Origin of the sequence: Deinococcus sp. Arct2-2 (assembly GCF_004801315.1) — a bacterium.
GTDB lineage: Bacteria > Deinococcota > Deinococci > Deinococcales > Deinococcaceae > Deinococcus.
The window spans coordinates 1-41,834 of the sequence record NZ_SSNW01000054.1 but is presented as its reverse complement, the minus strand read 5'-3'; the positions used below and the strand labels follow the sequence as shown (position 1 = coordinate 41,834).

The 41,834-nt window shown below is 59.1% G+C and carries 29 protein-coding genes and 1 pseudogene; 21 read left to right on the top strand and 9 right to left on the bottom strand.

The features are described 5' to 3' along the window. Positions 1–53: 53 nt before the first annotated feature. The 9 genes from E7T06_RS21535 to E7T06_RS18270 all read left to right on the top strand — a co-directional run bounded on the left by E7T06_RS21535 (position 54) and on the right by E7T06_RS18270 (position 18,683). Positions 54–851, top strand: coding sequence for a hypothetical protein (locus tag E7T06_RS21535; RefSeq protein WP_205750978.1), 798 nt, complete (start codon positions 54–56; stop codon positions 849–851). Positions 852–1,327: 476 nt separating this feature from the next. Beyond that, complete coding sequence (locus E7T06_RS18305) at positions 1,328–1,843, top strand: DUF11 domain-containing protein (RefSeq protein WP_136367199.1); 516 nt, start codon at positions 1,328–1,330, stop codon at positions 1,841–1,843. Between the two features lie 66 nt (positions 1,844–1,909). Then, positions 1,910–4,114 carry a hypothetical protein gene (locus tag E7T06_RS18300; protein WP_136367198.1) on the top strand — a complete coding sequence of 735 codons (2,205 nt, stop codon included), beginning with the start codon at positions 1,910–1,912 and terminating at the stop codon, positions 4,112–4,114. A 316-nt stretch (positions 4,115–4,430) separates the two neighbouring features. After that, on the top strand, positions 4,431–6,677 hold the full coding sequence (locus tag E7T06_RS18295) for a hypothetical protein (protein ID WP_136367197.1): 2,247 nt from the start codon (positions 4,431–4,433) through the stop codon (positions 6,675–6,677). 294 nt (positions 6,678–6,971) lie between these two features. Next, on the top strand, positions 6,972–9,782 hold the full coding sequence (locus tag E7T06_RS18290) for a DUF11 domain-containing protein (protein ID WP_240741169.1): 2,811 nt from the start codon (positions 6,972–6,974) through the stop codon (positions 9,780–9,782). A 1-nt stretch (position 9,783) separates the two neighbouring features. Then, entirely contained in the window at positions 9,784–14,610 is a 4,827-nt protein-coding gene (locus E7T06_RS18285) for a DUF11 domain-containing protein (protein ID WP_136367196.1), read from the top strand. A gap of 47 nt (positions 14,611–14,657) precedes the next feature. Continuing rightward, on the top strand, positions 14,658–17,495 hold the full coding sequence (locus E7T06_RS18280) for a DUF11 domain-containing protein (RefSeq protein WP_136367195.1): 2,838 nt from the start codon (positions 14,658–14,660) through the stop codon (positions 17,493–17,495). Between the two features lie 130 nt (positions 17,496–17,625). After that, complete coding sequence (locus E7T06_RS18275) at positions 17,626–17,901, top strand: helix-turn-helix domain-containing protein (RefSeq protein WP_136367194.1); 276 nt, start codon at positions 17,626–17,628, stop codon at positions 17,899–17,901. A 254-nt stretch (positions 17,902–18,155) separates the two neighbouring features. Next, entirely contained in the window at positions 18,156–18,683 is a 528-nt protein-coding gene (locus tag E7T06_RS18270) for a transposase (protein WP_168733637.1), read from the top strand. On the opposite strand, the gene E7T06_RS18265 is transcribed toward E7T06_RS18270, so the two are convergent. The 3 genes from E7T06_RS18265 to E7T06_RS18250 form a co-directional block, all read right to left on the bottom strand. Beyond that, positions 18,680–19,030, bottom strand: coding sequence for a reverse transcriptase domain-containing protein (locus E7T06_RS18265; protein ID WP_136367192.1), 351 nt, complete (start codon positions 19,028–19,030; stop codon positions 18,680–18,682). The two genes, E7T06_RS18270 and E7T06_RS18265, sit on opposite strands and share 4 nt — an antisense overlap. A gap of 427 nt (positions 19,031–19,457) precedes the next feature. After that, on the bottom strand, positions 19,458–19,829 hold the full coding sequence (locus E7T06_RS18255; RefSeq protein WP_168733636.1) for a reverse transcriptase N-terminal domain-containing protein: 372 nt from the start codon (positions 19,827–19,829) through the stop codon (positions 19,458–19,460). Between the two features lie 657 nt (positions 19,830–20,486). Beyond that, complete coding sequence (locus E7T06_RS18250; protein WP_136367190.1) at positions 20,487–20,723, bottom strand: helix-turn-helix transcriptional regulator; 237 nt, start codon at positions 20,721–20,723, stop codon at positions 20,487–20,489. A gap of 72 nt (positions 20,724–20,795) precedes the next feature. Here E7T06_RS18250 and E7T06_RS18245 point away from each other — a divergent pair, with 72 nt between their 5' ends. Next, complete coding sequence (locus tag E7T06_RS18245; protein ID WP_240741167.1) at positions 20,796–21,338, top strand: hypothetical protein; 543 nt, start codon at positions 20,796–20,798, stop codon at positions 21,336–21,338. A gap of 802 nt (positions 21,339–22,140) precedes the next feature. On the opposite strand, the gene E7T06_RS18235 is transcribed toward E7T06_RS18245, so the two are convergent. Continuing rightward, positions 22,141–23,427: a replication initiator protein A gene (locus E7T06_RS18235; protein WP_240741166.1), complete on the bottom strand. Its 1,287-nt coding sequence runs from the start codon at positions 23,425–23,427 to the stop codon at positions 22,141–22,143. Positions 23,428–24,127: 700 nt separating this feature from the next. Here E7T06_RS18235 and E7T06_RS21350 point away from each other — a divergent pair. From E7T06_RS21350 to E7T06_RS21945, 3 genes and pseudogenes are all read left to right on the top strand, one after another. Continuing rightward, positions 24,128–24,292 (top strand): hypothetical protein, encoded by a 165-nt coding sequence (locus tag E7T06_RS21350; protein ID WP_168733635.1) that lies wholly within the window; start codon positions 24,128–24,130, stop codon positions 24,290–24,292. Between the two features lie 18 nt (positions 24,293–24,310). Then, the gene (locus E7T06_RS18230) at positions 24,311–25,942 is read left to right on the top strand and encodes an ISL3 family transposase (protein WP_136367188.1); all 1,632 of its coding nucleotides are present in this window, start codon (positions 24,311–24,313) and stop codon (positions 25,940–25,942) included. Positions 25,943–25,991: 49 nt separating this feature from the next. Beyond that, positions 25,992–26,523 (top strand): annotated as a pseudogene (locus E7T06_RS21945) (IS6 family transposase); the annotation flags it as partial. Positions 26,524–27,184: 661 nt separating this feature from the next. On the opposite strand, the gene E7T06_RS18220 reads toward E7T06_RS21945, so the two are convergent. Beyond that, entirely contained in the window at positions 27,185–27,628 is a 444-nt protein-coding gene (locus tag E7T06_RS18220; RefSeq protein ID WP_136367186.1) for a hypothetical protein, read from the bottom strand. A 430-nt stretch (positions 27,629–28,058) separates the two neighbouring features. On the opposite strand from E7T06_RS18220, the gene E7T06_RS18215 reads away from it, so the two are divergent. Next, positions 28,059–28,301 carry a helix-turn-helix transcriptional regulator gene (locus tag E7T06_RS18215; RefSeq protein WP_136367185.1) on the top strand — a complete coding sequence of 81 codons (243 nt, stop codon included), beginning with the start codon at positions 28,059–28,061 and terminating at the stop codon, positions 28,299–28,301. Positions 28,302–28,760: 459 nt separating this feature from the next. Here E7T06_RS18215 and E7T06_RS18210 read toward each other — a convergent pair whose 3' ends face one another. Further along, positions 28,761–30,110: a hypothetical protein gene (locus E7T06_RS18210; RefSeq protein ID WP_168733634.1), complete on the bottom strand. Its 1,350-nt coding sequence runs from the start codon at positions 30,108–30,110 to the stop codon at positions 28,761–28,763. A 313-nt stretch (positions 30,111–30,423) separates the two neighbouring features. On the opposite strand from E7T06_RS18210, the gene E7T06_RS18205 reads away from it, so the two are divergent. From E7T06_RS18205 to E7T06_RS18190, 4 genes are read left to right on the top strand one after another with little or no spacing between them, the layout of a single operon-like run. After that, positions 30,424–30,984, top strand: coding sequence for an alginate O-acetyltransferase AlgF (locus E7T06_RS18205; protein WP_240741165.1), 561 nt, complete (start codon positions 30,424–30,426; stop codon positions 30,982–30,984). 31 nt (positions 30,985–31,015) lie between these two features. Then, entirely contained in the window at positions 31,016–32,410 is a 1,395-nt protein-coding gene (locus E7T06_RS18200; RefSeq protein WP_240741164.1) for an MBOAT family protein, read from the top strand. Positions 32,411–32,417: 7 nt separating this feature from the next. Then, the gene (locus E7T06_RS18195) at positions 32,418–33,512 is read left to right on the top strand and encodes a hypothetical protein (protein ID WP_136367182.1); all 1,095 of its coding nucleotides are present in this window, start codon (positions 32,418–32,420) and stop codon (positions 33,510–33,512) included. Next, positions 33,509–34,729 (top strand): hypothetical protein, encoded by a 1,221-nt coding sequence (locus E7T06_RS18190; RefSeq protein WP_136367181.1) that lies wholly within the window; start codon positions 33,509–33,511, stop codon positions 34,727–34,729. Before E7T06_RS18195 ends, E7T06_RS18190 begins: the two co-directional genes overlap by 4 nt. Positions 34,730–34,843: 114 nt before the next feature. Here the strand turns inward: E7T06_RS18190 and E7T06_RS18185 are convergent, their stop codons facing one another. After that, complete coding sequence (locus E7T06_RS18185) at positions 34,844–35,902, bottom strand: acyltransferase (RefSeq protein WP_136367180.1); 1,059 nt, start codon at positions 35,900–35,902, stop codon at positions 34,844–34,846. A gap of 108 nt (positions 35,903–36,010) precedes the next feature. Between E7T06_RS18185 and E7T06_RS18180 the strand changes: the two genes are divergently transcribed. From E7T06_RS18180 to E7T06_RS18170, 3 genes are all read left to right on the top strand, one after another. Further along, positions 36,011–36,196, top strand: a complete 186-nt coding sequence (locus E7T06_RS18180) for a hypothetical protein (protein ID WP_136367179.1) — start codon at positions 36,011–36,013, stop codon at positions 36,194–36,196. An 80-nt stretch (positions 36,197–36,276) separates the two neighbouring features. Beyond that, positions 36,277–37,353: a glycosyltransferase family 4 protein gene (locus E7T06_RS18175; protein WP_168733633.1), complete on the top strand. Its 1,077-nt coding sequence runs from the start codon at positions 36,277–36,279 to the stop codon at positions 37,351–37,353. Then, positions 37,350–38,402 (top strand): glycosyltransferase, encoded by a 1,053-nt coding sequence (locus tag E7T06_RS18170; protein WP_136367177.1) that lies wholly within the window; start codon positions 37,350–37,352, stop codon positions 38,400–38,402. The genes E7T06_RS18175 and E7T06_RS18170 overlap by 4 nt, the downstream gene beginning before the upstream one ends. 23 nt (positions 38,403–38,425) lie before the next feature. Here the strand turns inward: E7T06_RS18170 and E7T06_RS18165 are convergent, their stop codons facing one another. Together E7T06_RS18165 and E7T06_RS18160 are read right to left on the bottom strand one after the other, a co-directional pair. Continuing rightward, positions 38,426–39,616, bottom strand: coding sequence for a glycosyltransferase (locus tag E7T06_RS18165; protein ID WP_168733632.1), 1,191 nt, complete (start codon positions 39,614–39,616; stop codon positions 38,426–38,428). 451 nt (positions 39,617–40,067) lie between these two features. Then, entirely contained in the window at positions 40,068–41,411 is a 1,344-nt protein-coding gene (locus E7T06_RS18160; protein WP_136367175.1) for an O-antigen ligase family protein, read from the bottom strand. Between the last annotated feature and the right edge of the window lie 423 nt (positions 41,412–41,834).

Here is a 41,834-nt window from a genome sequence, read left to right as displayed (position 1 = left end):
TGATGCGGGAACAGCGAGGCAGGTCTCATATTCGCGACTCAGTTTAATCCCGTATGACACAACTTCTCCAAAATCCCGGTGAGGACGAGGCGCACATCGTCCAACAGCAATTTCAGCGCGTTCTCGTCCACGTGGAACGTCAGCAACAGAGTCTGCCTGAGGTCTCGAGTGCGCTGGCGCACTTCATCAAGGTGTTGACGGCTCAGCAGGCCTGGCTTTTCCACTGTTACCGCGTGCCGGGTTTGCGCCGAACGAACAATGCACTGGAACGGTATCTTGGCTCGGCCAAGCGGTATGAACGTCGTGTCAGCGGCCAGAAATCGGCTTCGCCGAGTTTGGTCATTCGTGGACATGTTCGCTCGGTCGCCGCAGCGGCGACCAAGACGAGCGTGATCCGTCAGCAAGACCTTCAACCTAAGACTGTGGCGCGTTGGCGTACACTACGTCAAGAACTGGAAAGCCATCATGAAACCCGCCGTCTTCAGTCGCGGTTTCGGCGGACTCTCCAAATTTGCCTCGCCCAACTTGAAGCAGACTGGAACAAGCTGAATTTTGCCACTGTAGTTTTTTTGGGCCGCTCGCAGGGGACTTCAGAGGCATCAATCACCACGATGCTGTACACCGTGTGCGCCTCTTGGAAGACGTTCTTGATGGACATCTGGAACTGCGCACTGGCGATCAGAGCCGCTTCCACGCGTTCCACCGTGCGGTGCACGCCATGCTCATGGATGCCTCAGTCCTCACCCAGGTGTGCGAAAGTGCGGTACTCGCGCCAGAATTTCAGCGTCAAGAAGAGTTGTTCAGCCATGCTGAGCGCGGCTGGGCGGCCAGATTTCTTTTTCTATCTTTAGCGTTCAGTCAGTACCTCTTCCATTTCGGCGAAGGTTTCCGGGGAGACCCCGGTGCGGCGACGAAACTGTTTGCGGTTCATCTTCAGCGTGCGTGTCAAACGGCCTTGCTCCACGCGGCCGGCTTAGCCCACGACTTTCGCAAGAGGTCTAATGTAGCAGCGTGAGAGATTATCCCATAAATGCTACCTTAGTCAGTGAAATTTTATCAATAAGGTGAAGCCTAGTTTTTGACAGCCCGATTGATCAGAGGTATACAAGCGTTTGCTGGTTTTAAAGTAATACTTGGTCGACACCTATGTGTCAGATGGAAACAAGTAAATGAGAGCGTGTGCCCATTTGGGTGGGTTTTGGATCACATGTAAGCTAAATGTAATGGGCTTCTCGTTACTGTGAATGAAGGTGGTCCCCTCGTGCGCCGACCTGCTTCACCGGTTGGTTGCTTTTCTGTTTCACACTCGTTTATGCAAGGAGCTATTATGAGAAGTCATTCCCCCTTACTGCTGCTGACCGGCGCACTGCTCACCAGCGTCGCCTCAGCTCAGGCCGCCAGCCCTCTCACACTCACCTTGAGCCAAGCTCTGGTGCGTGCCGTGACCGTAGACGGCAAAGCCACCGAGCAACTGGCCGCCGACCCCAAAAACGTGCGCCCCGGCGACGTGCTTAGCCAAATGGTGACCGCCCGCAACATAGGCAACAAGGCACTCACCAACGTGACAGTGCGCCTGCCCGTGCCCAAAGGCACCACCTACCTGAAGGCCGAAACCGTCATGAATACCGCCCTGAGTAACGCCAAGGCCGAGTATTCCATCGACGGCGGCAAAACCTACGCCACTGCACCACTCAAAAAGATTGTGATGGTAACGGAGAACGGCAAGAGCGTAAAAAAGGAAGTCGAGGTTAAGCCTTCCGAGTACACCAACGTTCGCTGGATGTTGCCCCACATCGATGCAGGCACAGAACTGAAGATCGGCTTCCGAGTACAAGTCAACTGATTTGTTTCTCCCCACTTGAAGTGCGCTTCACCACCTAGCCCTCGCTTACAAATTCAAGGAGTACCGATGAAGTCGCCTCTTCTCTCACTGGTGGTGGCCTTAGCCGCTGGAAGCGCTGCCGCTGCCGGAACCCCCGCAGGCACGCCCATTTCCAACATCGCCACCGCCAGCTTTATCGACCCCAACGATGGAACCACCCCAAAAACCTCACAGTCCAACATCGTGACGACCACCGTGCTGCCCAAACCCGGCTTTGACGTGAACTTTTCGGGCACCACCGTAGACGGCAACACCCCGGTCGCGCCTGTGACTGGGGCCACCAGTGGCGCGGGCTACTACCCCGCCGACTACATGAAAAAAGACGTGGTGCCCACCACCGCTGGAACCAATGTGGACACCAAGTACACGTTGGTGAACACGGGCAACAACATCAACCCCGTGAGCTTGGTGGCCGACGTGAGCGGCAAAACGGCGACCGGAATCGCACTCACCGGCCCTGCCTTGCCGACAGTTGAGTATTACCTCGACCTAAACGGCAACGGCGTGATCGAGCCGGGCGATACGCAGCTCACTGGCCCAGTCAGCATTCCCGTGGATGATCCTTTAACGCCCGGCGATGAGGGCAAAGTCACCATCATTCAGCGCATCAAGATTCCGACTCTTGCACCCAAAGGCAGTGAGTATTTTGTCAGTCCTCAGGGTACGGGGCAGCAGTACATCACGGCCACCAGCACCACCGACCCGGCCTACGTAGAACCCAGCACCGACCTGCAATACACCTACATCAAAATCGCCAACCCTAGCGTCGATATCGTGCCGCCTGCCGACACCGATCCTTCCACGCCCACCATCACGCCCCCAGTTCCCGGTACTGTTCCCGGTACCGGCGGCCCCGTGACCGACCCCAACACGTATGTGCCGCCCGCCAACCCACCCGGTGGCCCGGCCACCACGCCCGGCACGATTGTTGCGATTGACCCCGCAACCGGCGACCAGACCGCCTATCCGCCCGCCGACACCAACCCGGCCCCCGATGTGGTTACGTTCGTCAGTCAGGTGACCAACAACGGCACGATTCCCGACGCCGTGGTGCTCATTCCGCCCACCGGCCTGCCCCCCGGCACCATCGTGACTCTTCTGGACGGCAACGGCAACCCGATTACGCCCGACGCCAACGGCAATTTTCCCCTTGGCGTCATTGCGCCGGGCGGCAGCGTGCCCTTCCGCGTCATCGTGACCTACCCTGACCCCGACGGCGGCACCACCCCTATCCCCAGCATCCCTGTGATCATCGGCGTAGATTCGGGCAACGACCCCGACCTGACACCTAACACCAGCGGCACCTTTACCGTCAACCCGCCCAATGTGATCTTTGGCGATACCAACGGCAGCACCGCTACACCCACCAACTTCCCCAATGAAACCGTGGTTCCCGGCACGCCTACTGGCACCGGCACCGCCCAAACCGACAGCAGCGCCGTATTCCCCATGAGCATCGTGAACACGGGCGCTTACCCCGAGTCGTACACCATCGCAGGCAGCGTGACCATCAAGGTCATCAATCCGAATACCGGCGTGATCAGCGACCAAGTTATCTCTGTGATGTACTACTTGGCCGACGTCAACGGCAATCCTACCGGCCCAGCCCTGACCACCACATCTGTAGTCGCCCCCGGCGTGCAGTTGAAATTGGTGGCCGTGATCAATGTGCCCATCAACGCCGCCAGCACCAATGCCAACGGCGTCAACACTCCGCTGCTCATCTCTCAGGCGCTTGCTGGCACCTTTAGCGGCATCGCCCGCAGCGACAACAATGACACCCTGACCATCAGCGTCGTCAATAGCGGTCCCAGCGGCATTGAGATCGCCAAAACGCAGACTTCGGCCAACTCGAACGCACTGCCCGGCAACGACATTCAGTATCAGATCGTGGCCAAGAATAACTTCAATGCTCAGGTTCGTGGCTTCTTCCTGACCGAGCAGGGCGGTGTCGTCGGTACGGGCACCAACACCGGCACAACCTCCAACATGTTCACCTATTCCACCTATAAGTCGGTTGCCGCCAGCACCAATTTTGCAGGCAATCTGCTGGTGCGCTTCAACAGCGCCGCTTGGCAACCCCTTGCTGCGGCCACAGCACCTGCCACGGTTACGCGGGTCGACGTGGGCGTAGACAACAACGCGGGCACACCCGACGGCGCGATCACCGCTGCCGACACCATGCCCAGCACGGGCGTCATTACCGTCAACTTTACGACCACCATCAAGTAAAAGGGGCCGCAAACATGGGGTCACCATTGGCATTCGGTTCTTACTCCTGCGTTTTGGTTTGCCGGTAACTTGCCATTTTGCCAACTTAATTGGTAACACCCCCAGCAACACCGCCAGATACCCCCAAATTTTCCAGCTTGAGTGACAAAACCGTCAGAACTAGTAAGAGACACTGTAGTTAGAGTGAGTATCAGATGTGGCAGGAATGAAGTGCCTGGATCGGATCAACTCTAAGCCGCTATTTGACTCCCCATCTTGTTGTTCACCGCCACCCAATTTTGATTCACGCTGCGACGAAGGACCCAAGGAGCACCACATGAAAGTAAACTCCCGTTCGATTGCCCTGATGGTAGCTATGGCCGCCTGTACCGCCGCCGCCGCTCCTCGCACCACCGCCGGAACAGAGATCAAGAACGTGGCCAGCGCGAGTTTCACCGATCCCTCGACCGGCGTAGCAGTCGTCAACCCCGTGCTGTCTAACGAAGTTATTACCACTGTCACGCCCATTACCGGCTTTGACATCATCTACAAAGGAAGTCAAGCCGACGGCACCACGGCCTCGACTCCTGCTACCGGTACGCCCACCTATGACATTCCTAACGTTGCAGCAACGAGTAACACCGCCACCAACTACAGCGTTGTGAACAACAGCAACATCAACGGGTATGTCGTCAATCTTGCGGCAGATACCACTGGCACGGAAAATGCACCTACGAGCGTGAAGTACTACCCCGCGGGTACGACTAGCTTCGTTCCGGCCAATGAAATCACCAGCGTAACGCTGGCCGACACCGGTACCAACAGTACGAAAGACATCATCCAAGTCATTACGATCACTGGAGCCGCTGCGACCAACAAGTTCTCGGCCAGCCCTAAAGGTACGGCTCCTGCCAGCACCGACACCACTGCTTACCCCACCGCTCCTTCTTCCGGCGCTTTCACCCAATACATTGAAGCGACCAACAACACCACGACGGGCGACTTGCAGTTTACCCGCGTGACGGTTGCCACCGCAGTTGTAACGCTGGAACCCCCAGCCGATACCACCCCCGGCACCCCTGCTGTCACTCCTCCTGTCAGCGGCACGGTTCCTGGCGTTACCGGCCCTACGGTAACCAACCCCAATACCTACACGCCTCCTGCTAATACCGGTGTGACTAATAACCCCGGCACCACCATTACTGCCGACCCCACCACAGGCGACCAGGCGGCCTACCCCAAGTCCGACACTAACACCGCAAGCGATATTGTCACCTTCGTCGGCGACGTGAAGAACGGCGGCCTTGTAGCTGATGTCATGAAGATCAAAATCCCTACTGCTGGTCTGCCCACTGGTACTATCATCAAAGTGCTGGACAAAGACGGCAATGTCTTGACACCTGACCCAACTGCACTCCTCTACACCCTGCCCGGCGGCCCTGTTGCCCCCGGCGGAAGCGTACCCTTCCAAGTCGTCGTCACCTACCCCGACTCGGATACCTCTGCTACTAAAATTGATGTTCCTGTACAAGTGTTCTCCGGCAATGTGCCCTCGACCAACCCGCTGGACACCGGCACGCTGACCATCTACCCGCCCGACATGCAGTTTGGCGACACGGTTGGCTCTGCTCCTACGGGGATGCCAAATTCGGCGCTGACCCCCACTGAAACCGTTAGCCCGGGCGGAGCAACCAACCTCACGCTCAACACCACTGCCGACGCCAGCGCCGTGTTCCCCATGAGCGTTCGCAACACGGGCACCTACGCTGAGACGTACACGCTGACGGCCACAGACATAATTTTCAAGGATGTCAATGGGAATAACCTTCCCGCAGCAACAGTCACGTACTACACAGCAACTGGTGTGGCTCTCACCGGTGGCGTCACCAGCCCCATCGACCCCGGCAAGAGTGCAGACTTCTACGCTGTGGTCAACGTTCCTGCTGGTGCTGTTGCTACTACAGGAGTCAATATTGCGACCCCCACTACCGCCAACCCCTTCCCCCAGCCTCTGGTCTTACAGACTGCTACCGGGAATTACAGCGGCGATACCGCTACGGACACCAACGACGAGATCAAGGTTGCCGTTGTTAACACCAAGCCTACCACCAGCACCGATCCCACCACTGGCCCTAGTAACGCCAACAGCGGCATTGCTGTAGCTAAGTACCAGACCAAGGGCGCAACTGCACCTACCCCCGTCGCAACAGATATCAATACCCTCAACGCCGCTCCCGGCGACACCATCCGCTACGCCATCATCGCCAAGAACAACTTCAACAGCATCGTGAAGAACTTTGTGCTTACCGATAGCAACGCAACCGGCACCACCAACGTCTACACCTTCTCCGACTTCGTATCGGCTTCCGCTACGGCCCTGTTGGCAGATGGAACGACTTCCTTCGGCACCGTGTTCTACAAGGTCAACGGCGGAACATTCACTGCCACCGCCCCCGCCACAGGAACGGTCATCACAAGCCTCGAAGTAGCTGTAGACACCGATGCAAGCAGCACCATCACCGCCGCAGACATCGTGCCAGCCAAGGCCAGCATCCGCCTCGACATCGCCGTTAAAGTCAAGTAACCCTCTCTCCCTGGTGCGTCCCTGTTCAGTTAGGGCGCACCATTTTTCTACCTGCCGCCCTTTTTACTGACACCGCATCCCCTTATCGGGTGTACACCTAAAGACTTCCCCCTTTTAGCTCTGCCGTCATAGGTATGTCAGAACCGCTCCAGCACACTGAATGACGTTGATGAGCTGCCGTCCATTTCCTCTGGCCCCTTTTAAAAGCCGAAAAATTCATAGATCTTCTTTAAACTTCCACTTTCGCCGTCCCTAAGCTACTTTTTCCCTTCCCCACTTCCCACCGAGGAGACCATGACCGTGAGCTACTTATCTACATCCCCCCTGAAACTGATGTCTGCGCTGCTGGCGCTAGGTGCCTGCGCGGGCGGCCAGTGGGCCAACGCCGCCGGAACCCCTGCGGGAACCACCATCACCAACATTGCTACCGGATCGTTCGAGCCGCTGGTGCCGGGTGGCCCGACCACCGCCCAGAGCAATCTGGTGTCTACCACCGTGCAGGCCGTGTGCGCCGTCAGCATTACGCCCAACGGCTCGGTGCTGGCTCCCGGCCAAAGCGCCACCCTGCTTCCCGGCGAAACCACTACCTTCAAATACACCATCGTGAATGCGGGCAACACGCCCTCGGTACTGGGGGTCGTGGGCCGCGTAGAAACGGCGAGCACCTTTACACCTGTGCTGGGCGTCTACAACGACCTCAACAACAACGGGGGCGTGGACGCCAACGAGCCAGTGGTCAGCAGCGTGGATTTGCCCGCCGACGGCAGCGCCAACCTGTTGGTCGTGGTCAGCACCGACCAGAGCGCCCGTGCAGAAGCCTTCATTAACCTGATCGGCTCTTGCGGTGGCGTGGGCGGCGCAACCGACGCCGATAACGTGAGCCGCATCACCGTAGGGCCGCCCCCCGAATTGGCCGTCGACAAAAGCTTCTCGCCCGCACTGGTACGCCCTGGAACCGAAAGCACCGTCACGGTGAACACGGTCAACGGCGGACAGGGCGACAGCCGCGAAGTCGTGCTGACCGACATCCTGACCGACCAACTGGCCCTCGGCCTGACCTTCGTGACAGGCAGTGCCAGCGTAAGTAATAATGCAGTTGGCGCGGTGCTGGACTACAGCGCAGACGGCACCACCTGGCAGGCCACCGAACCCGCACAGGTACGTGGCGTGCGGGTGCGCGTGCCGACGCTGGCGGCGGGCGCTCGCCTGAGCCTCAGCTTCCGGATGCTGGCCGGGCCAACCGCCGAAAACCGCATGATTCCCAACGTGGCTACGGCCATCACCGGGGGCACAATTGTTACGGGCACGGCCACCGCCGACGTGCGTTACTTGCCCGCTGTCGCCATCGGGCCAGAAGGCAACCCCGAAGCGCCCGAAGGCACCGCCGCCGACAGCCAGAGCAAAACCTTCGCCGTCGTGGGCCAAGTGGTCTGCTTCGATCACACCGTCAAGAACACGGGCGATGTGCGCGACAACTTTACGGTCACCGTCACTTACCCGCAGGGCGCGGCCAAAGCCGAGTTCCTGAATGCCAGCGGCGGTCCCCTGGTGCAGCCCCTCGTGCTCGATCCGGGGCAGACCGCCTTTGTGCGCGTGTGTTACACCCCCACCCAGGCCGGGGCACTGGGCGCACTGCTGACTGTCAACGGCGACCGGGGCACCAGCAACCAGACCCGCGACCTGATCGCAGCCGTAGAGGGCGGCCTGCCCGAATTGGTCAAAACCAGTTCGGTGGCCGCCAATGTCACGGTAGCCACGGGCGACAAGATCACCTACACCTTGTCGGTTCGCAACCCCTACACCCGCCCGCTGACCAACGTAGTTATCAGCGATCCGGTGCCCGCCCACACCGACTTCGTGAAGGCGTCTGACAGTGGCACCGTGGCGGGCGCGGCAGGCACGCAGGCCGTCACTTGGAATCTGGGCACGCTGCACCCCGGCGAAACCCGCACCCTCACGATGGATACGGTGGTGTCTAGCCGCGCTGTAGACGGTGAGGAACTGAAGAACATCTTCAATCTGGTGAGCAGTGAGTTGCCCGCCCCGGTGGCCAGCAACGAAGTGAAGACTCCGGTGTGGAGTGCGCGTCTGGTGATTACCAAAGAAGTGAACGCCAAAGTCGCTACCTACGGCGACCGCCTGACCTACACGCTGAGGATTCGCAACCTGTCGCCCACCACCGCTATCGTGGACGCTACCATTACCGACAACCCCGCTGTGGGGCTGGAGTACATCGCCGGAACCACCACGCTGGCCGGAGCCGCTTACCCCGATCCCACCGTGACCAACGCGGCCAGCACGGGCAGCACCCTGAACTGGAAGGTGACCGTGATTCCTGCAGGCGGCGAAATCGTGCTGACCTACGCCACCCGCATCACCCCGCAGGCCGTCGGCACCCTGATCAATACGGTCAGCGTGATAGGCAACGGCGCAGGCGGCCCCAACCGCGCTATTGCCAGCAACCGCGCCGAAGCCGTGACCCGCCTCGATCCGCTGAAGTTTGCGCCGCTGGGCGACGTAGTGGGCATCGTGTACATCGACCGCAACCGCAACGGCCTGTATGAAGAAGGCTTTGATACGCCCGTAGACCGCGCCCGCGTGATTATGGCCGGAGGCCGACTGGCCCTGACCGACCCCGATGGCCGCTACCACTTCTTTAATGTGCAGTACGGCACGCAGGCCTTCCGCCTCGATCCCAACACCACCCCCTACCCGCCCCTGAAGCTGCCCGCCGACGGCGACCTGAGCGGCACCCAGACCGTGCATGTGCGCGGCCTGACCAGCGTGGATTTCCCGCTGGCCCCCCTGGGCGGCGACATCAACGTGCTGCGCCGCACCCTGCTGATCGCGGGCGATGTGCGCGTCGAGAAACTGGTCATTCCGGTCACGGGCGGCTACGTGGTGAACCTGAAGATCACCTCACCTATCAGCCTGGAAGAGTTTGTTCTGACTGATCCCTTACCGGCAGGCGCGGTTTTGAAAGAAGGCCGCAATGGCCTGACCGGTACGCTGACCGCAGGTGAAACCAACCTCACCTACCGCCTCGAAGGGCCGGGGGAAGACCGAGCGGCCACCACCGATCCTTTCGTGAGCTGGAGGTACTGAAGTGAATTTCAAAAGACCATCATCACTGGCTTCCCTGACCGCCCTGACTGCCCTGTTGGCAGCGGGTTCGGTGGCGCAGGCCCAAGAAATAGACACCAGCCTTCCCCTCACCAGCATCGGCGACAAGCTGATGTGGACGGTGGGCGACCAGAACCTCAACCTCTCCGTGCCGATCACGGGCCGCATCAAGCTTGACCTGTACAGCCCCCGCGTAGACCAGAGCGACTACCGCAGCGACACCTACTACGGTGACGAGCAGTACGACGCCAACCGTTCGGCAGTGGCAACCACCTTTACCGTGACCGACGCGGGCGGCAAAGTGGTGCTGCGGCGCACCTTTACGCCCGGTGCCCACACGTGGGAGACCCTGCTGGATCAAGACCTGACGGCGGGCCAGTACCGCCTGAACGTGGAAACCAAAGGCAACGGCAAGAACACCTTCGCCGTGCGCCTGACGGGTGTCAGCGCCGACGTGACCGCCGAGCGCCTGACCGTCAATGTTCATTCGCAGGACTGGGTTCCGGCCATCAACATGACCACCGACGGCACTGTGCCTTACATCGTCCGCATGTACGACGGCGACGGCGCGAGCGAGCTGGAGGCCCAGTTGCGCGACGAGCAGGGCAACATCACGCCCCTGACGGTCAGCGGTGACCTCGCCTACACAGACCTGAAGATCCCCGAAGCCGCCGGACGCTACGTGATCGAGCTGCGTCAGCCGGGAACGGCCAAGCAGTACTCCAACACCGCCGGATTTAGCCTGCTGCGTGCCGGAACCGCCACCCCGATTACCTTGACCCGCGTGGATCAGACCGGACAACTGCGCGTGACCGCCGAACTGATTTTGCCCGGCAGCACGGCCGCCACCAGCGCCGACTTCACCCTGAACGGCAAGGCCGAACGCGTAGACGGCAGCCTGACCCGCCGCGTGCCCGTAGGCGACTACGGGCTGGCCGCCGCACCTGTCGCCGGAGCCACCGTGACGCTGGATCAGAGCAAGCTGAGCGTCCCCAAAGGCGGCCTCGCCGAAGCCCTGATTCAGATTCGCCCCGAAGTGGCCCTGAGCCTGCAAACCGACAAGACCGAGGTCTGCGTCGGTGACCGCGTAACGGTGACGGCCCGCGTCACCACCGCTTTTGCAGGCGACCTGCCCATGAACCTGACGCTGGACACGCCCAGACTCGACATCAGCGGCGCGAACACGCTGGACGGCACCCTGAATGCGGGGCGGCCCGGCGAATTGACCGTTGTGGGCACCGCCACCACCGCTGGACCCCTGACCGTCAGCGCCCGCCTGAATCTCTGGGAACAGGGGAAAACGGTAGCGCTGAACGTGCTGCCCAGCGCCACCAGCCTGCAACTGAGCCGCACGCCACTGGCCGCTGCCACCGTGGGCGACGAAGTGACCGTGACCCTGGCAGTGAAGAATACTGCCGCCCAAAGCGTGCCGTTTGTCCTGACCGATACGCCCAGCGCTGGCCTGGTGGCCCTCGATTCCACTACCTTTGAAGGCACGCTGGCCGCAGGCGAAAGCCGCACGCTGACCTACCGCGCCCGTGTGGACGCGCCGGGCGAAGCCACCCTGAACGCCCAACTGAACAGCCCCTCGTGCCCCGCCCCGCAAACTGTGGGTGGCCTGCTGACTGCCGCGCCAGTTCCCGTGCCCGAATCTGTTGTGCCCGAACCCATTGTCGTGGTGCCCGAAGTTCGGCCCGCCCCGGCCCAAGTACGCGAAAGCGTGGTCAGCCTGCCCTACAACGCGCCCACACGCTCGAACGAATTGGTGATTTCACATCTGCCGCCCGCAGGCGCAACCGTGACCCCCGGCAGCAGCCGCCTGAACAAGCAGCCAATTCCCGACCCCGTAGTGGGGCCGAGCGGCACACTGTATTGGGTCATTCCGGCCACCGATGCCAAAGCGCAGCGCGGCGTCGTCAAGTACGATCTGGCGCATACCGACGTGTTAGGCGTCATGGCCGCACCGTCTCTGCTCAGCCGCTTGGCAGGCAACCGCAGCGAACTGCTGGAAGGCAAATTCGACGCTGCTGACCTGAACGCCGCTCGCCCGCTGGCCGCGCCCCTTGCCGACATCACCGCCGAGAACGCCGGAGCCATCAAGCTGCCCCTCGCAGGCAGCCTGATCCGCACCCGCGACCGCATCAGCGTGGTTGTCGAAGCCCCTCTGGGCGACCTGCCCACCCTGACGGTCAACGGCCAACCCGTCGACTCCTCTACCATCGGCACCAACACCCAAGACGGCGTGCGCGGTGTGCAGCGCCTGACCTACGTGGGCGTGCCCCTGAAACCTGGCCCCAACGTGCTGAGCATGAACGGCCAGACGGTCACGGTACAACTGGTGGGCGGCACTGCCGAGATTCAGGTGCTGGCGACCCAAATGCTGGCCGATGGCAGCACGCCTCTGCGCGTCAAGTTCCGGGCGCTGGACGCCTTCGGCAACCTCGCTTCCCTGAGCAGCGTGACGGTTCGCACCAACCTAGAGCCCCGCACTCCCGACGCCAACCCCAGCGAGAGCGGCTATCAGGTACGCCTGACCGACGGTGAAGGCGTGCTGGAACTGCAACCCCAGTCTTCTCCGACCACCCTGAAGCTGGACTTGCTGAACGGCGACCAGGTGCAGCGCCAGAGCTTTGAAGTGCGCCCCGACGCCAGCCGCGTGGGTGTGGGCATGCTCAGCGCCACGCTGGGACTGGACGGCAGCCTGAACCTCCAGGACGACCTGACCTATCAGGCCAAGGGCTACTACGAAGGCCCGCTGGCCGGGGGCAAACTGTACGCCGCCGCCGACAAGGACGGCCTGCCCACCAACGAAAACACCCTGATCCGCTACCCGGTGGCCGGAGACGCCAGCACCGAGAGCGTGCCGCTGCAGGGCATCGATCCTGTGGCGCTGACCTACGATCACCCCAGTTTCCGTGCTCAGTACCGCACCACCGCGCTGCCCATAGACATTCTGGCGGTGGGCGAGCAGTTTACGGCTCTCAGCGCCTCCACCAAAACCAATCCCTCGGTGGCCGCGTTTGCCGCGCTCGTGCCGCGTGACCGCATTACCGACACCCCCCTGACGCCCGAAGGCACGCGCATCTTGCGTCTTCCCAACACCGACATTGCCGAGGGCAGTGAAACGCTGGTGCTGGTGACGCTGGAACGCACCCTGCAAACCGACGGCACCCGCAAAGAACTGAACCGCGTGACCCTGACCCGCAACGTGGATTACGTGTTGGACGTGCGAACCGGAATTATTACGCTGGCCCGCGCACTGGACACCGTGGACAACGACCTGAACACCCTGCGCGTGCTGGCCAGCTACCGCCTGCTGAACGCCAAAGATGGCCGCCGCTTGGCTTTCGGGGCACAGATCAAGCAGACCGGCGAGAATTACTCGGTGGGCGCCGCCGCCGTGAGCCTAGATGACCGCGTGACCTACGGCGTGGGTGGCCGCTACGACAACGGCACCCTGAACGCCGGGGCACTGCTAACCTATTCGGGCGGCGTGCAGGCCAGCGCCGACATGACCACCAAATTGGGCGACGACAGCCTCAGTGCCCGCGTGCGCTACCAGGATGCCGTCTACGCGGGCCTGAACGGATTCGGTGTGGGTCTGAACGCCAGCGCGAACTACAACGCCCGCCTGGGCGCGAACCTGAACGCCATTGCCGACGGCGAATTTCACCGCACACCCACCACCGAGGGCGGCAGCGTGGGTGCACGCGCGGAATTCCGGGTGGCTCCGTTTACGGTGGGCGGCGGCTTCAAGTACGCTTTCGGCGATATCTACGGCCTCGGCGCAGTGGGCAGCGTCGGCTATCACCGCAACCCCGTAGACGTCGACGTGGTGCATGTGCAGCCCCTCAGCGGCAACTTGGACGCCACCACCAACATCACCGCCAAGTACCGCTTCAACGACAAAGTGACCTTGGGCCTCAGCGACGCGATTACATGGGGCGCGGGCAGCACCAACAACATCACGCAGTCGGCGGCCCTGACCCTCGATTCTCAACTCGGCAACGTGAACTACGCGCTGGGCTACGAACTGCCCACCGCCAGCGGCGCAGGCAACCGCGCCCGCTTCGGCGTCAGCACGGCCCTGACCCTCTCTGAGCGCGTGAACGTGGGTCTGCGCGGCAGCGCCCTGTACGACCTGAACAAAAATGAGGCTCAACTGGGCGCAGGCGCAGACGTGAACTACCGCAGCGACAGGGTGAGCGCCACCACCGGCACCGACCTGACCTACAGCGGCGGCAAGTTCGGCGTAGTCGTGCGCGGCGGCATTACCGGCACCATCACTCCCCACCTGACCCTGACTGCCGACGCGCTGGCCGAATGGTCCGCCGACAAGACTGGACTGCGGGCCAGCTTCGGCTACGCCTACCGCAACCGCACCTTCAACAGCCTCGGCTACGCCCGCTACATGCAGGGCAGCCTGGGCGGCACGCAGCCCGAACTCAGCACCGGCCTGAGCGCCGAATACCGCCAGCCCACCTGGGCCGCCCGTGCAGGCCTGGAAACCCGCACCCTCCTCAACGATCCCGCCAGCTTTACCTTGCAGGCCCAGATCGGCGGCACGGCCTACATCACCGACCGCTTCGGCGTGGGCGCGTGGGGCCGCATGATTACGCAGCCCGCCACCAGCAACACGGCTTACGGCTACGGCCTAGAAGCCAGCGTGCGCCCCCTCCAGGGCACGTGGCTGACCGCCGGATACAACTTCCGTGGATTCGAAGGCTTGCCCAGCGCCACCTATACCCGATCCGGCCTCTACCTGCGCCTGGATCTCACGCTTGACGAGACCATTGGAGAACAAAAGTGAACCGATATCGACTTCTCTGGGCTCGCCTAGTTCGCCTGGTACCCCTCATGGCGTTCCTGTTCGCGGTAGCAGCCCAGGCACAGGGCAGCACGTATGTCTGCGACGCCCGCTTCTATCAGATCCGGCAACCTACCGGTAGCACCGGTTCGAACCTCTTCCTGCTTGACCGCCGAAACCTTGGGGGTGGGGGGACAGCGCAGTGGGTGTCGGTATCCAGTCTGCCGCTCAACGCTCTGGCGTATAACAAGGCTGACGGCTACTTCTATGCAGTCAACGTCAACCCCATCACCACAGGCGGAGCAGCGTACCGTCTGTATCGTCTTGGCACCACGGGTGCAGTTGAGGTGGCCTCCCTCGCGAATATTCCGTCGGCCAGTACGGTCGCTGCGGGCACAGTTAATAGCAGCGGCCTCATGTACATCAAACTCTTGCAGACAGACAACAGGATTTACACCGTGCAGCTGCCTACCAGTGCGGGTGGTGCTCTCGGTGGGACGGGTGCCATTGCACTTACCACCTCGGTGCCGATGGCTGACATGGCGTTTGATCCGGTCACCAACCAGTTGTATGGCGTGTATACCGCAAACATTCCTGTGTCGGACGGCGCCGCCGCCGCTGGTGTGGTGTATAAGATTGACCCCACCACAGGCACCGTGACCCAAAATGGTAGTGGGCCAGGCGTCAGCGGCACCAACGCGATTGGTACAGCATTTTTCGACATCAGCGGTACGCTGTACGCCTATCAGAACGGTGGAACGTTCGGCACCATCAATCTGAGCACAGGCGTATTCACGCGCCTTACCGCAGCGAGCGCTGCTACACAGTCCGACGGTGCCTCCTGCGTGTTCCCGGATGAACGCATCAGCGGCAGTAAAGTTGCTGGTGCCGTGCAGGCCATCAGCCCCACGGTCTTCGATGTGCCTTACACCGTGACCATCACCAACACGGGCGCTATCCCAGACCGCAATGTGCAGATCACGGAAGATCTCACACGCACGTTTAGCAGTGGTGCGCCTACCCTGACCATCACCGCAGCGCCGGCCATTACGAGCGGGATAGCCACGGCCAACACTGCGTTCAATGGTACGTCGGACACTCGTCTGCTCAGCGGGATCAACACGCTTGCTGTGGGGGCAGCCGTGACGGTACAGTTCACAGTGCGCGTCACCTATCCGAATACTGCCAGTGTGCCCGGGTCCGGCTCGCCCGTGAACAACACGGTGTACGCCACCAGTACAGGCACCGGCCCTAACCCTGGCTACACCTTTCCAGGAGGCACTCCCCTTCCCCCAGTGGATCTGCTCGCTACCTACACCACGCCTCCGGCACCCGCCACCATTCGCGGTGAAGTGGACCTCGCGGTGGATAAGAGTGCGCCCGCTGCCGTGGGTGCGGGCGGCGCCCTGACGTACACAGTCCGGGTCTGGAACAATGGCACCAGTACCGCCAGTGCCGTGCCTGTCAGTGACGCTCTGCCCGCTGGCTTCACTGTCACAGATGTCAGCTGCACAGCCACGGGCACGGCCACCTGTGGCACCCAGAGCTTCACCGCTAGTAGTGTCACGATTACTACGGGTACGCTGTCAGTCGACGCCATCCCGAATAACGCGGTTCCTGACGGCAACTTCCTCACTTACCTCATCACAGGCACGGCCCCTAACAGTAGCGGGGTTCTGAACAACACCGCCAGCCTCACGGTTCCGAACGGCACTACCGAAACCAACAGCACCAACAACACCAGCAGCCAAGTGCAAACCCGAGTGATCAATGCTGTGAATGATCCCAGCGTCACGCTGGCCATTGGCGCGGGCGGCGTTGTTCCCGTCCTGACTAACGATACAAACGGCGCTGTGGCCGCCACGACGAGCAATAGCCTGGTGACCGTAAGCAACGCAGGTGGACTGACTGGCCTGAGTGTCAATGCCAGCGGCCAACTGGTCGTGCCTACCAGCACACCTGCAGGCACGTATACCCTCACTTACCAGCTGTGTGACAGCACGTTTACCACAGCCTGTGACACCGCCACCGTCCCTGTAACGGTATCGGCCGCTACCCCCAACCTGAGTTTGACCATCAGTGGACCCGCTTTCGCGCGGCCCAGCACGGTGGCCAGCACGAACCCGCCGGTAGCCGCAAGCGATCAGTTCGTCACGTACACCTTGATGGTAACGACCGCCACAGCAAATGCGGTCGGTACTACTACGGTCACGACGACGCTACCGAATGCCCTCAGTTGGACAGGGACGTATGCAGCTACACCGGGCAACTGGACCTGCAGTATCAGCGGCCAGGTCATCACCTGTACCACGCCCAGCACCATCACAGTAGGCACTCCACAGACCATTACGCTGAGCAACCTTAAAGTCGCACCTGGTACGGCCGCCGCCCCAAGCTTCACGACCACCAGCACTGTCAGCAATGCGGGCGAGTCGCCTACGGACGCGGCTACAGGGAATAGCGCCAGCGCCACCACTCAGTTGGTTCTGTCCACCTTAACCAAAGCCGTACGTAATGTCACGGCAGATATCCGGGACAATGGTGGGGTGGCCCGCTTCGGCACCACCAGCAACGGCCTACCCACAGAAGTGCTGGAATACTGTGTTGACGCGCACAACCTTGGGGGAGCGAATCTTCCCAACTATGTGGTCACAGACGCCCTCGATAGCTTGGGTACAGCGGTTAATACGGTAACAACGGACGCGGCCTACAGCGGGAAGGCAATCAAGTCGATCCGTACTACACCTAACGTCCCGACGACGACTGGGAACTACACGGCAGCCGCCGGTGATGATGCAGGCACCCTCAACACTAGCTTACGGGTAACATTCGGAACACTCCTGGCGGGCGAAACTGTCCGTACCTGCTTCCAAACTCAAATTCGATAACCTATTCACACGGTTGCATTGCCTAAATAGGCGTTACGAGAGGTTGCGGGCAGGGGTGATCCGAAGTTCGGACCATCCCTGCTCGCAACCGTAAACCACATCTCATACGGGATTAAAATGACTACCGACTATGAGACCCGCCTCGTTGTTTCCGCATCAGACGTCCAACGAATTGGAGTTGTCCTATCGCCCGTCCGAGCGAGCGGTGGAGCGATCCCGCTGGCAGATCTTGTGGCTGAAAAGCAAAGGGCTGACGATTCCAGAGCTCAACGAGGTCACGAGTTTTTCGCGCAGCACGATTAGCACGTTGATTCGGGCTTACAACGCTGGTGGGCCAGCGGTGGTGGATCAACGCCGGTGGAACAAATCTGCCCCGGCCCTGAACGCGGAGCAACAGGAGCAGTGAGTTCAAGTGCTCCAGAGTCCACCCGCGGCGGGTGGACTCTGGACGAGCCAGAAAGTTCAAGCCTATGTGGATGAGCACTGGGGGGTTCAGATGACGTCGGTGTGTGCTTAGGGCTCCTTGAGAAAGCTGGGGTTCACCGTGCAAGTCCCGCGTCCGACTCATGTTCAGGCGGCCACACCGGAGGAGCAGACGATCTGGATCAAAAAGTCAACGCGGCGCTGAGCACGGCCCGCGCCGTGTACCCGGAGAAACAGGTGCGGCTGTGGGTGCAGGATGCAGGGCGGTTCGGTCTCAAACCGGTGTTGAAGCGCCTGTGGGCGCTTCGCGGTCAGCGTCCCGTTAGTGCTCAGCGCCGTCAATATCAATGGCTCTACACCTACATCTGTGTCGAACCCCAGACGGGACAGAGCGACTTTCTGATTCTCCTTAGTGTCAGTATTCCTCTCATGCAAGTTGCGATGGACGAGTTCAGCCGGGCCGTCGATCCACACCAGCAGCAACTCATCCTCTTGCTCGACCAAGCGGGCTGGCACACCAGCCCGCAACTCCAAGTACCGCCCAATCTCTTCCTCCTGCCCTTTCCGGCGTGTACGCCGGAACTGTCCCCGGCTGAACCGATGGTAACCAAGCTCAAACTCCCCATCGCAAACAAGACGCTCAACACCCTTCAAGAGGTCGAAGACTTGATCGCTGCAGAGTGTGTCCGGCTCCAGCACGTCCCCCAAGAAGTCAAATCCCTGACCCTCTTCCCTTGGATCAAGCATGTTCTGGACTCATTTTAGTTTGGCATCAGACCCCGGTTAAGTCCCTTTCGTAAAGCTGGGGAAACAGGTTTCTCCCTGGCGTTTTCCCCTCCAAACAGCCGTTTCAGACCATCAAGAGCAATATTCGCCAAGAGCGGCGAGATGATGCCGCCCTGTGGCGTTCCTGAGGGGCTTTCCGACGTTCTGCCAACTTCCACCACACCCGCTTTCAACCAGTGCCGGATCACGGTCGCAAATACAGGGAGCCTGCTGAGCAACGTGTCACGACTGATGGTGTCAAAACACCCGCTGATGTCGGCATCCAATACCCATCGACTACTGCCTTTCTGGTTCATGGTGGTATGAATGGCTGTGATTGCGTCCATCGTGCTTCATCCCAGTCTGAATCCGTAAGAGTTGGCCTCAAAACGAGATTCCCATTCCGGCTCAAGGGCGAGTTTCAAAGGTGGCCTGCATCACCCTGTCCTTGATGGTTGGAATCCCCAGCGGACGGGTTTTCCCGTTCGCCTTCGGAATGTGGACCCTTCGGACGGGCAGGGGTCGGTAGCCCTTTAGGGTCAGACCTTCCTGAAGGAGTTGTGCACGGGCTTCCAGCGTGTCTACGCCGCCGCCGTCCACCCCAGAGTGTGCTTGCCTTGATTCTGCTGGGTCGCCTTACGGGTAGCCAGCATCTTCGCAGCAGTGGAGCGAACGAAGAGCTTTTGAACAAGAGTTTTCAGTCAAGAAAATGCGTCGTGTAGGACGCTCATTTCAGGATCAAAACGGAAAAAAGCACGGTCAGCACAACAAATTTCATATTGACTGTGCTGGACACGGGTCGCAGTCAGGGGAATAGAGAGCAGTGGAAACCTGAAGGGGAACGCAGCGTATCCGTCGCGTGGTGATAACGAACTGGTGGCGTTCAAACGCGCTCACAGCGCGTTTTTCAGGATTACCCATTTTTGACGTGCTGACCGCAGTTTTCAGGCGCCGACCCGGCTCTTTTGCCCGCCCAGACATCTTGCCCAATCTTGTGGAAACTGTTGTTTGAAGGTTTTTGACCTTCGCATGTTCTCCCTGCTGGGCGGCACGGAAGATTCTTTCCTGAAGTCGCCGTACTTCCCCATCGGCGGCAGTCCAGTTGATGTTTTGCCATTTCAGCGGTCGTCCCTTGGTCGGTTCCATGACAAGCATTGTCTGACTTTTCCTTGGGTGAGTGCGATCAGGAGGTTCAAATCCGAGGAAGACCATAACTGGAAGTCAGCGCCCTTTCAGGCTGGGTAAGCCCGCTAACGCGGCCCTATACCCACAATTACAGCGGGACCTTCGCTTTCTCCACATTCCTTAATCACCTACACCGTCCCCCTTCCTTGCGGTTCAGATACTACTGAAGTGGGATGCATGGGGCTTACCCTGTTAACCCGAGAGGACTCAAACGCTTGGGAGTGGGTGCCATCTGTGACCCGACAGGAGTAGTGAGTACCGATGTGTGGTTGCACTCCACACATCGGTACCTGCTTACCGTTTTGGTGATGGCGTAACAGCCTCATTCGCCAGTTCGCCTTAACGGGCCGTACAAACGATGGTTCCTTTCGCTCACCCGTCCCAAACTTCCCTTAGTCCACAACAGAACTGAGGCTTCCTGCTGTCGGAGCATTGTCTCCAAGACTTCACACGTCGGATGACTCCTTCGCACGCTTGGATAGGGGCATCTGGGCACTACAGAGTCCATGATTAGTATTCCTCTTAGAGCCTTTCAGGTTGCAAATGCATAGAGGCAGGCTTCCCCGGAGCATTCCGGTGAGGTGGCCCCTAGGCGAGGGAGATCTGGCCAAGGCCGGCCTAGTCTCCCTCGCCGCCCAGCATGTCACTCAGCGAAACGCCCAAGGCCTCGGCAATCTTTTCCATGTTGTCGACGCCAATGTTGCGCTCTGCGCGTTCAATCGAACCCACATAGTTACGGTGCAGCTTGGCCTGTGCGGCCAGTTCTTCTTGTGACCAGCCCCGCTCCTGACGGAGACGCAGGAGGGCGGCAGCAAAACGTTCTCGGGCACGGCGGGGGGCAAGGGACACTGCCACAACTATGAGCGGAGACCCAAACCAGAAGTCTACCGCACATCGTGTTGAACACTATCTGTGGTAAGATCACTTATGCGTGCCCGACAACGGTTTTTAGGTGTGTCGCCAGACCGCCGCCCACGAATCAATGAAGACTTGACACTCCCGGAGCAGCTGCAGTTTGCATCAGGCGCGCGCCACCAATTGCGGCAGCAGCTGTGTGCCCCTGGACGGATGCGCGGTGGACTGCTGTTCGGCTCCATGAAGGAAGGCGAAGGCGTTCTGGAGATCTTGCTGGCAAGTCCCCCAGGGTTTCCGTGGTGGTACGCCGACGCAGAGAAGTCGGTGTTAACCGTGGACGAGCGGTACGTGTTGGGCTGGAGCGACTGTGTCGCCGCAGTCCACAGCGGGCAAGTGGACTGGCGGGGCAACTGGATCGCCTATCCCGACAGCTTGCTGCCCGATGTGCGGGACGATTTGACCTGGCTGCACCTGGGCGCTTCGCAGGGCCTTTTTGATGATTTTCATGTCCTGGTGGTGGTGGGCTGGGAGCATGGCAGGTTGGCTGGACGGGCCTACAGCATCGATGCAGGCGACGCCACCACACTGGAATGCAATTTGAGAAGAATAAGCTGAGACGAGACCCCGACGGGGTAGTTACCCCCTGAACGGAAGACAGGCGGGCCACTTGAAGGCCGGAACGGGCAGGACGCTGGACTGAGGCGCAGGAGGGTCGTCCAGGCGTTGCGCCAGCAGACGGTGCACTCCCCTCTGTTCGTTTCTGTAAGCGTTCCCGTTAGGGTCGGTAGAGGGCGCTCCCCCACCGGACCCGGGCAGCGGCAACGTTCTTTGCTCACTGTTAAGCCGCACACGCCCACCGCTCTGGAGACTGAAGCTGTGCGCCTGTGACGCGAGCATGTCAACGGCCAGCAGGTGCCGGTCTGCACCGTACACATGCCCGTGACGCCGTCCCGGCCAGCCGCGGTAACAGCCTGCCTAGCAGCGGGTCAGCAGCGGCTGAGAAACCGTCAGGCGGTCCGGGGTACGGTTCCATCGCCGCCGCGCCTGCAGGCAACGGCACCCTTTCACGCGTCATGGGCAGGCTCAACGGGCTGCAGCCCAGCAAAATGCTGCACACCACTTGAGAGGTCAGGAGCGTCTGCATTCCCAGGCCGCCGCCCTACCTGCCGTCTGTCTGGTGACCTTTAGAAGTGCGGGCAATGTGCGCGGGTCGGGGCGCAGTACACTGTCACAGCCATTTCAGTCGGATTGCTCCCAGTGTGATTTCGCCGTGCTGGATGCTGTTGTTCGGCAAAGGTTCCTCTGGAGAACAGAGTTGAACCCGGTTGCCTCAAAGCGTCCCCTCTCACTGCCTCTCTCCAGTAGGCTGGAACACTGACCGGGTCAGGCTGCGTCGCAGTGTTCCGGCCTGCCGCACTCACCCGTGGCGTGGCGTGCTGTCAAGTGAGCGCAACTGTCCCCTAAGCTGGTCGACCTGTTGGCCCAAAGAAGACGTGGCGGTGGCAGTCACCAGCACGCGCGTCAGTTCCGCCGCCTGAATCTCGCCCCGAAGCGCCAACGCTTCCAGCTGTGCCCACTGATCAGCGTTGAGACGCCGCTTGAGGATCAGCTGCAGGGTGGCGCGCTGGGCCGCCCACTGAACTTCTGGCGGCGCTGCGTTCAACTCCACAAATTCAGCCTCTGTTTTGAAATGGGCTTCTTGTTCTGCTTGAGCCCGCTGTTGTTGAGCCTGCACTTTCCGCTGACCTTGCCGGACTTCTGGAGTGACAAAATCTGGGGGAAGGTCGTACTTAGACGGATTTTCCAAGAAATCGGCTACCAAGCCCCCTGGATTGCGAACGGATCCGCTGGTTGTTTGGCGGCGGTGCTCCAAGAACCGCAGGGCTTCTTCCACCCGGTCGGGATGCCTTCCCGCGAGCGAGGCCGCACGGGCCACCGTCACGCCTGCTTGGCGCAGCATCACCACCAACGCTGGATCGGCTGCAGCCACGTCAGCGAAAACATAACAGGCCACCGCAGTTTTGCCCCGACCCTCAATTGACGCGTGCTCCAAGTAGTTGTTGGCCCGCAACTCTTCATGTGCCGCCTCTAACGCCCGCCGAACGAGATCGCTGCGGTCGGTGGTCAAGCCCGTGGCCTGTCTCCACTGTGACAGAGGCACCCGGAGTTCAGTGAGCAGGGTGCCGTCATCTTGTCGGCGGTGGGCCTGTAGCGTGCGGTAGAGCGCGCGTGCAGGTGGCTGCTCTAATTGGTGAAGCAAGTGACCGTCAAGCACCTGAGAAATGCCGGCCCGGATGCTGGAAGCCAGTTGTTCTCCCAAACGAATACTGAGGGTGGCCTCACTGTCGAGGGTACTCAGTTCTCCGTCATCCTCACTGTCGCGGTAACGCAGGCCTTCGAAGAAGCGAACCCCCACATTGTCCCATCCCACCCGCTGGCTGCCTGTCAGGGCCGTTTTGCGGCCCACGATGACACTGGTAAAATACAGTCGCCGGATGCTCTGGCGAAGTCGGTGATAATTCTCGCCGTTGTTGGACAGGCCCATCAGTTCCCGCACTGCGTAAGCAGTGGTATGAACCCAGTTGTCTTCCGGACACCCATGCGCCACGAACAAGGTTTCAAGTGCCACCAGCGTGTCAGTATCAATCCCGTGTGGGCGGCCCTGAGGGGTAATGGCCTCTATTCGGAAGGTACGGGTATTCACCGTAAACTAGCTATTCCAACTGGTGATGTTCTGGTCGATCCGGGAATGCATGCTGATCACGCCGAACCGGGCGAAGTTAAGTTCATCATGAATATTTTGGGGTTTGGACTTCTTCGCCACTGTCTGCTCCTGTTGTTGTTTTAACTGAGGTAAAGATACAAAAGAACAACAACAAGGGCGTCATCGTTCTGCGTCCTACACAGTATATTTCCGTTTTTCCCCGCAAAAGTATCGCTAATTTGACCCTAAATCCCGCAAAGGTGTCGCTAGTTTCGAGGGCAAACCCCACAAAGGTATCGCTAGTGGGGGCCATTGGGCAGTTTCTGGGAGGAAATGCCTAAATCGTTGTCTGGCACGACCTTAACCTCTAGATCCCGCAAAGGTATCGCTAGTGGCCGAAAACCTGAATCCCGTAAAGGTATCGCTAGTTTGGCCCTAAACCCCGCAAAGGTATCGCTAGTGGGCAGATACGGATATTGCTGCATTAGAACGACCTTTTTCAAATATTCTACAAATATCCCGCAAAGGTATCGCTAGCGACACCGAGACAAATGGGGACAGATCTACCCCCTTCGCCCTATATTTTCCCGCAAAGGTATCGCTAGTTCTGGCGGGTCTGGAAGGTTGTTGGCGTAAGGTGAGACTGTGCTGACCGACCAGAAGCTGCCCGGCTACCGATTCCCGATGTCGGTCATCGGCCATGCTGCCCCTGCTCTACCACCGCTCTGCACTGAGCTACCGAGAAGCCTTGGAACTGCTGTTCGATCGAGGCCTTGAGGTGTCTCGCGAATCCATCCGCACTTGGTGCATCAATTTCAGCAGCGAATTCGGGCTCTCCCGCAAGCCGCGTGCACCGGGGCTGTAAAAGCGCGAATACTGGGCTATGGAACTCGCCCTGCTTCCGCCCTCCCTCAGGGTTGTTGATGTGTTGGAGTCTCCGGATCACCTGATCCTGCACTTGCAGGATCAACGGCAGGCTTGTCCTTGCCCGCAGTGCGGGCAAGTCAGTCAACGGCTGCATAGCCGATACCTCCGGACACCACGGGACACGGCCCTCGGCGACCGTAGTGTGATCCTCGAACTGCAAGTTCGGCGTTTTCGCTGTGTCAATGCGAGTTGCCCACGGGCCACCTTTGCCGAGACCTGGCCAGAGTGGCTGGACGCCCGCGTCCAGCGCACGACTCGCTTAGCTGGGCTGCAACGGGCGGTCGGCCTGGCGTTGGGTGGGGAAGCCGGGCACCGGCTGTTGGGCCAGCTGCAGTCCACCACCAGCCCCGACACGCTGCTGCGCCTGATCCGCAGCCAGGGGATACCCGAGCCGCCCTGCCCTCGAGTGCTCGGCGTGGACGATTTCTGCTTCCGGCGTGGCCGCACCTACGGCACCATTCTCATTGATCTGGAGCGACATCAGGTGGTGGATGTCCTCCCTGACCGTCAAGCAAACACACTCGCTGAGTGGCTGAAAGGACACCCTGGGATCGAGATCATCAGTCGCGACGGATACGGTGACTACGCACGCGGGGCGGCGATCGGTGCGCCCGAGGCCCAACAGATTGCCGATCGCTTTCACCTCGTCAAAAATCTTCGGGACGTGGCAGAACAGTGGCTCAAACGCATGCGGCCACACCTCGTGCAGCCTAAAACGCCACCCCCCGTCCCGCTCGCAGCGCCTGTGGCCCGTCCCTTCCAACAAGATGCACAGCCCACCACCAGTGCGGCCCGAGTCTCGCGGGCCGTGAAGCGTCGCGCGAATCGGCGAGCGCTGTATGAGCGTGCAGCTGAGCTGCACGCTCAGGGCTACACGGTCGCTGCGACAGCCCGGCTCACAGGAGTGGGCCGCAGTACGTTGCAAGACTGGTTCAAACAGGGTCATTTCCCAGAACGCGCGACCCGTGTCGGCGCACTGACGCCCTTCGTGGGATTCGTCCTGGAGCGAATGAATTCGCCCGAGGTGACGGGTCAGCAGATCTACGATGAACTGGTGGCCCAGGGCTACCCTGGGCGGCGGAGCAATGTCTACGAACTGCTCGAATGGCTCCGGCAGGGTCACCTCCCCCCGGCTGCCGCGGATCACCAGCGGGCCGCTGGGGAAACAAATTTGCAGCCAAGCAAAAAATTCTCCGCCAAACGGGGCGCGTGGTGGTTCATCCAAATTCCTGAAAAACTGAGCCGGACGGCGCGAGAGGGGCTTGGCTTGCTTCATGCATCGGTGGAAGCGAGTGGGGAGGTGTACCGGCTCATTCAAGAGTTCGCCCAGCTGTTGAGGACGCAGCCAACAGACGCGGCTGCACAGCTCACAGCTTGGCTGGATCAGGCGTCGACTTCCACGGTCGTGGAATTGCAGCGCTTTGCCAGCGGCATCCACAAGGATGCCGCAGCGGTCTTGGGCGCGATGACTTCCCCTTGGAGCAATGGTCAGGTGGAGGGCCAAGTCACACGGGTCAAGCTGCTGAAAAGACAGATGTATGGACGGGCAAAATTCGATCTACTCCGTGCGCGAATTCTGTTGGCCTAATGCGCGACCGGCCCCGGTGCACGCAACTTGCGGGAGAGCCGAATTCGCCCAGAATTTGCGGCACCGGGAACCCCGGCGGGTTCCCGGTGGCATCTGGACGAGATGCATGTGGTCGTGGGTGGGGTGACTCATTGGTTGTGGGGGCCGTCGACGAACACGGCGCGGTGTTCGATGTTCTGCTCCAACGGCACCGCGACACCTCGGCGGCGATGTCATTTTTCCGACGTCTGCTGGGTGAATAGAACGTCCCAGAAACAGTGTGTACCGACAAATTGGCAAGCTACGGGGCGGCGAACCGTGAGCTTCCAGTAGTGGACGATGGCGATCACCAGCAGGTCATCAGGGCCGCTCGCTACAACAACCTGATTGAACAATCTCACCGATCCGCACAACGTCAGGAACGGAGCCAACTGGGGTTTCAGCAAGTTAAGCGGGCGCAGAAATTTCTCGATCTACACGCTAGAATCACCAATCTCCAAGGTACCGCACGCTCTACCTTGCCCGCCAACGACCGCCGACATCCGTTGACCATCGCCCTGCTCTTGGTGTCTCTCAGCTGCCCCTCTGCGACAACAACTTGAACTTGCCACAACCAAGTAAAGACTTAAAAGAACAACACGCAAAACATAAAGTGACGTTCTAGACGGCATTCTTTCATTTTTTCCAGAAACAGTCTTGCTGATTTGATCTGAAATCCCGCGAAAGTATCGCTCCTTTCGAGTCTTTTCCCGCAAAGGTGTCGTGGGTGGCACCCAACGAACAGATGGTCAGGCTGAAAGCTGAAAATCCCGCCCACCACACAGGTGGTGGTCTTTCCCGCAAAGGTGTCGCCGATCTTTAGTGACAGAAAATGCTGTGCCAGGTGGCCTCTTCGTGAACTCTGCTCAATCTCACGCAAAGGTGTCGCTACCAACCAAAGCCACTTTGAGAGGTGGACCTGATGTTTTCACCTGCTTTTTCCCGCAAAGCTATCGCTACTTCGGGCTGGACACGCATACATCCAAAGGGGACGGTACCAGTGAGAAGCCCTGCACCTGAATGGTGCGCCGAGGTCAATAACACGGCCACTTGCCATCCAGCCCAGACTCGCTGAGCGTCCTGAGATAGTCCCTATCAGCTTTGCTCCGGGCAAACTGGGGTATGCAGGGCCCCCAAATGCAATAAGGTTGCCGCGAAGCGCAAGGCAACCTACCGAACAGGGGGTCATCAAGGCCCCCTGTCCTAAAGAGCCGGACCCTCGTCTTATTTCGCCTGGGCAGGCAGACACACGACGGGCACACTGGTGACCTGCCGCCCCTGGAGGGTGAATGCTCGGTACTCCACGCTCTCCTCTTCCCGGCCCAGGGTCAGGAGAAAAGCGTCTTCATCAGCGAGCGCCAGTGCTTGAGCTTGGTACACCCACTCCAAATGGTCTTGAAGGCTGCCCAGGAGACCATCAGGGGCGATCAGCCAGTGGCCCACCCAATCGATCTCGCTGTCGCTGTCCGTGAGGATGTCACTCAAGCCCAACACATACCGGGCATCCAAGTGGAACGTTCGCGAATCGTCGGGGAGCAGGCCGGGCGGTACCCCCCGCGCCGCCCGGGTGACGAGTCTGACGCCAGAGTTGCGTGAACCGAAAAGCGGCCCGCTGCGGAATTGACCGGGGGCATAAAGATGGGCCAGTAGGCGCCGTTGAACTTCCATGGTCAACTTGATGATTTCTGGTGGCTGTAGGTGAGTATCTGGGCGGGGATGATCGTTGGTTAGCCCCAAGAAACGCTGCCGAGCACGGGAAATCTGGGATAAAGGGGTCTCTGAAGACTGGACCATCAGCCCTGACCTAAAAGACCAAAGCTTAAAAGACGCACTGAAAGGTTGACCAAGCGGATAGAAGAAAGGGCCATGTCAGGCACGCCCCGGGTGGAAGACTTGGTAAGTTTGATCAGGCGGAGTAAGCGGGTGAGGTTTGATAGCATTCATATCGGTTCCTTCCTTCGAATGAGGAATTAGATCGGGCGCTTCTCTTTCGACGGGGAAAGCGCCCTTCTCTATGCTCCGAAGTATTACGCATATGCGTAATACTGTCAATGCCCTAGGACGGCACGTCCCTAGCTTGGACAGGTAAATTACCCAAATGGGTCAGATAGTATTCAAGCTCAGTGAAGTGATGAGGCGCCACGGCATCAGGCAGCGCCAATTGGCGGCAATAGCGAAGGTACGCCCAGCAGCCATCAATGCCCTGTACCACGGCAACCGGGAACGAGTGAACGTCGCTCACCTTGTCGCCATTCTCGACGGTCTCTACACACTGACCGGGCACACTTACACGGTGGCTGATCTCCTCGAATACACTCCTGCCGAAGCTACGGAAACTTGAGCAGTCTTGGCCAACTAGGCCAATGTTTAGAACGGGTGTCGCGGCTTGAGGGAGCGAGTCAGACCTAGTGCCTACTGCAGATCTAGCCGCGAAATACGGCCTTCCCCTGTGAGGTTCTTTTCCGTCCTTACGCCAGTGTTACCCTCACCCAGGCCGACACCCTAGACCCATGGCTCCTGAAAAATCTACTGCACCTTCCCACTGCGCCTGCTGTTAAGTTTCCCGTCCGATTTGACACACGCGGCAGCGGATCTGACATCTATCATTGACCGCCATTCTTCAGCGGGCCCTGCACTCCAGCACTGAACCCGCTCAACAAAGCCCCTTCAGACTGCCGAAATGTGCAGGTTATTGGGCCCCCCTATGACGGATGCACAGGTTAGTGGCTTGCCCCCTACCCAGTGCTGGGGCCAGGGAGACCGTTAGAGGGCCGCTTCAACCAGACGTTGCTGCTCTCCCCTAGCGGAACGTGTCCGGGATCTTGCAGGTTTCCACGTATCCCGAGACAGGGCGCTGCTTGTCCAATTGAACCATCAGGGAGTTTACGGTCTTATCGTCTGCCAGCAAGCTGTAAAAGTCCGTCCGGCTTCCGAAGTAATACGGAGCGGCGATTCGGTAAATTTCAAAGCTCAGAACCGAGTTGTCGGTATAGCGGCCTTCCCTCACCTCGATGTAGTTGGTCGGAGCGTTGGTGTGGATGTGAATCAGGCTCTTGCCCAGCGTGGGTCCGGTGGAGGGAGGAGCAAAGAGCATCCGGGGACTGGGGGAAGCCACCTCTGTTCGAGCGAGGCGGGTGGCGGCCGAACAATCGATCAGTGCGGCTGTGACTTGCCCGTAATCAAAGGTGTTGTTGGGAATCCCCCCCATGAACGGAACCACCACGAAAGGAGGCAACTGCTCTCGCCCTTCCGGCAGGGCCAAGTAGCCTGCCAATGTGGCTGTTTTACCGCTGCCCGACACGGAGTTGTTGATGGTCGGCAACTGGGCGGTGGCTTCAAGCATCACTGCAAAGTTGGCGTCTGGCTCGGCGTACTTGTTGTCCGGATAGGTGAGACCGAAACTGTCGCCGTAAATTCCAATCAGCGGTTGGACATCCCCCAACAGGCTATCGCCCTGCACCGTGTAGCTGGCTTGAAACCGCTTCAGCGGCTCGGTTGTGGTGCCGCAGGCCCGCGTGTAGTGGCTGGCCAGTGGCCCTGTAAATTCACCTTTTTGAACAATCTCCAGCAGCCCTGGGGTCTCTTGCAGCTCAAGGCCTTGGGCCTGAGCGATCGCCTGAATCTGGGCCGTGACCTGCCGTGCTGCCGCCTCTGTACCCGAGAGCGTCCAATGGTGATCCCGTGGGTAGAAGAATTCCTCCCCCCGCACGCCGGGATTGAAGTTCAGGATGGTAGGAAGCAAGTCCACCACATACACGCCGGTGCTCCGGGCCTGCGCAATCATGGTGGTCCACGCCGTAGCGTACTGAGCAGCTGAAAAACGCAGTTGCGGATACTGGGTCAAATTCACCGTGTCGGCGGCCCGGACAGCCCGCGTGGGCACCGGCACCAGAATCAGGTGGGAACCCCGCGCTTTAAAAGCCTTGGCCATCAGGGTCAGTGCGCTGAGCGTTCTGCTGCTCAGCGCCTCGTTGGCCTTGAATTCATGGCTTTCAAAGATCCATCCGTTTGTGCCAAACAGTTCAAACGTTCCTTTGCCGTCGATGTCGCTTGACTTGGCACAGGCAGGATAGGCGGGCGCAGCGGCCTGGGCCAAGGGAGACTGTGCAGAAGCCAGGCCACCACTGGCTACGCTGAGAAGCAGAGGCATCAACAACGACCTGAACCGGGACACCCCCTGCTGCCACAGCGAGTGCGTTTGCCCTTCCCCTTCCGGCCTCTCCAGGAGAAGAGAGGGGGGGAATACCGTCAACAAGGGCAGCACCTCAGAGGTCATGGAGCACGCTGTCAGGTGTACCGTTACTGACTCGTTAAAGATAGACTGCAGTGCAACGAACTCCCACATCAAACGATTTTGAGGTCAAACGCTAGAATCTCGCCTGATGCAACCGGATTTATATACTTATCTCGTGCTTTAGGGTTAAGGTACTCATATGTTAAAAGCTCTTTCTTTTGCTTGCCTTTTGCTCGGTTTCGCTGTGGCTCAGGAGACGGGCCTCTATGATCCGGCTCCCCCTGCCGATTCGGCCTTCGTGCGGATCATCAATACCCCAGCAGCCACACTGGGAGGCAAAGCCGTGACTGCTCTGAAGGGGGCGGCCAGCGCTTACGTCGTCATCCCACAAGGTGAGTTTGCGGCCAAACTCGGCATGACCACTAGCAAGCTCAAAGTCGAAGCTGGCAAGTTCTACAGCGTCGTTGCCAACGGCAGCAAGGTCACCCTGCTGACCGATCAGGCCGCCGAGAACCGCGCCAAAGCCCTCCTCACCATCTACAACCTCAGCAAAAATGCCACCGTTGATCTGAAAACGGCAGACGGTAAAACCGCTGTGGTGGCTGGTGTGAAAACAGGTGAGAGTGGCAGCCGCGCCGTCAACGGCATCACTGTCGATTTGGCAGCGTTCGCAGGCCCCAAGGCGCTGGGCACCCTGAAAGGCGTGAAGTTGGAGCGCGGCAATGCTTACGCGCTCGTGCTGACCGACACCGGCCTGACCTTGACACAGAGCAGCACCAAGACCAAGTAAGGCCGTGGTCTTCAGCTCCAACGTCTTCCTGTTGCTGTTTCTGCCGTTTTTTCTGATCGTCTATTACCTCCTGCCTTTCAAAGGGCGGAGCGCGTGGATCTTGGCCGGCAGCTACGCGCTGTATTCGTGGTGGCGGATGGATTTCTTGTGGCTGCTAATGGCCATCACCGGTGCAGCGTACATTTACGGCCTGGTGCTGGATAAGCAACCGGACGGCCCGAAACGGCGTTGGACGCTGACCTCGGCCATCGTGCTGAACTTGGCCGCCCTGGGCTACTTCAAGTACGCCAACTTCGGCATCGAGAGCTTCAATGCGCTGACCCAGAGTTTGGGTCTGCAGGCCTTCAGTTGGACACCCATTCTATTGCCCATTGGCCTGAGCTTTTTTATCTTTCACGCCATCAGCTACATCGTGGACGTGTACAGGCGCGAAGAACCACCCACTCACAAGCTGCTGGATTTCGCCGCATTCATTGCCCTGTTTCCACACCTGATTGCGGGCCCCGTGCTGAAGTACAACCTGCTGGCCGACCAGTTCCGTACCCGCACGCACACGCTCGAAAAGTTCAGCTATGGCGCCACGCGCTTCATGACCGGCTTTGCCAAAAAGGTCTTGATCGCCGACACCATCGCGCCGCTTGTGACCGCCAGCTTCAATCAGCCCAGTCCCACGATGGGCGACGCTTGGCTCGGGGCCCTGGCTTATACCCTCCAGCTGTACTTCGATTTCAGCGGGTACAGCGATATGGCCATTGGACTGGCCGCCATGATGGGGTTCAAGTTCCCCGAAAATTTCAACCATCCGTATATTTCCCGCTCGATTACCGAGTTCTGGCGCAGATGGCACATGAGTCTGAGCAGCTGGCTACGCGAATATCTCTATATCAGTCTGGGGGGCAACCGGCATGGCCGCGCCCGTACCTACCTGAACCTGTGGCTGACGATGGTCTTGGGCGGGTTGTGGCACGGAGCCAACTGGACGTTTGTGCTATGGGGCATCTGGCACGGCAGCATCCTGGCCATTGAGCGCCGCCTGAAAGAGGCCAACCTGTGGAAGCCCAGCCCCGCTTGGCTGACCATTCCCGGCACGCTGCTCTTGGTTATGATCGGCTGGGTGATGTTCCGAGCCGACAACGTGCCGGATGCCTTCCGAATGTACCGGGGCATGATTGGTCTAAACGGCGTGGGTCTCAGCGATACGCTGGCCTGGCAGGTCAAACCCAGTGTGCTGATCACGATGCTGCTGGGCGGCGTGCTGGTCTATCTGGCGCCCTTCTGGGGAGCGCGGGTAGGCGATGTGGGCAGCAAGTTGCTGCGCCCCCGCTTCGCGGTGGCCGCGACGGTGGTGCTGCTGCCGCTGTTCGTGGTGGCCATCTTGAAATTGTCGGCCCAAAGCTACACGCCCTTTCTTTATTTCCAGTTCTGAGGTGTGAATGACGGAATTTGCTCAGGACACCAGTAAAACGAACATCAACAACCCCACGGCACCTCGTTTGCTGCAGTGGTTGCCCGCCGCCTTCCTGTTGGGTGTGGTTGGCTTAGGGGCCGCCGCCACCCTAACCAGTCCCGGCTTCCGCGAACGCGTATTAGGCAAAGACGTCATCACCGGCACCTGGCAACTGACCTGGGAAAAGGGACTGGATGCCAAGGTGCCGTGGCGGGATCTCAGCGTGAACTTATGGGGCAACCTGAATTACCGGCTGTTTGGGGAAGCCCGCGACGGCGCACTGGTCGGCAAGGAGGGGTGGTTGTTCACCAGCGAGGAGTACCAGACGGCTGCGGGAGACGAGGCCGAAATCGCTGCCAAGGTAAAGTACGTGCAACAGGTTCACGCCGAGCTGGCCAAAGACGGAACCCGGCTGGTCGTCGCGTTGATCCCCGCCAAGACCCGTGTGTATCCGGAGCAACTCAGGGTGCAGGTTCCGGCTCAGCAGACCGAAGGGTACGGCACCTTCCGCCAGGCCCTGATGCGGGCTGGAATCTTGGTGCCGGATGTCTGGGGTGCCCTGAAAGCGGCCAAGCAGGAACGTCCTGTATTTCTGCACACGGACACCCACTGGACGCCAGAAGGAGCAAACGCTGCAGCACAGGCAATAGCCCTTGCTGTACAGGAAGTGGCCTCCGACTTGCCCCCTGCTGAATACACGGTACAGATCAAGCCCGCCACCGAACGCAGCGGCGACCTCCTGCGCTACGTGCCTGGCCCCGCGCCAGACCGGGTCAGAGAATTGGAGTACACCCGCACTGATCAGGGCGGGGGCGGACTCTTGGGCGACGAGACGTTGGCTGTCACCTTGGTCGGCACCAGCTACAGTGCCGACAGCAAAGACAATGTCTGGCATTTTGATGACGCCGTGTCACAAGCCCTTAAGACTGAGGTACTCAACGTGGCACAGGAAGGGAAAGGCCCCATCGTGCCTATGCGTGAATACCTAAAGAGTGAAGAGCGCAAGGATAGTCCCCCGCAGGTCGTCGTCTGGGAGATTCCAGAACGGTTCTTGCGGGTGGAATACAATGAAACAAAATGAAGAAACAAATTGCCACCGCCGCATTGAGCTTAAGTAGTCTTGCTGCTGCCCAAACAACCTATTGCCCCGAGGCTGTCACGAAAACTAACGTGAGACAGTCCCAAACGAGCTGGATGTTCGACATGGCTGAGCTGAGCTCAACTCGCGCAGTGAAGGCTAGCAACATACAGGCGGCTCAAGCTCTTTTTAACAAATTGAAACAAGCAGGGATAAAGGTTTATGTGCCCCTAGTCCCGAGTCGGCCTGTGGCCAATCCTTCTCAAACGACAGGTCTGAATTTCGATGCATCACAAGCCCGTCAAAGCTACCAATCCAATTTGGCGGCCTTGTCTCAATTGCCTGCAACATCGATCAACCTGCTTGATCCTTTGAACAAAACGCGTTCAGCGAAGCCATTGTGGTTTACAAAGGATCTTCATTGGACAGGCGAAGGCGCTGGGATTGCTGCCGACGTCGTTGGCAAAATCATTGCTCCGAGTGCAGCAACTTGGCCCAAAACCAAGTTCAACCTCACCTCATTGCAGGGTGGCCAGTGGCGCCAAGGATGGGAATCGGCGATTGTGCCAGTTTGTGGTGGGAAAGCCAGCGAAGAGGCAACGGGGAGGTATACAGCAGAAGCCCAGGGGATGGCACTACTGGATGCAGCTCCACCAGCCTTTGCATTGGCAGGAAGCAGCTATAGTGGACTTTCATTCTTTGACCTACTCCAAGCGAAATTGCAGCTTTCAGGAGTGGATTACTCCGTTTCAGGTGGCGCAGGTGCAGGTGGATTAGAGCAGTTTCTTCTGGCCGCTGGGAGCTTGTCCGAATTACCCCAGGCTTTGATCTGGGAGTTGCCTGACCGATACATCCTGCAGCTTGAAGATACTCGCCTGTTCCGTCAACTGGATGGATTAGCTCTCGTAAATATTCAAAAGGTCAAGAGTATGTCGAGTCAGACCCAGGCCATCACTGATCTGCCCTTGCTGTACACACTTGAGCTGCAGACACCTGTTCAAGCGGTAAGTCTTAAATTCGACAACCTTTCTATTACCAAGGCCGAAGCACAGATCAGGTACGCTGATGATTCTGCCGATAAGGTTGTCTTTGATCGTTCTGACCGTATTAAAAACGACGGTCTATTCGCTGTCTCTCTGTCCTCAGGTAAGACTGTTGTTGACATAACGATTTCTACTCCCAAGGCAAGCAAAGGAACGTTGACAGTCGCTGTTTACTAATCATCATCAGTAGGGGTAAGCGAGTTGCCGCTGAGAACAAGAGGACGCGCCTAAAAGACAGCCTCTCAAAAACGGTGTATTTAGGACCTAATAATCAGCAGATTGTGTGTGCTGTCATGTAGGAATGGCTATCTTCTTAGAAGAAGAGCGTCCTAGTTTCCGACCTATTGCTTGAAAAGGCAGTTCAATGAAGCGGTAAACCAGATAGGAGAGTGCCAACGTCGCTCCCAACGTGACGATCCAGCCGGGTACCAGTCCCACCTGCTGGACAATAGCACTGGCTGTAATTAGCATAACTGGGAAGTGCAACAGATAAAGGCTGTAGCTCACCTCTCCTAGAAAATCTGCTGGACGGGTTTGGAGAACTTGTTTAAAGGGTGAAAACGTCAGGGCCGAGACAATCAATAGCAAACTGCCTAGGCCAGTGACTTCAGGACGTACCAACTCCGGCAGCCCAAGTAGATTGCTGCTATACAACACAGTTCCAATTGCCAGCAAGCCCCACTGTTGGCCGAGTGTGAACCGACCAACCGCCGCACGAATTCGATCTTGATAGAAGGCGAGCAACACTCCGGCCGCAAACAGATCGAGCATCCGGAAACGATCCTGAAGGTAGGCGAATGCGACGCAAGCAAGCGCGACCCCCAACCAGCGCAGCCATCCATTTACACGCAGACAGATCACGATGATGAGGGGCAAAATCACGCTGACGCTCATTTCAATCAGCAAACTCCAGACAGGCGGGTTGATCAAATGGGTGTCAAAGCCCGGCCCCGCCATGAGAAGGGTTTTGACAGTCTGATTTAGCGGCACCTCCTCTTGCCAGAAGCTGGAAGCCCACGTACTTAACCCTGCAAGATTTTCGGGCTGATAAAACTTCATGCAGAGAAACGAAAAGCCAATGGCAAACCAATAGGCAGGGTACAGACGAAACACACGCCGGACGTAAAAACTCCGAAGGTCGAGGTGCTTCCCTGCCGCATAAGGGAGTGCTAAGACGAACCCAGACAACGCAAAGAACAGCATGACCGCTGAACCCCCATTCCAGAGGAAAGCGGCGGGGCCGTCCTGAAGCCATCTCCAGTGGTCTTTGGAAAGCATGCCAAATAGGTGGCCTAGCACAACACCTAGGGCTGCGATGCCGCGTAAGCCATCAAGTTCTTTTAAACGCATCCAACACTCTAGAGCTTTTGTGTCTTACCAGAACATGACTTATCGAGAGAAAAAATCAACCGCCGCATTAGCTTGGGCCTAAAGCTGCCGTATGCGTAAACTGAGGGAATGAACTCCACTGACGCCCTGATCAATGCAATTGAGGAATTGGCTGCCGCCCGCTATGCGTTCGAAAAAGCCATACAGCAATATGAAGATTACCGTCAGTCATCTCTGGTCGATGAGCCGAACGAAGAACGCCTGCTGGCTGCCCGAAAACAGCTTCAGATCGCACTGAACGCCGCCAACAAGTAATGCATATCGGTCTTGCAGGCCCCTTCCAATTCGCCTCCTTTCGTGACGAACTGCCCACGGACACCGCCCTTCCAGCTGGTTTGGGGGGGCTTCCTGTTGTCCAATTGGCCCGCGAGTATCTTCAGCGCGGGCATCAGGTCACCGTGTTCACGTTGGATATGGAAACCACTGAACCCCGCTGGATTGAGGGGGACAGATTGCGGGTCTTCGTCGGCCCGTACCGTTCAGAAGGCCGTGCCCGTGATCTGTTTGCCGTCGAACGGCGGTCAATTGAACAGGCAATTTGGGCTTCAGACGTGCCGTTCGTTCACGCCCACTGGACATATGAATTTGCGCTAGGGGCGCTGGCATCCGGGCGGCCTACTCTGGTCACCGCCCACGACGCGCCCATGCGGATCCTGAGTTTGAACCCGTCTCCTTACCGGGCACTTCGCACCGTGATGGCAGCCCAGACCCTAGTTAAGGCAAAACACCTGACCGCTGTCTCTCCATACGTCATCCGGCACCTGAAGCTGATGGGCTACCTCAAGCATGTGGATCTGGTGCCCAACGGCATGGCAATTGAGGACGCCATTCCCGCCCGTGCACCCGCACCCGCAGATCGTTTGGCGTTTGCATCCATCCTGAATGGTGGCTGGCAAGGCCTCAAAAACGGTAAACGGTTGCTACGGGCCTTCGCAATTGTGCGGCGTGCCTTGCCACAGGCAACTCTTTTCCTGTACGGTGCGGGGCTGGGCGCAGGCGAGGACGCGCAGACCTGGGCAGGTGCTCAAGGTCTGACCACTGGAGTGATCTGGCGAGGCTACCGCCCCCACGCTCAGATCATAGAAGATCTCCAACACCGAACCGATGTGCTAGTTCATCCGGCACTGGAGGAATCGTTCGGCTTGACCATTCTGGAAGCGATGGCGCTGGGTCTTCCGGTGGTGGCTGGCCGCCGCAGTGGGGCGGTGCCTTGGGTAACCGATTTTGGACGCGGGGCACTGCTGGTGGATGTGACTTCAGTGGATGCCTTAGCCCTCGGCATGCTTCGCTTGGGCACCGAACCAGACCTCAGCGTCCCTCTTGCCCAGCATGGGCATGCCTACGCCCGTGAACATTTCACCCTGACGCGGGTAGCTGACCAATACGAATCTCTTTACCAGAGGCTACGATGACCCGAGTGATCCATATCCTGAACGAACTGCGGCCCAGCGGCGCAGAAACTATGATTCGCCTAGCGGCCCCCTACTGGCAGGACATGGGCCTCAAATTGGCGGTGCTGTCCACCGGTGACGCGGTGGGACCCTATGCCCCCGAACTGGAGGCGGCGGGGATCTCGATTGTGCATCTTCCATTTCGCAAATCACTCTCTTTTTTCCAGAAGTTTGGCGGATTGATACGGGGCTTTGATGCCATACACATCCATACTGAGCGAGCGGGGTTTGAATACGCTGCCACCGCCCGCGCTGTTGGGATGAAGCACATTGTTCGGACGATTCACAGCACCTTTAATTTCCAGAAACGCACCCGATTGGTGCGGACAGTGCAGCGGCGTAGTGCTGCACTATTAGGCGTGAAACAGGTCAGCATTGGGCCAAGTGTGAAGGATAACGAACTTGAGCGTTTCCGCAATCCCACCCTGACGATTCCCAACTGGTACAACGAGCACCACTTTGTTCCACCTACCCTTCAGCAGCGGGAGGAAGCGCGAGCAACTTTGCGATTAATGCAGGGGCAGTGGAGCATTTTGAGTGTAGGTAATTGTGCCTCGGTTAAGAACCATGAGGCGATTTTGCACGCGCTCAAGCACCTGCCGGACGCTATTTACGTCCACGCAGGCATCGAAGACAAACATCAAGGCGAACGGGCCCTAGCACTGGAATTAGGGGTGCTTGACCGGGTGAGATTCTTAGGGTGGGCCGATCCGTTGCCTCTGCTGTGGGCAGCCGATGTCTACGTCATGTCATCTCGTCTAGAAGGCTTCGGGATTGCGGCGCTCGAAGCTTTGGGGACGGGTATTCCAACCACGTTGACCAACGTGCCAGGCTTGCGTGATTTAGCAGGAGCGGCAGAAAACTTGGTGTTTTCTGACCTTACTCCTCAATCCATAGCTGCAGCCCTCCAAGAAGTCAGAGTCAAGCCCCGTCTAACCCATACGGCGACATTGGCCCAGCAATACGGCATTGAGCGCGGTGCCAAAGCCTACGCTGCGCTGTACCGTTGAGCTACTCATCATCTTGCACGGTGCTAGCTCTTGACCCGCAGGCCCCTGTAAAGACGGTCCATCTGCTCAAGCCTCTTTTCCGGAAGGTGTGACTGCACAGAGTCAAAAGCACTTTGCGCAGCTGCTTGCCACCGCTCAGAGTCATCCCTGAGCACCTTAAGCGCCTGGGCTAAATCATGCGCCACCTGACCCGGATTGGTAACCGGAACCTTGATTCCTGCGGCGTCAGGAACATGCGTTCCCACCCCTTGGTGATTCATAGTAACGACCGGAAGACCGCTCCCCATTGCCTCAAACACTTGGCTCCCCATCGTGTCGCGTGCGCTGGTAAAGAGGAAGGCGTCGCTGCTCCGGTAGGCGACCATGACCTCCCCCCAAGGAACCTGACCCTTCCAATCAATTCGGTGACGTGCCAGAGAATGCTGTATCCGGTGCGCGAGGGCAGGTCCATCTGGCCCATCGCCGTAAATGGTTAACCGGAAGCCATCATCCAGCCGTTCCATTACATCAATAGCCAGCAGCACAGCCTTGCGGTGAAGCAGGCGGCCTACCCACAACACTTCAAACAGTTCTTTGCTCTGGCGCGCTTCGGGTGGGTGCAATAGGTGGGGTTGCATGGCTGTGTCAGCCATATATTCGATATGCTGTGCCCCCATGCGTTTGGCAAGTTCGCCTGTTTCAGTATTGGCAGCAAGCACGAGGTTAGCTCGCCGGAACGTTGCTCGGGCAGGCGGGAACCAAGGCATTAAGCGGGTGACTGCTGTTCTAAGTCGTTCCAGACGCAGATCTCCCTGAACGATCGTATAGAAGGTGGGAGGCATGGTCTGCCCTCCTCCAACTGGTCCGAAAACGAAAGGATAACCCAGTTTCCAGAGGTGAGATCCTCCTTGCAGGCTTCCCCAAGTGACGTGATGTACGACATCGAATAACCCTGACTTTCGAGCAGTGGCGAGAGCCTCTGCTTGCCAAGAGAAGTATTGAGCGAACACTCCTAGTTGCCCTTTGACCTTACCGGACAGAGTCGAAGGACTGACGTATTCAAACCTTAGATTTGGGCGCACTGGAGCAGTTTCGATCTCTGAGCGGTTTCGAGTGTGTGTCAGCACTGTCACGTCATGGCCAAGATCAGCCATGCCATTGACCCAAGACCAACCGATTCCAGCTTCGCTGCCTTTATCAGGGGCACAAGCGTAGGCAGACATGAGTAGTTTCACATTTACCATGATGCCATGCGATAAGTTCTCGTACCCTGCCTCGGGCGATACTCTGCCGTATGCAATGGCGTTGGCTTACATGGTTGATTCTCCTAGTAACGGTGAGCGGGGTGGTGTGGCTATCCATTCCGCACCCGCCTGAGTGGAAGGTGCAGGCCAGCCAATGCACACCGCACACACCGCAACCCTTCGCCCTTGAAGAGGCGCAGCGGCCCAACAAGGCACAAAACGGTGATGTACTGCTAGCGGCCAATGGGGCATTTCTTGGGGCCATCTGCTCGCCTGGAGTTTTGACATATCAGGCGAGAGGGGATCTCGGCCAAGGGCGTGGCCCACGGCTGACGGTTGTCAACGGCGAGCGGACGCTATTCAATGGGGAGCTACCTAAGGAGAAACGGACGTACAGTTTTCCTATACAGCCCGGCCCGATTGCATTTGTGTTTGAAGATGACTATGCGGGTTCGGAAGGCGATCGCAATGTATGGTTGTACGGTGTGGCCGTTACGACGAGGTAGATTGTCAGCACCACCAGTGCCCCGATGTCCAATCCGAATCTGAGCGAGGTTTCAGATATGCCGCGCACAATCAACAGAGTTAGTAGGGCCAGTGATGCGCCGTTGGTCAAGTGTCGGTTGCGCCATGCCATGTCCAGCAGGGTTAAGAGCGCCGCCAGCAAGCCCGCCGCACCAATTACGCCAGATTGCCCCAGCGTCTGCACGACTTGGTTGTGGGCCTGCCCTACCCACTGATAGCCCTCGCCTTTACTGTTGCGGTAATCCTCATCCCATAGACTCGGACCATAGCCTCCGATGGGGTTGGCCTGAGTCTCTGCCAGCGTGATCGCCCAGATATCTGTACGTCCGGTCAGGGTCAAGTCCGCCCCATCCAGCGTGGGGGCGTAGATCGTGACGGCGGCCAGTCCAGCCACCACTCCGGCAGACAGCACCACCTGAGCCAGTGCCCGCTTTACCGGAGGCTGGGAAGCCACCCGCACCAATGCCCAGACCGCATAACCGAGGGCCGTAGCAATCCACATGGTTTTGCTCTGACTCATGACCAAACAGACGAGCGCGGCGGCCAGTCCTGCCCGTTCCCAAAACAGCCTGTGGAGTCGAGCTGGTGCGTACAAGCCCAATAAAAGTGCAGTTGCAGCGACGTAGCCAAGGCCGTTGCCGTGTCCGATGAGGCCATGCCACCTTTGCGTAATGCCAAACTGCGCCAATAGACCTGTCTCGTAGGCCGCGCCGAGATTATTGTAAAGGGCGTCCGGGTTGGAGGTGGCCCACTCTGGCAGCACGATCCAGTACAAAATACTGCCCCAGCACAAGGCAAACAGCGCCCACCGAATCGCTCGGAGAAGGCGGTCATGCCGCACGTACTGAACCACCACGGCCCCAATCAAGGCCACCACAGTCGGATAGATGCTGGCCTCCGCGAACCCTGGTACGGTGGCAAATGCACCCGCCAATGCGAGACTCAGACCGTAGAGCGCTAGGCCGTTCCAGCCCCCCCAGTTGATCCGCACTGGCGCGAGGTACAGGCTCAGCAGACTGAACCCCGCCGCACCGTACAGCAGCAGTTTGGCGAGTTGCCCGATTTGCTGCCATCCGGGCAACTCTGATCCAACGCCACCGACTCCGAAGCCCTGCGAAGCGGTAGACGCGGCAAACACCAGCAGCAGCAAGCTGATTAGCACCCGGAGCCGCCCAGCCATGCGGGGGGCTACTGCCAGCAGCCACCCTGCTGCACTGAGGGCTAACATGCCTGCGCCCATAAGAGTGATCGCCGTATTCATGTCCTAAGTCTATGGTGAACGGTGCGTAAATTTAGTGATACTGAGAGAGTTCAGTTTGCAAGTCTCGCCGCTATCAACTTCGCCAGCACATCGGCTTCAAAAGCCCTCACCTGTTCTGCCCGTGTGAAAAGTGCCTGACATTCAGCCTGATTTGGAGGGTTACTGAACGTCAGGGGGGTACTGGCAAGGATCGCTGCTGTCAACGCCGCCGCTTTGCGGGTCGCAATGGCATAGAGGTGCGTCATACTCTCGGGCGTTCGGGAACCCCAGCAACCCGAATCACACCCCCGCATTGCGCCACTGCGTCTGCCCGATGCTCTTCACGCGGATTCGAACATACCCGGTTGCATTGGGGCTCAGCAGGGGAATGGGCTTGAGTCGGTCTTGCGCACGTCTGGTTAAGCCACCCCTGCTTGGCGCTCG

Coding starts and splice junctions, on each gene's coding strand:
- E7T06_RS21535 (WP_205750978.1), top strand. CDS start 54: ATGACACAACTTCTCCAAAATCCCGGTGAGGACGAGGCGCACATCGTC.
- E7T06_RS18305 (WP_136367199.1), top strand. CDS start 1,328: ATGAGAAGTCATTCCCCCTTACTGCTGCTGACCGGCGCACTGCTCACC.
- E7T06_RS18300 (WP_136367198.1), top strand. CDS start 1,910: ATGAAGTCGCCTCTTCTCTCACTGGTGGTGGCCTTAGCCGCTGGAAGC.
- E7T06_RS18295 (WP_136367197.1), top strand. CDS start 4,431: ATGAAAGTAAACTCCCGTTCGATTGCCCTGATGGTAGCTATGGCCGCC.
- E7T06_RS18290 (WP_240741169.1), top strand. CDS start 6,972: ATGACCGTGAGCTACTTATCTACATCCCCCCTGAAACTGATGTCTGCG.
- E7T06_RS18280 (WP_136367195.1), top strand. CDS start 14,658: ATGGCGTTCCTGTTCGCGGTAGCAGCCCAGGCACAGGGCAGCACGTAT.
- E7T06_RS18275 (WP_136367194.1), top strand. CDS start 17,626: ATGAGACCCGCCTCGTTGTTTCCGCATCAGACGTCCAACGAATTGGAG.
- E7T06_RS18265 (WP_136367192.1), bottom strand. CDS start 19,030: ATGGACGCAATCACAGCCATTCATACCACCATGAACCAGAAAGGCAGT.
- E7T06_RS18255 (WP_168733636.1), bottom strand. CDS start 19,829: ATGGAACCGACCAAGGGACGACCGCTGAAATGGCAAAACATCAACTGG.
- E7T06_RS18245 (WP_240741167.1), top strand. CDS start 20,796: ATGCGTGCCCGACAACGGTTTTTAGGTGTGTCGCCAGACCGCCGCCCA.
- E7T06_RS21350 (WP_168733635.1), top strand. CDS start 24,128: ATGCTGCCCCTGCTCTACCACCGCTCTGCACTGAGCTACCGAGAAGCC.
- E7T06_RS18230 (WP_136367188.1), top strand. CDS start 24,311: ATGGAACTCGCCCTGCTTCCGCCCTCCCTCAGGGTTGTTGATGTGTTG.
- E7T06_RS18220 (WP_136367186.1), bottom strand. CDS start 27,628: ATGGAAGTTCAACGGCGCCTACTGGCCCATCTTTATGCCCCCGGTCAA.
- E7T06_RS18215 (WP_136367185.1), top strand. CDS start 28,059: ATGGGTCAGATAGTATTCAAGCTCAGTGAAGTGATGAGGCGCCACGGC.
- E7T06_RS18210 (WP_168733634.1), bottom strand. CDS start 30,110: ATGCCTCTGCTTCTCAGCGTAGCCAGTGGTGGCCTGGCTTCTGCACAG.
- E7T06_RS18195 (WP_136367182.1), top strand. CDS start 32,418: ATGACGGAATTTGCTCAGGACACCAGTAAAACGAACATCAACAACCCC.
- E7T06_RS18190 (WP_136367181.1), top strand. CDS start 33,509: ATGAAGAAACAAATTGCCACCGCCGCATTGAGCTTAAGTAGTCTTGCT.
- E7T06_RS18185 (WP_136367180.1), bottom strand. CDS start 35,902: ATGCGTTTAAAAGAACTTGATGGCTTACGCGGCATCGCAGCCCTAGGT.
- E7T06_RS18180 (WP_136367179.1), top strand. CDS start 36,011: ATGAACTCCACTGACGCCCTGATCAATGCAATTGAGGAATTGGCTGCC.
- E7T06_RS18170 (WP_136367177.1), top strand. CDS start 37,350: ATGACCCGAGTGATCCATATCCTGAACGAACTGCGGCCCAGCGGCGCA.
- E7T06_RS18160 (WP_136367175.1), bottom strand. CDS start 41,411: ATGAATACGGCGATCACTCTTATGGGCGCAGGCATGTTAGCCCTCAGT.